Raw genomic sequence first — 57671 nt, 5'->3', positions numbered from 1 at the left:
CACCCAGTCCACGCCGAGGCCCTGGAGCGCGTCCATGGAACGTTCGGCGCCCGGACCGGTCCAGGTCCCGCGTACGCCCGTCCACCCCCAGGTCATGCCCGTCACGGGCGCCCCGGCGAACGGCGCGGGCCGCACAGGGCCCTCGACCGCGCGCAGCTCGGCCCGCGTCGGCGGGTTCGCCCCTGCACGGGACACCGTGACCGACGCGGCGACCGCCGCGGACCGTGCCGCGGTCCGCACCGCCGCGTCCGACAGTCGGCGCAGAACGTCCGCACCTCCCGGGCCGCGCACCCCGCGCGCCGCGAGCGCGTCGAGCAGCGCCCCCGTGAACGTGTCGCCCGCGCCGACGGTGTCGACGACGTCGACCGCACGGCCCGGGACCTCGACGAGACGGCCGTCATGGCGGACGAGCGTCGCGCCGTCGCCCCCACGCGTCACGACGACGAGGGCCGCGCCCCACGCCGACCAGCGGCGCGCGACGTCAAGCGGGTCGGTCCCCGGGGCGAACCACGCGAGGTCCTCGTCGCTCACCTTGACGACGTCGGCGAGCGCGACGAGCTCCTCGACGCGGGCCCGGGCCGCCGCGGCGTCGTCGACGAGAGCGGGGCGCACGTTGGGGTCGTACGAGACGACGGCGGAGGAACGCGCCCGGCGGACGACGTCCCGGACCACGTCGGCGCCCGGAGACAGCACCGCCGCGACGGACCCGACGTGAACGACCTCCGCGTCGCCGAGCTCCACCTGCCCGAGCTCCCACGCGAGGTCGAAGGCGTACGTCGCCTGTCCCCGGGCGTCCAGAGACACCGTCGCCGCCGACGTCCGTCCCGTCGACGGCACGTGCGCGTCCACCTCCACGTCGCTCGCGGCGAGCCAGTCACGGACCAGGGCGCCGCGCTCGTCGGGGGCGAGCGCCGTGGCGAGCACCACCTCACGACCGAGCCGGCCGAGCGTGAGCGCGACGTTCGCGGGGCTTCCGCCGGGCAGGTCTCGGGTGGCTCCCGGACCGTCGGAGACGATGTCGACGAGAGCCTCGCCGACCACGAGGAAGCGCGTCACGAGGCCACCTGCCCGTCGCGGACGGCGCGCGCGATCGACGGGCCGAGCGGGAGCCGCGGCAGGAGCGTCGCCTGGACCGCATGGTAGAGGTCGGGCTTGCCCGGCCATGTGGCCCCCGCAGGGCGGTTCGACGGGTCGAGCTCGTGGTGCCACGATCCCCCGTCGTGGTCCACCACGAAGGTCACCGCGTAGTCCCACCAGGTCGCGTACAGGTCGGCGTAGCGGGCGTCACCCGTCCGTCGGTGCAAGGCGTCCGCGGCGGCGATCGCCTCGGCGACGACCCAGTGCATGCGCTCGCGCACGACGGGCGCACCGGACCAGTCGGTCGTGTAGACGAACCCGTCCGCGCCGTCCACGGCCCAGCCGTCGGCCACGGCGCGGTCGAACAGCACGGTCGCCGTCGGGCGTAGGTCGGACGGCGCGAGCGTGCCCAGCGCGACCTCGAGGTGCAGGAGCAGCCGGGACCACTCGAGGCCGTGCCCGACGGTCGCCCCGTAGGGCTTGAACGGGTCGGCGGGCCGGTCGGCGTTGAGCTCCAGGTCCGGCGTCCACGTGACGTCGAAGTGCTCGGGCAGCCGCCCGTCGTGATCCCCGGCGAGCCGCACCACGAGCCGGGACACGCGCGCGGCGCGGTCGCGCCACGCGACGTCCCCGGTGGCGTCGGCGACGGCGAGCATCGCCTCGACCGCGTGCATGTTCGCGTTGAGGCCCCGGTACGGGTCGAGGACGGTGAACGACGCGTCCCACGTGTCGACCACGAGCCCGGTCGCGTCGTCCCAGAAGCGCTCGAGGAACACGGAGCACGCGTCGGTGAGCAGGGCCCGCGCACCCGGCAGGCCGGCCAGGGTCGCGCTCGACGCGGCGAGCAGGACGAACGCGTGGTCGTAGGCGGACTTGCCTGCGCCGAGGTCGGGCGCGCCCAGCGCGTCGAGGGCGTGGAACCACCCGCCGTGCTCGGCGTCGTGCAGCGGTCCCAGCAGGCCGTCGAGCGCCCCGCGCGCGATCGGCTCGCACCCGGGCACGCCCAGCATCGCACCGAGCGCGTAGACGTGGACGGTCCGGCACGTGATCCACGTCTGGACGCCTGCCTCCGGGTCGGGGGCCCCGGACCCGTCGAGGTAGGCCGCCCCTCCTCCCGGGGCGACGACGCGACGTCCGAACCCGAGCAGCGACCGCGTGTGCGCGTCGAGCCACGCCAGGTGCGTCTCGCGCTCGGTCCAGGCGAGCTCGTCGCGCACACCGCCACGCGGTCGGCGGTCGATCGTCGGCGCCGTCATGCCGACACCGCCGGCCGGCGCGACACCAGCTGGTTGACGCTGCGCAGCACCCGCGGGTCGGCGAGCGCGGACCTGTCCAGCGTGGTCGGAGCCGTCACGTGGAAGGTCACGCTCTCGCCCGCCAGCAGGTCGACGAGCGCGTCGTCGACCACGGCGTCCGGGTGGACCTTGTCAGCGAGCAGCGACAGTCCCCGCACGACGGTGTCGGTCGTGACGCGTACCCGCGCCCCATCCTCCGTCGAGGTCACCTCGACGTGGAGCGCGGGGCTGCGCAGCGCGCTGTCGCGAGGCTCGGCGTAGAACCACGTCGCGCTCTCGTGCCCGAGGGAGGCCACCAGGAGCTCGCCCGCCGCGTCCTGCGCCCGGGCGACGTCCGCCGGCACGGGGATCGTCGTCGTGGTGCGCGGCGCGAGGTCGACCGGGACCTTGACCGCCTCGATCTCGACGCCGTCGTACCGGGTCCGCCGCAGGACGAGGTCGCCCCGCCAGCCCTCCGCGCTGTCGTTCACGAGGGCGACCACGAGCTCGCCCGCCTCGCCCCGCGGCTGCACGGTGAGCAGCCGGTCGGCGAAGGCGTGCCGCAGCGCGACCAGGAGCGGCTTCTCGCGGCCGTCACCGTCGACCGCGGCCCACGAGGTCACCGGCCAGCAGTCGTTGAGCTGCCACACGACCGCCCCCATGCACCGCGGGGACCACGAGCGGTAGTGCTCGATCGCGGTCCGGACCGCGATCGCCTGGTTCCAGGACATCGCCCAGTGCCAGTCCTCCATCGCGTCGGGCAGCGGGACGTGCGCGACGAGCCCGTCGGTGAGCTTGTCGTTGCCCTGCATCGCCTTCTGGTGGACGAGCATCCCGGGTGACTCAGGGGTGAGCGGATCGTCGCTGATCGCCCGGGTGAGGGTCGACCATGCTGGCGGACCCTGCCACCCGAACTCCGCCATGAAGCGCGGCACCGTGTCCCGGTAGTGCGGCCAGTCCTGCCGGTTCCACAGCTCCCACTCGTGCATCGAGCCGTGTCGCGGGTCGTTCGGGTGCACGTCCAGGCTGCCGGACCACGGGCTCGACGGCGTGTACGCGCAGTCGGGGTCGAGCTCCGCGACGACGCGCGGGAGCAGCTCCGTGTAGTACCCCAGCCCCCACGTGCGCCCGTCGAGGCGCTGTTGCCAGCTCCAGTCGTGGAAGCCCCAGATGTTCTCGTTGCTGCCGTTCCAGAGCACGAGCGACGCGTGGTGCCCGAGACGGGCGACGTTGTCACGCACCTCTGCCTCGACCTCCGACCGCAGCGGGTCCTCCTCCGCGTAGGCCGCGCAGGCGAAGAGGAAGTCCTGCCACGTGAGGACGCCACGCTCGTCGCACAGATCGTAGAAGTCGTCCGACTCGTAGATCCCGCCGCCCCACACGCGCAACAGGTTCAGGTTCGCCGAGACTGCCTGGTCGATGCGCGCCGCGTACCGCTCGCGTGTCACGCGGTGCGGGAAGGCGTCGTCCGGGATCCAGTTCGCGCCACGCACCCAGACGGGGACGCCGTTGACCACGAAACGGAACGAGGTCCCGTCGTCGTCGGGCTCGATCTCGAGCGCGGCCGTCCGGAAGCCGACACGGCGCGCCGAGGTGTCGAGCACGTCCGCACCCGCACGCAGCTCGACGTCGACGGCGTACAGCGGCTGGTCCCCGTGGGTCCGGGGCCACCAGAGATCGACCTCGGGCACGACGACGTCGACCTCCGCCCGGTCGCCGTCCGTCGGGACCTGGACCCGGACGCCCGCGACGGTCGCCGCCAGCGTCAGCCCCGTGCCTCCCGAGCCGGAGCGCTCGACCTCGGCCACGACGCGCACCCGGCCAGCGGCGGCCTCGGCACCGTTCGTCGTGGCGGGCTCGGCGACGGAGGCGTGCACGCGCACCTGCGCGAGCCGCGCGACGGACCACGACTCGAGTCGGACGGGACGCCAGATTCCGGACGTCGCGGTGTCGGGACCCCAGTCCCACCCGAAGCTGCACGCCATCTTGCGCATCGCGTTGAAGGGGTGCTGGTTGACCTGGGGACGGTAGCCGAGGAGAAGGCTCTGCCGGTCCGCGTACGGGACGGGCGCGGCGAACCGGACCACGAGCTCGTTCTCGCCCTCGACGAGCAGCGGACCGACGTCGAACCGGTAGGTACGGTGCATGTTCGCCGTCGAGCCCACCATCGTCCCGTTGAGCCGGACCTCCGCGACGGTGTCGAGGCCGTCGAAGACGAGGTCGTGCCGCTCGTGCCCGTCCGGCTCCCACGCGAAGCGGGTGGTGTACACCCAGTCGGTCCGGCCGATCCACGCGAGCAGCCGCTCGTGGTCGTCGAGGTAGGGGTCGACGATCAGGCCCGCGGCGAGCAGGTCGGTGTGCACGCTCCCCGGGACCGTCGCCGGGACGTCGGACACGACCGTCCCCGCGGGGACGGGCCCCGCGACGGCGCTCACCGTCCAGCCGTCGTGCAGCTCGCGACGGGTCGTCGTGGGGACGGGAGTGGCGGTACGTGTCACTTGGTGGCTCCTGCGGTCAGGCCGTTGTAGATGTGTCGCTGGAGAAGAAGGAAGGCGATGAGGGTCGGGACGATCACGAGGATCGTGCCGGCCGCGATGACCTCCCACTCCGACCCCGTCGGCCCCTTGAACCGGAACAGGGTCGTCGAGATCACGCCGAGCTTGCTCGACGGCATGTAGAGGAAGGGGATGTAGAACTCGTTGTAGATCGCGATGCCCTTGATGATGACGACCGTCGCGATCGCCGGCTTGAGCAGCGGGAAGATGATCCGGGCGTAGATGGTGACGCGGTTGGCGCCGTCGAGCATCGCGGCCTCGTCGAGCGAGCGCGGGATCGAACGCATGAACTGCAGGAAGATGTAGATCGCGATGATGTCCGTGCCCATGAAGAGCACGATCGCGGCCCAGCGGGTGTTGAAGAGCCCCAGCCCGTTGATGATCTGGAACGTCGCGACCTGCGTGGTGACCGCCGGGACGAGCGTCGCCAGCAGGAACCCTGCCATGACGACCTTCTTGCCGCGGAAGTCGAACCGGTCGACGGCGTACGCGGTCATGGTGCCGATGAGGATCGTCCCGGCGAGTGCGACGACAAGGGTGATCATGGTGTTCACGAAGCCCGCGAGCATGTCGCTGTCGGTGAAGGCCCGCGTGAAGTTCGAGAAGTTGAACCAGTTCTGGGGAAGGTCGAGCGGACCGGTCGTCACGTACTCCTCGCGGGACTTGAAGGCCGCGAAGAAGATCGTGAGGATCGGGACGACGGCCGCCGCGCACGCGACGACGAGACTGATGTACTTCGCCGTCGTGGCCAGCGGCCCCGCGACGGGCGCGACGCCCCTCGAGAACCGGGCGGCTGCCCCGCGCATCTTGTCCGCTGCGGTGATCCGGATGGGCGCAGGTGCGGTGGGGGCGCTCATACCAGGTCTCCCTTCTCGTCCGGGAAGAACTTTCGTTGGATCGCGCTGATCACGAGGACGATGATCAGCAGCACGACGGCCATCGCGGAGGCGAGACCGACCTTGGAGTATCGGAACGCCGTGTCGACGGTCTGGATGACGAACGTCTCGGAACCGTTCGCTCCCTTCGTCATGATGAAGGGGATCTCGAAGACCGAGAGCGCACCCGAGACGGCGAGGATCAGGGACAGACCGACGATCTGCTTGATACCCGGGAAGATGATGTAGCGGAACTTCTGCCACGACGTCGCGCCGTCGAGGTCCGCGGCCTCGTACACGTCACCCGGGATCGCCTGGATGGCGCCGAGGAACAGCACGAAGTTCAGGCCCATGTAGCGCCATACGGACGTGCCCGCGAGCGAGTAGTTGACGATCGACGGGTCTCCGAGCCAGTGCGGCGTCTCCTGCACGCCCACGATCCCCAGCAGAGCGTCCAACGTCCCCTCCGGGCGGAAGAAGTAGAGGAAGACGAGGCCGATCGCCACGCCGTTCAGGAGGTAGGGAAAGAAGATGACGCCCTTGAAGAAGTTCCGGAACCGCGTGCTGAAGCTGAGGATCGTCGCGAAGTAGAGCGCCAGCGCGAGCTGGACGAGAGCGCCGACCAGGTAGTAGAGGCTGACGAAGAAGACCCGGAACAGCTCGGGTCGCGTGAAGATGTCGACGTAGTTCTTGAACCCGACGCCTTCCTTCACCGCATCGAGACCGTCCCACGACGTGAAGCTGTACCAGATCATGTTCGCCACCGGCAGGTAGGTGAACACGAGCAGCAGCCCGAGCGGGACGACGAGGAACAGCCACGGGGTGAGCGACCCGGACCGTCGCCTCGGCGGTCGGGACGTAGCACTCCGCTTGCGCGGCTCGGTCGGAGTCGCCACGGTCGGACTGGTCACAGCCATGTCATGCTCATTTCGGTCGGACGGGCGTGAGGCCCCCGGCGGGGCGGCCGGGGGCCTCACGCGAACCAGGGCTCCTGCGTCAGCCGACGACGTTCGCGCGCGCGGCCGCCCAGCGGGAGTTGAGGTCGGCGAAGAAGGACTCCTTGTCGCCGTCGGCGGCGCCGCGGGCGACGTCGACCAGCTGCTTGCGGTACTTGTCGCCCCAGAGGTCGATCTCCGCCTCGTTGCTGATGTCGTTGTCCCACGTCTCCTCACCGGCAGGGGCCGGGGAGAGCTCGATCTGGTTGACGCCCAGGGCGTCGAACGTGGCCAGGCTGTCCGGTGCCGCCGCACCGACGACCGGCGAGATGCCGCCCTGCTCCGCGGCGAACGTCGACTCGTTCAGGAACCAGTCGACCCAGGCGCGTGCAGCCTCCTTGTTCTCGGAGTGCTTCGAGATCGCGAGCTTGTAGTCGCCCGAGACGGTCGAGGAGAACGTGCCTTCGGTCTGCCACGGCATCGGCCAGAAGTCGATGTCGTCCGCGGACCCCCCGGCGGCCTCGGCCGCGTCCTTCATCTGCGGCACGGCCCACGAGCCGAGCACCATGGCGCCGATCTTGCCGGTGCCCAGGAGGGTCTTGGACTCCTCCCAGTTGGTCGTCGTAGGGTCCTCCTCCGTGACGCCCGCGGCGACGACGTCGTACAGCAGGCCGTCGATCGCGTACTGCTCGTTGCCCTCGGACCACGGAGCGTCCTGCGACGTACGGATGCTCACGGCGTCGGTCCCCGCGATCGTCCCCTGGTTGTTCTGCCACTGGGTGAGCGGCCAGCCGTCGGTGTAGTTCGTGTAGTACGGGACGGCGTCGGTCTTCTCACCGATCTGCTCGAGAGCGTCGACGAACGCCTCGGGCGTCGTCGGCGGCTCCGTGATACCGGCCGCCTCCCAGACCTTCGTGTTCACGACGTACCCCATCGCGGTACCGAACGTCGCGATCCCGTAGACGTCGCCGTCGTAGGCCTGCTCGTTGATGAAGCGATACTCCTGCCCGAGCTCCTTCACCGTGCCGAGGGGCTCGAAGAACTGCGGGAGCTGGTCCTTGCTCACCGAGTTCGGGACGAGGAGCACGTCGCCGTAGTCCTGCGTGTTGAGACGGATCGAGACGTCGCCCTCGTAGTCGGTGATCGCCTCGAACTCGACCGTCACGCCCGGGTTCTTCGCCTGGAACAGGTCCGCGTAGTCCTGCAGCGCGGTGTCGACGATGTCCGTGCGGTTCGTCAGGACGGTGATGGTGCCCGACAGCTCGCCATCCTCGCTGCCACCCTCGTTCGAGCTCGAGCACGCACCGAGCGTCAGCGTCAGCGCTGTCACGGTCAGCACGGCCGCGATCTGCTTCCTTGCCATGGGGTTCCACTCCTTGGTCGTCGTTGACGTCGCCCGCTACGGGCTCCTCTTGCCCGGGCGATCACTGGCGACACGACTAGTGAAGCGCTTAAGTTCCGGTAAGTCCAGCCCCGGTGTGTAACGAACCGATATCAAGACACAGCCTCGCGCGACGAGACTCTGAAGCGCATCAGGACGCTGGACGTCCGGTCGTCCCCCGCGGGCGCAGCGTCGGAGTCGAGTCGAGGAAGTTCCCCCCGACCTCACCTGCGATCCGGTCGAACAGACGGCGAGCGACGTGTGCGCCGTAGCGCGTGACGTCGTGGCTCAGCGCCGAGAGACGCGGGAACGTCGCCTCGCACAGCGGCGAGTCGTCCCACGCGATCATCGACACCTCCTGCGGCACGCGGACACCGATCTCGCTCGCGACCCCCAGTCCCGCGACCGCCATGACGTCGTTGTCGTAGATGATCCCCGTCGGACGGTCCACGCTCGTGAGGAGCGTCCGCGTCGCCGCCGCCCCTTGGACGGCCGAGTAGTCCGTCCGCACGACCACTCCCTCCGCACCCAGCGCCGCGATCTCGTCGCGGAACGCCGCGTCGCGGATCCCCGTGTGCCCGAAACCCTCCAGGCCCGCGACTCGGGCTATCCGGCGGTGCCCCACGGCGTGCAGGTAGCGCACCGACTCACGCATCGCTGCGGCGTCGTCCGTCCACACGCTCGGCAGACCACCCGCGAGCGCCGGGTCCCCCACCACCACGGCTGGGAGCGCCTCGGGCTCGGAGAACATCGCGATCCGGGGGTCGTCGATGCTCGGGTCGACGAGGATCACCCCGTCGACCCGACGTGCCGCGCGCCACGCGCGGTAGGCCCGCAGCTCGGTCTCCTGGTCCGGGACCACCTGGAGGAGCAGCGCGTACGACCGCTTCGACAGCTCGGACTCGATGCCCGCGAGGAACTGCATGTAGAACGACTCGACCCCGAGCATCCCGGGGTCGCGCGCCAGTACCAGTCCGACAGTCTCGGTGCGTGCCCCGGAGAGAGAACGCGCGGCCGAGCTCGGCGCCCAGCCCAGGTCGGCCGCGATCCCCAGGATCCGGGCTCGGGTCGCGTCCGACACGCCGGGCCGGTTGTTCAGCGCGTACGACACCGCGCCCGTCGAGACCCCGGCCTCCCGCGCGATGTCCGCGATGGTGATCCTTGCCACGGCCCTCCTTCCTCCAGGTCGCGAGCCTACTGCGACCACCCGGCGAGCCCGTCGCGTCCCGGTGCCGCAGACGTGGAAAGGTTGGCCCATGACCGGGTCCGCCGCATCCCCCTCCCCGCAGCCCGTCGTCGTGCCCGCGGACGCGCTCGCGGCCGCGGCCGCGGGCCGCACGTTCGACCCGCACGCCGTGCTCGGCCCGCACCTGGCGCCCGACGCCGACGACGCGCGCGCCGTCGTCCGGGTCCTGCGCCCGCTCGCCGACGAGGTCGTCGTCGTCACGACCGACGGCGAGCACGCGGCCGCGCACGAGCAGGACGGCGTGTGGGCCGCCGTCGTCCCCGTGCACCAGGACGCCGACGGCACCCGGCACGCCCCCGACTACCGCGTGCGGGCGCGCTACGGCCACGAGGCCACGACCGTGGACGACCCCTACCGGTTCCTGCCCACGCTCGGCGAGGTGGACCTGCACCTCCTTCGGGAGGGCCGGCACGAGGAGCTGTGGCGCGTGCTGGGGGCCAACCTGCGCACGTACCCCAGCGCGCTCGGCGACACGACCGGCACCGCGTTCGCCGTGTGGGCGCCCAACGCGCGCGCGGTCCGCGTCATCGGCGACTTCAACGGCTGGGGCGCGACGCACCCGATGCGCTCGCTCGGCTCGAGCGGCGTCTGGGAGCTGTTCGTCCCGGGCGTCGGCGCGGGCGCTCGCTACAAGTACGAGATCCTCGGTCCCGACGGCTCGTGGCGGCAGAAGGCCGACCCCCTCGCCAAGGGCGCGGAGGTGCCGCCCGCGACGGCGAGCATCGTGGTCGAGTCGCAGTTCGCGTGGACCGACGACGCGTGGCTCGCCGAGCGCGCCGCCCGCGACCCGCACACGCAGCCGCTCAGCATCTACGAGGTGCACCTCGGGTCGTGGCGCCAGGGGCTGTCGTACCGGGACCTCGCCGAGCAGCTCACCGCGTACGTCGTGGAGCAGGGCTTCACGCACGTCGAGCTCCTGCCCGTCGCCGAGCACCCGTTCGGCGGGTCGTGGGGCTACCAGGTCACGGGCTACTACGCGCCCACCTCACGGTTCGGCCACCCCGACGACTTCCGGTACCTCGTCGACCGCCTGCACGCGGCCGGCGTCGGGGTCGTCGTCGACTGGGTGCCCGCGCACTTCCCGCGCGACGAGTGGGCGCTGGCCCGGTTCGACGGCACGCCCTGCTACGAGCACGCCGACCCGCTGCGCGGCGAGCAGCCCGACTGGGGCACGTTCGTCTTCGACTTCGGGCGCAACGAGGTCCGCAACTTCCTCGTCGCCAACGCGACGTACTGGCTCGAGGAGTTCCACGTCGACGCGCTCCGCGTCGACGCCGTCGCGTCGATGCTCTACCTCGACTACTCGCGCGGCCCCGGCCAGTGGCACCCCAACGTGCACGGCGGGCGCGAGAACCTCGAGGCCATCGCGTTCCTCCAGGAGGCCAACGCGACCGCCTACCGCCGCACGCCCGGCGTCATGATGATCGCCGAGGAGTCGACGGCCTGGCCCGGCGTGACCCGGCCGACCTCGTCCGGCGGACTCGGGTTCGGGCTCAAGTGGAACATGGGCTGGATGAACGACTCCCTGCGCTACGTCGCCGAGGAGCCCATCAACCGGCGCTACCACCACCACGAGATCACGTTCTCGATGGTCTACGCCTACTCCGAGCAGTTCGTGCTGCCGATCAGCCACGACGAGGTCGTGCACGGCAAGGGCTCGCTCTACGGGAAGATGCCCGGCGACGACTGGCAGAAGCGCGCCGGCGTGCGCGCGTTCCTCGCGTACCAGTGGTCCCACCCCGGCAAGCAGCTCCTCTTCATGGGCAGCGAGATCGGCCAGCACTCCGAGTGGAACGAGGGCCGCTCCCTCGACTGGGATGGCCTCGCGGCCGACCCGGGCCGGCAGGGCGTGCAACGCGCCGTGCGCGACCTCAACGCGCTGTACCGCGCGACCCCGGCCCTGTGGGAGCTCGACCACGACCCCGCCGGCTTCGAGTGGCTCGACGCCGACGACGCCGACCACAACGTCCTCGCCTACGTCCGCCGCGGGCGCGACGGCAGCGAGGTCGCCGTCGTCGTGAACTTCGCCGGGACGCCGCACGAGGGCTACCGCCTCGCGCTGCCCTCGGGCGGCGCGTGGCGCGAGGTGCTCAACACCGACGCCGAGGTGTACGGCGGGTCGGGTGTCGGCAACCTCGGCGAGGTGGAGGCGGAGGCCGTCCCGTGGAAGGGTCGCGCGCACTCCGCGACCCTGCGCCTGCCCCCGCTCGGCGCCCTGTACCTCGTCCCGGCGCCGAGGTAGAGGTCTGGTCTGCTGACGTAGAGGTCTGGTCACCCTGGGTGGTGGGTGGGGTGGTGGCGCCGGGTCTACCATCCGCCGCTCGTTCCTCGCGGCTCCCGCCAGGCCCGCCACGACCCGGCGCCACCACCCCACCCACCCGGCTTCGTCTCGCCTCCTGCAGGGTCGACGGACGACGGCGGCCGGTCACCTCACGGTGACCGGCCGCCGTCGTCTGCGGTGCGGGCGCGTCAGTAGAGGCTGATGGCGAGACGCTGGCGGGCCTTGCCGACGCGGGGGTCGGTGGGGCCGACGACCTCGAAGTAGTCGAGGAGGCGGACGCGGAGCTTCTCCTTGGCGTCGGCGTCGGCGCCGGGGAGGAGGTCGAGCAGGCGTCCGAGCGCGTCGTCGACGTGACCGCCGAGGAGGTCGAGGTCGGCGATGGCGAGCTGGGCGTCGACGTCCTGCGGGGCGGCGGCCGCGGCGGCGCGGACCGTCGCGAGGTCGGCGTCGCGCGTGCGCTGGAGGAGGCGGACCTGTGCGAGGCCGGCGACGGCGAGCGCGTCGCGCGGGTCCTGCTTGATCGCCTTCTCGTAGGCCGCGACGGCGGCGTCGAGGTCGTCGCGCTCGATCGCGTCGTACGCCTCCTGGTGCAGCGGCGGGAGCTCGGGCTCCGGCTCGGGGGCCGGCTCGGCGGGCACCGGCTCGCCGTCGCCGCCCTGGGACGGCGCCCGGCCGGTGACGCCGTTCGCCTCGGCGGCCTGGAGCACCTGCTCGATCACCGAGCGCACCTGCTCGGCGGGCGCGGCGCCCTGGAACAGCGGCACCGGCTGGCCCTGGAGGACGGCGACGACGGTCGGGACGCCCTGCACCTGGAACGCCGCCGTGATCTGCGGGTACGCCTGGGCGTCGACGCGGGCCAGCAGGAAGCGGCCCGCGTACTCGTCGGCGAGCGCGCCGAGGTCGGTGCCGAGCTGGGCGTTCGCCTGGTCGGTCGGGATCCAGAGCAGGACGACGACCGGGTACTGCGTCGAGTCCTGGACGAGCTGGCCGAACGTCTCGTCCGTGACGTCGACGACGTAGCCACCGGCCGCGGGCGCGCCGCCCTCCTCCCCCGGCGGCGGGGACTGCGGCCGGGTCAGCGCGGACAGGTCGACCGCTCCGCGCACGTCGAACGCGGGCTGGGTAGGTTCGCTCATGGTCGCAATCCTACGGAGCGTCAGGACGCCGCAACCGATGTCGCGATGTGCTCGTTGCCCACGACGCGGATCTTCTCCTCCGACCCGGCCGGCGGCACGTAGAGCGCGACGACGTCCTGGTAACCGACCTTGAGCACGTTCGTCGGGGTCGTCGTCCCGTACAGGGCCTTGATCGTCTCCGTGTCGGGCGGGACCTGCGCGCCCTCCTCGGCCGTCATCGACTCCTGCGACGTCATGGCGCCCACGACGAGCGCGCCGCCGTCCGCGGTGCGGACCGCGCGGACCTGCTCGTCCGGGTTCGGCGTGAAGGTCAGCGCGTACGCACCGGCGGCCGGCTCGAGCGCCGTGGTCCAGGCCTGGGCGCGCTCGGCGAGCAGCGTGCGGAACGAGTCGTCCTCGAACGCCCCGGCGAAGCCGGAGCCGGTCCCGAGGTTGAGCACGTCGGCGTACTGCGCGACGGCGTCCGTGGGCGTGACGAGGAGGCTCGAGTCGTCGGGTGCGACGGCCTCGCTCCCGATGCTCGGGTCGGCGAAGCTCGGCATGGTCACGCCGGGCAGGAGCCGGACCCAGGCCCACAGCTGGTAGGCATCCCGTGCGCCGGCCTGCTCGAGGACGGACAGGCGCGGAGTCTGCAGACTCTCGGGCTGGACGCTCACGGCGTAGGACGTGCGGGGCCAGGTCTGCGTCGTCGGGATGACGACCTGCTGGGCCTCGGTCGGCAGCTCCGTCACGAGGTCCGCGTTGCCGCGCGCGGCGGCGACGGCGAGCTGGCTCGTGCGGATCGCGAGCGCCGGTCCGGTGACGCGCGCGTCGAGCTGCGCCGGGTCGTTCGCCTCGCTCGCCGCGGCGAGCGCCGAGGCGACCGCGTCCAGCACCACGGTCTCCTGCGCCTCGGAGAGGACGGGAGGCGGCGGGTCCTGGGTGGGGTCCGGCTGCGGCGTCGGCAGGGGCGCGGAGCAGGCGGCGAGGAGGAGCGCGCCGACCAGACCGCCGGCCACCCCGGCGAGGTGACGGCGGGCGCGGTGCGCGCGGGCCGTGTCGCGGGCGGTGCTGGTCATCGGGTGCTGTCCTTCGTCTCGTCCGTGTCGCGCTGCGGGTCGGCGGCCTCGGCCGCCCCGGTGCCGGGGGTGAATCCCCACGCCCGGCGCCAGGCGTCGGCACGTGTCGCCGCGCTGTCCTGCGTGGTCGGGTGCCCGTCCGTCGCGTCGACGGTCGGCTGCGCCGCGGTCTTGGGCCGCCGTTCGCCGCGCGCGACGATCGGGATCTGGCCGGTGAGCCAGGCACGACGCGGCTTCTGCGCGCGCGCCTGCTGCTGGGCGAGGCGGTCCGCCTCCTCCCGCTCGCGCAGCTCGCGCCGCGTGAGCATGCGCACCTGCGCGGTGTCGGTGGGCGCCTCGCCGTCCGACGTGCCGCCGTCACCCTCGCCCGAGGGCGCGGTCGGCGCTGCCGCCGGTGCGACGGTCGGGGTGACCGACGTCGCGGTGCCGCGTCCCGACGGCCCCCGGCGCCGGGGGCGCAGGCTCGCCGCGCCGATGCCGAGCCCCAGGAGGATGAGGACCGCACCGCCGATCACGCCGGGCCAGAGGAACGGGGTCTCGACCTGGCGCGGCCAGGACAGCTCGAGCGTCGGGGCGACGGCACCCTCCCCCACGCCGGCCACGAGAAGCTGCCAGCGGCCGGGCTGGTCGGACCAGCGCAGGGTCGCCGAGCCGGCGCCCGTCGACTCCTCGAACCACATGTCCGACCCGGCGGGGTCGACGCCGACGGCCGGCGTCTCGCCGTCGGCAGGGGTCTCTCCGTCGGCAGGGGTCTCGCCCTCCGCGGGGGCCTCGCCGTCGGCGGGCGTCTCCTCCGCCGACTCCTCCCCCTCGGCCGGAGACTCCCCGTCGGCCGGGGTCTCGCCCTCGGCGGGCGTCTCCTCCGCGGCGGACGGCTCGACGGCGCGCGTCGCGAGCGCGTCCCAGTCGCTGAGCCCGGTGACCACGCCGTGCGCGTCCTCCCCGACCCAGCCCGTCACGTCGACCTCGCGGCCGATCGCGAGGGTCACCTGCTGCTCGCCCGGCGCCGTGGCACGGATCGTCACGTCCTCGGCGACGAGGTCCAGGACCCCGGGCTCGGTGACGAGCATCGTGCCGTCCCCCGTGTACGCCGTGGTCGCCACGACCGTGTCGCTGTCCCGCCACACCGTGGCGGACGCGACGCCGAGGCCGACGGCGACGAGCCCTCCCACGAGCAGGAGGGCAGCGATGATTCGTTGGAGCACCGAGGTTCCCTTCGTCGATCGACGTTCCAGAATAGGTGCGAAACCCCTCGTAGATCGACCTCGGGGAATCGTGCGCGGATCCTCACGATCCGTTCACGAGCCCCTCTCCCCTCGGTCCCACGCTCGTCAGCCGGGATTCAGGAAGAGTGCGCACGACGCCGTCGGACGACCTGCGGCCTCCCCCGTGCCCTCCGTCCCGCAGCACTGCGACCATCGTCTCACCTGTTCCAATCCGGGTATTCAGGACAGCCCGATCCCCGTATCCTGGTCGGAGCACGGCGGGGCCGTGGCACGACCGCCGCGCCCTCCCTCCTCGCGAGGGGACGCCGCCCGGCGGCGGACGCCGCGACGAACCAGCACCGGAGGTCATCGACGTGTCCGACGAGCGCACGCTCTTCCCCATCACGATGCGCGGGTACGACCGCGTCCAGGTCGAGGCACAGCTCGCGAAGCTGGAGAAGGCCGTGGAGGACGCGCGCTCGCGCGTCGAGGCCGCGGACGCCCGCGCCATGCAGCTCACGAGCGAGCTCTCCGACGCGCAGCGTCAGCTCCGCGAGGCGGAGCGCCCCTCGTACGCCGGCCTCGGCTCCCGCATCGAGCAGCTCATGCGCTCGGCGGAGGAGCAGTCCGCCGACATCCTCTCCCAGGCCAACGCCCAGGCCGCCGACATCATGGCGCGCGCGAAGCTCTCGGCCGGCCAGGTGCGGTCCCGCGCCGAGAACGAGGTCGCCGAGCTCCTCAACAGCGCGCGGCTCGAGTCGGAGGAGATCCGGGCCACGAGCGCGTCGGAGGTCGAGGGCACGCTCCTCAGCGCCCAGCGCCGCGCCGAGGAGCTCGTCGGCTCCGCCGAGCGCGAGGCGGCCCGCATCCAGAGCGCGATCGCCACCGAGGAGAGCGAGCGCCGCGCGTCGCTCGAGCGCGAGCTCGGCACGCTGCGCGCGACGGCGGAGCGCGAGACGACCGAGCTGCGCGTGACGACCGAGCGCGAGGCCGCCGAGCTCCGTGCCCGCGTCGCGGCGGAGACCGCCGCCCAGCGCGAGGCCGCCGAGCGCGAGGCCGCCGAGCTCCTGGAGAACGCGCGCCGCGAGGCGCAGCGCCAGGTCGACGAGGCGCAGCGGAAGGCCACCGAGGCGGCCAACGCGGTCACGTCGGAGATGGAGGAGCTGCGCGACAAGGCCCGCACCGCGCTCGCCGACGCGGAGCTCGAGGTCGTGCGCCGCCGCGAGGAGGCGGAGCGCGAGAACGCCGAGCGGCACGCGGCCGCCAAGGCCGAGACCGAGAAGCTCGTCTCGACCGCGGAGGAGCACGCGACCGAGGCGGAGAAGCGCGTCGCGCTCGCGCTGGAGCAGGCCGAGAAGGTCCGCCGGGAGTCCGACGCCTACGTCAAGGACCTCATGTCGACGGCCCGTCGCAACGCCGACCAGATCGTGGCCGAGGCGCGGTCGTTCGCGGACCAGACCGTGAGCGACGCCAAGGCGGAGGCGGAGCAGCAGCGCAACGTCGCCCAGCGCCAGCTCGAGGACCTCACGCGCCAGCACGACTCGATCAACACCTACCTCGACGAGCTGCGCGGGCTCCTCGGCGGCGAGCCCGAGGCCGCGAAGGCTCCCGCGAAGAAGTCGGCGGTCCCCGCGGGCACGCCCGCGCAGCAGGCGCGCGCGGCGACGCTCATGACGGCGGAGTTCCCGGTCGTCGCCGACGAGTCGGACCAGCAGGGCGGGCCCGCCGCCTCGACGAAGCGCCGCCCCGCCGGCCAGGTGGACGCCGAGGCCGAGACCGACGCCCCCGCCTCGGCCTGACCGGTGTCCTCCGCGGACCCCACGGGCCGCTCCGGGTCCGCTGCCGACGACTGGCGTCGGCAGCGGACCGAGGCCGCGGCGCACCAGCAGCGCGAGCTCGACCGCCAGCGCGCGCGGGAGAGCGCCGCGGCACGGGCGCTCCTCGCCGAGTTCGTGGTGCGTGCCCGTGAGCGCGGCCTCGCACCCGAGCCGCTGCGTGCCCGCTCGTTCGACGGCACGACCACCTACCGGACCCCGCTCAAGGGCTGGTACCTGCGCCGCAACCGCAGCGTCGCCGTCGGCGAGGACGGGGAGTTCTACGTGCTCGGTGTGCCCGGCAGCGTGCTGGGGCGCCTGCGCGGCGTGACCGTGGAGCCGTCGGACCCGCCGCTCGTGCTCGGCAAGGGCGGACGGGACGGCGAGTCGATCGACCTCGCGGACGCGCTCGCGCTCGTGCTCGACGGCCGCTGATCGGCCGGGACGGCCCGCCGACCCGCCGTGCCGCGGTCGACCGGGCTCACGCCGCGGCGCGGGCCAGCAGGTCGGCGAGGGCGTCCGCGACGGCCGCCGGGTCCTCGACCGCGCTCATGTGCCCGGCGCCCGGGACCTGGACGAGCTGCGCCGTGGGCGCGGCGTCCGCCATGTGCTCGGCCTCCGCCGTCGGCGTGAGCGCGTCCTCCTCCCCCACGACCACGGCCACCGGCCCGGCGAACTCCGCGAGGACCTGGGTGCGGTCCGGCCGGGCCGCCATGGCCCGCTGCGACCACGCGACGCCGTCGGGCCGCTGCCCGCGGATCCACTCCTCGAGCCGTGCCGTGAGGTGCTTGCGCGCGGCCTTGCTCGTCTCCCCGAGCATCACCCCCGGCATGCCGAGGACGGCGTCGACGGTCTGGGACCGCGCGGCCTCGTCCGCGATGCGCAGTCGGTTTGCGCGCGCCTCGTCGGTGTCGGCGGTCGACTTGGTGTCCACGAGCCCGAGTCCGGCGACCAGGTCGGGGTGCCGCTCCGCGAGCGCGAGCGCGATGTAGCCGCCCATCGACAGCCCCGCGACGACCGCGCGCGTGATCCCCGCCGCGGCGAGCGCGGTGGCGGTGGCGTCGGCCGCGGTGTCGATCGACGCCGGCTCGTCCGCCAGCGGGCTCGCCCCCAGACCCGGGAGGTCGACCGCGACGACGGTGGGCTCCCCCGGCAGCGCGGCCGCGACGTCGGCCCACATGCGGTGGTCCAGCGGGAAGCCGTGCAGCAGCACGAGCGGTGTGCCGTACCCCTCGCGCAGCGTGAAGGTCTCGAGCGGGGCCGTCGTCACGTCGTCCTCCTCAGGTCGTGCGTCCGTCGTCAGGTCTCGTCCCACCGTGCCACGGCCGCGACCGTCCTGCCGGGGCGTCAGTCGTCGACGCCGTCCGACCGGCTCGCGTCGTAGCTCGCCTGGTCGGAGTCCGCGGTGTCACGGTCGGCCGTCACGGCCGCGGTCGCGTCGCCGGACCACTCGGTCGGCAGGGGCAGCGGGAACCCGGGGCGGACATGGCCGACGATCTCGTCGAGCACGCGACGCACGGACGACTCCCCCACCCACAGGTGCTTGGCGCCGTCGACGCCGATCACCTCGGCGTTGCGCACGCGCGCGAACCGTCGGCGCGCCTCGTCGGGGCGCAGGTAGTCGTCGAGCTCGGGGACGAGCACGACGAGCGGCTTGCCGAACGCGTCCCACCGGTCGAGGTCCTCGTCCGTCGCGCGGTGCAGCGGCGGCGACAGGAGGATCGCGCCCTCCACGGCCGGGTCGGTCCCGTGCTTGAGCGCGAGCTCGGTCCCGAACGACCACCCGACGAGCCAGGGGTGCGGCAGGTCGCGGAACTCGGCGAGCTCGATCGCGGCGGCGACGTCGAAGCGCTCGGCCTCGCCGCCGTCGAACGCGCCCTCGCTCGTGCCGCGCGGCGACGAGGTCCCGCGCGTGTTGAACCGCAGCACCGCGAGGTCGGCGAGCGCGGGCAGGCGCCACGCGGCCTTCCGGTACACGTGCGAGTCCATGTAGCCGCCGTGCGTCGGCAGCGGGTGGAGCGTGACCAGGGTCGCGACCGGGTCGCGGTCCGCCGGGAGCGCGAGCTCGCCGACGAGCGTCAGCCCGTCCGCGGTGTGCAGCTCGACGTCCTCGCGCCGCGCGGGCAGGACCGTCAGGGACCGGATGGGGGTAGGACCGGCCGGGACGTCGGCCCCGGTGGGCTCGGGTGCGGTGCTCATCGTGGTCGAGCCTAGTTCCTCCGCCGCGGACCTCTACCGGGGCCGACGGCGCCCGCGCGCCTGCCAGCACGACGTGTGCCAGTGCCGACGGTGGTCGAGCGCCGTCTCGGCACCGAAGAACGAGTCCTCCTGCCAGGCCACGACGTGCCCCGTCCCGGGCGGGATCTCCTGGTTGCACCCCGGGCACAGGTACGTCTTGGACCCGCCGCGCACCGTGCGGACCTGCCACTCGCCGTCGGCCCCGGACTCGCGACGCGCGCCGCCGAGGGCACGGTCCAGGTCGAGGGGCGCGGGCTCCGCTCCCCACGGTCGCTTGCGGGACGGTCGACGGGACGGCATGCACCCATTCTCCCCCGGGCACACGGCGGGGGCGGCTCCCAGCGGGAGTCCAGGCAGGACCGCTAGAGTGTCCGCGCCGGTGCTGCACCCGGCACGCGGACGCGAGGCGACCCCGACCCGGGACGCCGACGACCGCCGTCGTGCGGGTGCGGCCCAGACCCGACGGCCCCGCGTCGTCCCACCGACCGAAGGACCCCCTCTCGTGAAGCACCGCACCCTGCGCGGCGTCGCCGCGCTCACCCTGGGCGCCGCCCTCGTCCTCTCCGGCTGCGCCTCGGAGGGCGGCGGCTCCGGCGACGAGACGTCGTCGAGCCCGTCCGCGACCGACGGCGCCAGCGACGCCGCGACGTCGTCGCCCGAGGACGTCGCGGCGCTCGAGGCCGTGACGGTCACCGGCGACCCGGGCGCCGAGCCCACCGTGGAGTTCGACCAGCCGTTCGAGGTCTCCGCCGCGGCCGCCATCTCGCTGAACGACGGCGAGGGCGACGAGATCGCCAAGGGCCAGCAGATCACCATGCACACGGCCGCGTTCTCCGGTACGGACGGCTCCAAGATGGGGTCGACGTGGGAGACGGGCTCCCCCGAGCAGCTCCTCATCGACGACTCGATCTTCCCGCAGCTCCTCGACGTCGTCGTCGGCAAGAAGGTCGGCACCCGCTTCCTGTTCGCCAACCCGACGACGGACCAGACGACCGGCGAGCCGATCACCTACCTCACCATCGGTGAGGTCACCGACGTGAAGACCATCCCGTCGCGTGCCGAGGGTGAGGCGGTCACGCCCGCCGAGGGCCTGCCGACCGTGACGCTCGACGACACCGGCAAGCCGACCATCGAGATCCCCGAGGGCTACGAGGCCCCGACCGAGCTCGTCGCGCAGACGCTCATCAAGGGCAGCGGCCCGGTCGTGACCGAGGACCAGACCGTCACCGCCCACTACACGGGCATGCTGCTCGACGGCACCGTCTTCGACTCGTCGTGGGACCGCGGCGCCCCCACGAGCTTCTCGCTCCAGCAGGTGATCCCGGGCTGGACGCAGGGCCTCGCCGGGCAGACCGTGGGCAGCCAGGTGCTGCTCGTCATCCCGTCGGAGCTGGGCTACGGCTCGCAGGGCAGCGGCACGATCCCCGCCGACTCCCCGCTCGTCTTCGTCGTGGACATCCTCGACGCGCAGTGACCCCCGCCTGACCCGACGAGGGCCGCACCCCGCCACGGGGTGCGGCCCTCGTCGTGTCCGGGACGGGTCGTTGGTCCGGGTCGTGGGTCCCGGCCCGTCGGGACCGGGACGGGCGGGCCCCGCGCGTCGCGCGACGTACTCTCGATGCATGACGGACGCCTCCACGACCCCGGTCCCCGCCGTGCCCGACGACGTGTCGTCGCCGCACCCCGCCGTGCCGCCCGAGCGCGAGGTGCTCACGTGGGAGACGTTCGGCGTCGCCGCGCGCGAGCTCGCCGAGCAGGTCGTGGCGAGCGGGTTCCGGCCCGAGGTCGTCGTCGCCGTCGCGCGCGGCGGGCTCCTGCCGGGCGGCGCGGTCGCGTACGCGCTCGGGACCAAGGGCGTCGGGACGCTCAACGTCGAGTTCTACACCGACATCGGCCAGACCCTCACCGACCCGCGCGTGCTCCCGCCGCTCATGGACACGTCCGACCTGCCGGGCGCGCACGTGCTCGTGGTCGACGACGTCGCGGACTCCGGCCGCACGCTCGCCCTCGTCATGGAGATGCTGAGCGCCCACGGCGCCGAGGCGCGGTCCGCGGTGCTGTACACCAAGCCGCGCACGATCATCCAGCCGGACTACTCGTGGAAGGACACCGACCTCTGGATCACGTTCCCGTGGTCGGCCGACCCGCCCGTCGAGGGCGCGCAGCCGCGACCGAACGACTGAGCACGCAGACGACGGACCGTCGCCGCCCGGGCGAGGCGAACGGGTCGTGCTCGCGACCGCAAGCGAGCACGACCTCGTCCAGCCCTACCGCCCGGCCCCGGACAGCGCCAACCCCGTGCTCGCGTCGAAGAGGTGCGCACGGTCCAGGTCGACGGTCACCGACAGGCGCTCCCCGGGTCGGCTCGCGACGGTCGGCCGCGCCTTGACCGTGAGCATCTCCGTGCCCACCTTGACGTCGACCAGCGTGTGGTCGCCCAGCGGCTCGAGCCCGAAGACCTCCCCCTCGACCGTCGCCTCTCCCCGCCGCTCGACCGACACGTCCTCGGCGCGCAGGCCGAGGAGCAGCGGACGGCCGCGCTCCGCCGCGGCTCCCCGGGGGCGCGGCAGGGTCCAGCCCTGAGACCCGACCAGCCGGTCGTCGTCGACGTGGCACTCGAGCAGGCTGATCCGCGGGCTCCCGACGAAGCTCGCGACCCACCGGTCGACCGGCTGCTCGTACACCTCCGCCGGCGTCCCGACCTGCTGCACCGCGCCGTCCCTGAGCACGGCGACCTGGTCGGCCATGGACATCGCCTCGACCTGGTCGTTCGTCACGTAGACGAACGTCCCTCCCAGACGCCGGTGGATGCGGGTGAGCTCGGTCCGCATCTCGACGCGCAGCTTGAGGTCGAGGTTGGTGAGCGGTTCGTCCATGAGGAACGCGTGCGGGCGACGGACCAGCGCACGGGCCAGCGCGACGCGCTGCATCTCACCACCGGACAGCTGTGCCGGTCGACGCTGCAGGAGGCGTTCGATGTGCAGGAGGCGCGCGACGTCGTCCACGGCGGCGGCGATCTCGCTCGCGGAGGCACGGCGCGCGCGCAGCGGCGAGGCGATGTTCTCGAACACCGTGTACCGGGGGTAGAGCGCGTAGCTCTGGAAGACCATGGCCAGGTCCCGTGCGCCGGGGGACTCCCCGGTCACGTCCCGGCCGCCCAGGTGCACCGACCCGGCGTCGAGCCTGTCGAGCCCGGCGATCGCGCGCAGGGTCGTCGTCTTGCCCGCCCCCGAGGGCCCGAGGACGACGAAGAACGAGCCGTCCGGCACCTGCAGGTCGACCCCGTCGAGGGCCTGGACCTCCCCGAACGCCTTCCTGATCCCGTAGGTCGCAACGGTTCCCATCAGGCCACCAACCTCTCCGAGTCGCGGTCGTAGACGGGCGGCGGCCCGCCGACGTGCCGCACGCCGACGGGCGTGTCCGCGGCGAACCGTGCGGTCGGGGGCATCCGGACCCGGACGTCGTGCTCCCCCTCGCACTCGACGACGTAGATGGTCTCGTCGCCCAGCGCCTCCGCCGAGACCACGCGGCCGCGGACCGCACCGTCCGCTCCCGGCGCGGTGACCTCCAACGCCTCGGGCCGCACGCCGGCGACCAGCCGACGACCGTCCGGCAGCCCGGACGGCACCGGCAGCGCGAGCCCGCCCCCGCCCCGCAGGGCCCCGTCGGCGACCTCGACGTCCACGAGGTTCACCGGCGGCGAGCCGATGAACGCGGCGCAGAACAGGCTCGCGGGCCGGTCGTAGACCTCCATGGGCGTGCCGACCTGCTCCACGCGGCCCTTGTTGAGGATCGCGATCCGATGGCCGAGCGACATCGCCTCGACCTGGTCGTGGGTGACGTAGACCATCGTCGCCCCCACCTCTCGCTGCAGGTGCTTGATCTGCGACCGCATGTCCGCGCGCTGCTCGGCGTCGAGGTTCGTGAGCGGCTCGTCCATGAGGAAGGCGCGCGGCCGCCGCACCAGGGCGCGGGCCAGCGCGACCCGCTGCTGCTCCCCGCCCGACAGCCGCGTGGGCCGCCGGTCCAGCAGCGGACCGAGCTGCAGCATGCGAGCGGCCTCGTCGACACGACGACGCACCTCCGGCTCGGGGACGCCCTCGGCGCGGAGCGGGAAGGCCACGTTGTCACGGGCCTTCAGGTGCGGGTACAGCGCGTAGAACTGGAACACCATGGCGATGTCGCGACCGCCGGGAGGCAGGTCGTCGACGCGCGTGTCGCCGATGTGGATGGTGCCCGACGTCTGGCGCTCCAGGCCCGCCACCGCGCGCAGCGTGGTGGTCTTTCCGCAGCCCGAGGGACCGAGCATGACGAACAGCTCGCCGTCGCCGATGGACAGGTCCACCTCCTCCACGGCGACGGTCCCGTCCGGGTAGCGCTTGTGCAGGGACGCGATCTCGATGCCCGCCATCAGCGTCGCACCGCCCCGAGCGTGACGCCGGCGACGAGGTGCTTGCGCACCAGGTAGGCGAAGACGAGCACCGGGATCGCGAACACGCAGGCGGAGGCGGCCACGAGCCCCCAGTCCACGGTCGTGCCGCCGATGAGGCCGGCGATGGCCGGCGGTGCGGTGCGCACCTCTTGGCTGGAGGTCAGGAAGATCGCGTACACGAACTCGTTCCAGGAGAAGATGAGGGCGAAGACCGCGGTGGCGGCGATCCCCGGCACGAGCAACGGCAGGGTGATGCGCCGGAACGCCTGGAGGCGCGTGTGACCGTCGAGCATCGCCGCGTCCTCGTACTCCGGTGGCACCTCGTCGACGAAGCCCTTCATCATCCAGATCGTGAAGGGCACGTTGAAGGCCGTGTAGATGAGGATCAGGCCGAGCTGGGTGTCGATGAGCCCGAGCGTGCGGTACATGAGGAAGATCGGGATCACGACGACGACGGGCGGCATGAACCGCGTGGACAGGATGAAGAACATCTGGTCCTTCTTCGCCCTCAGCGTGAAGCGCGAGTACGCCCACGCCGCCGGGACCCCGAGCACGGTGGCCAGGATCGTGGACGTCCCGGCGACCACGACGGAGTTGAGCAGCGCGGTGGAGAGGTCCGACGCACCGCCGCCCGAGGCGACGAACACGTCTCGGTAGTGGTCCAGGGTCATGTCGAAGCCGAAGAACTTCGCCGGGACGGCGTAGACGTCCCGGTTCTCCTTGACGGACGTCTCGAGCATCCAGAGCACCGGGAAGAGCATGGCGGCCGCCAGCACGGCCAGGAGCGCGACCTCGACCGACTTGCGGACCCGGCCGCGGGGGCTGCGTGCGGGCCGTACGCGAACGGCCAGGTCAGCAGAGCGTGCCATCAGCCCTCCTTGAGCTTGTTCAGGTAGCGCAGGTAGAGCTGCGCGAGGACGATGACGACGACCACCATGAGGATCCCGTAGGCCGACGCGGTCCCCGTGTTGAACCCGAGGAACGCGACCTTGTAGACGTGGAACGACAAGGTCTCGGTCGAGACGCCGGGTCCTCCGTTGGTGAGGATGTAGACGAGGTCGAACATCCGGAACGCCTCGATCGCACGGAACATCACGGCGATGAGGAGCAGCGGCCACACCAGCGGCAGGGTGATGTTGCGGAACCGGAACCACTCCGACGCCCGGTCGATGGAGGCCGCCTCGTACAGGTACCTGGGGACCGCGGTCAGGCCCGCGAGCGCGATGAGCATGATGAACGGCGTCCACTGCCAGGTGTCGACGACGACCAGGGAGAGCATCGCCGTCTGGCGGCGGGTGAGCCACTCCACCGGCTCGATCCCGAGCGAGCCGAGCACGCTGTTGACGATGCCGAACTGCGCGTCGAGCATGAAGCGCCAGAACAGCCCGACGACGACGGGCGACAGCATCATCGGTACGAGGAACAGCGTGGTGAGAAGCCCACGACCACGCGTCCGCCGGGAGATGAGGTAGGCGATGCCGAAGCCCAGCACCGTCTGCAGGGTGACGGCACACACGACGTACACGAGGGTCGTCAGGGCCCGCTGCCTGACCTCCGGCGAGGTCAGGACGTCGACGTAGTTCGCGAACCCGACGAACTCCGCGGGTGCGGAGCCCGTCGCCGAGTAGTCGGTGAAGGAGAGGAACAGCGCCCACAGCAGCGGGAAGACCGACATGGCCAGCAGGAGCAGCATCGCCGGGGTGATGAACGCGACGGCGAGCCCACGGTCGCCGAGCCGAGGGGCCCGGACCGGTGCGGGCGGCGCCGACGTCCCGTCCCGCACCGGGGAGTTCTTCGTCAGGACCATGGGTTCACAGCCCGCCGCTGCCGCCGGAGTCCAGGACCTCCTGCTGCTCGACGGCGATGCTGTCGAGAGCCTCCTGCGGGTCCATGGCGCCGTTGAGCGCCGCGTTCACGCTCGTGTTCTCGATGTCGACGAGACGGGCGTACTCGGGCACGTTCCACATGTCGCGCATGCGCTCCACGGAGTCGGCGTACACCTGGTTGAACGGTCCGGCCTCGAGGAACTCCGGCGACTGCAGCGCGTCGGTGCGGGCAGGCACGCCGCCCGCCGCGGCCCACTTCTGCTGGGTGTCGGCCTGGAGGAACCACTTCATGAAGTTCAGCGCCTCCGCCTGCCGGTCCTCGGGCGCGTACGCCGAGATGTGCATCCCCATGCCGCCGAGAGGCACCAGGTCGGTCTCCTGCGTCGGCAGGGTCGCGAAGCCGAGCTTGTCGAGGATCTCCTCGCGCGTGGAACCCAGCGTCGACTGCGCGGGGTCGAGCAGGCCGCCGCTCGCGGCGATCCAGTTGAACGCGATGCAGGCCTTGCCCTGCGCGACCGCCGCGTTGACCTCGTCGATGAACCAGTTCCCGGAGCCCGTCGCGGTGAGCGGCTTCATCTCGTTGACCAGGACGTCCATCGCCTTCTGGCCGGCCTCGTCGTTGATGACGCCCTCGATCTGGCGCTCCTCGGCGTCCCACAGGTTCCCGCCGTACAGGCCGTTGACCGTGTTGTAGGTGACGGCCGCCGCGTCGGAGCCGTTGGCCTGGTGGAAGGCCAGCCCGCTCACGCCCGGGTTCTCGGCCTGGCACTGCGCCGCGACGGAGATCATCTCGTCCCACGTCGCCGGCGGCTCGTCGCCGATGAGGTCCTTCCGGTAGATCATCGTCCAGGTGTCGCCGAGCAGCGGCAGGCCGTACATGCTCGCGTCCTCGTCCCGCTGGCCCGTCTCGGCCTGCGGGTACTGGCCGTACGCGGCCAGGAGGTACGGGTCGAAGGCCTCGGTCTCGACGTTGCCCTCGATGAAGTCGGTGATGTCGAGGATGTTGCCGTTCGTCACCGCCTCGCCGATGTGCTGCGAGTCCAGGACCGCGATGTCGAAGTCGGTCTGACGTGCCGCGAACTGCGTGAACATCGCGTCGTGCCAGTTGGCGTTCGGCACGGTGTTGACCTCGACGGTCACGTTCGGCCGCTCCTTGGTGTACTCCGCGTTCGCGAAGTCCTCGAGTGCCTGGGCCGGGGGCCACTCGAACCAGATGAAGCTCAGGGTCAGCGGTTCGTCGGTCAGCTCCGGGACGGTCGCCGGCGCCTGGGCGCCACCGCCCGCCTCCGCGGTGCCGCCCCCTCCACCGCACGCGGCCGTGGCCGCCGCGGTGCTCATGGCCATCAGGACCGCGGCCGTCGCCAGCCGCCCCCGTCGGCGGGGAAGTGATCCGTGCCCCGCTCGCATCGTGCTCCTCATCGAGTCTCCTGCTTCCTGGGTCGGTGTTGCCGGACTGTTGCTGCTACTGCTCGTTCACCGTCACCAGGACGTGGCGACGTAGTGGGCCTCCATGAACTCGAGGAGACCTTCCGTGCTCCCCTCGCGGCCGAGCCCGCTCTGCTTGGTGCCGCCGAACGGCGCGGCCGGGTCGGAGACCAGTCCGCGGTTGAGCCCGACCATCCCGGACTCGAGCCGCTCCGAGAGCCGCAGGCCGCGGGCCAGGTCGCCGGTGTACAAGTAGCTGACGAGGCCGAACTCGGAGTCGTTCGCCAGGGCGAGCGCCTCCTCCTCGTCGTCGACGCGGACGACGGGGGCCACGGGGCCGAAGACCTCCTCGTGCAGGAGGCGTGCGTCCCGGGGGACGTCGACGAGCACCGTCGGCGGGTAGAAGCAGCCGGGCCCGTCGACGGGCTCCCCGCCCAGCACGGCACGCGCCCCGCGGTCGATCGCGTCGCGGACGAGCTCGTCGACCTTGCGGACGGCGTCGGCGTTGATGAGCGGTCCGCACCCGGTGCTCTCGTCGACGCCGGGGCCGACCGTGACCTCCGCCATCCGGGCGACGAGTCCTTCGACGAAGACGTCGTGCACGGCGTCGGCCACGAGGAACCGGTTGGCGGCCGTGCACGCCTGGCCGCCGTTGCGCATCTTGGCGACCATGGCGCCGTCGACCGCCGCGTCCACGTCGGCGTCGTCGAGGACGACGAACGGGGCGTTCCCCCCGAGCTCCATCCCGCACTTGAGGACGCGGTCCGCGGCGACGCGCAGCAGCCGTCGACCCACCTCGGTCGAGCCGGTGAACGACAGCATGCGCGTGCGCGGGTCGGACAGCATCGCCTCGACGACGGGGCCCGCGGTCGAGGTCGTGACGACGTTGAGCACCCCTGGGGGCATCCCCGCCTGCTCCAGCAGCGCCGCCACGGCGTACGCCGTCAGGGGCGTCTCCGTCGCCGGCTTGAGCACCGCGGTGCATCCCGCTGCCAGGGCCGGTGCGATCTTGCGGGTCGCCATCGCCGCGGGGAAGTTCCACGGCGTGACGAGGACGCTGACCCCGACGGGCTGGTACGTCACCACCATCCGGTTCGCGCCGCTCGGGGAGCGGCCCAGCTGACCGCGCAGGCGCACGCCCTCCTCGGCGTACCAACGGAAGAACTCGGCGGCGTACGCCACCTCGGACCGCGCGTCCGGCAGCGCCTTGCCGTTCTCCAGCGCGATCAGGCGGGCGAGGTCCTCGCTCCGCTCGGTCATCAGCTCGAACGCTCGCACGAGGATCTCCGCACGGTGGCGGGGAGAGGTCGCCGCCCACGCGGCGGCCGCGTCGGCGGCCGCGCCCACCGCCGCCCGGGCGTCGTCGAGGTCGGCGTCGGCCACGGTCGCGAGGACCTCGCCCGTCGCGGGGTCGCGCACGTCGATGCGCCGCCCGCTGCCCGACGCGCGCCGCTCCCCCGCCACCAGCAGGTCGGTGGGCACGTCGAGCCCGTCGAGAACCGGACGCATCGTCTCGTGGAGAACCGTCATCGCACACCTGCCGTCGTGGTCGTGGCCGCCTGGGGCCGGGCTTCTTCTCGCAGCGAGCGCCGGTCGCCGGAGTACGCGGCACGCACGATGCGTTCCAGGGCGTCGACGTCGAGCGGGCGGGGGTTGTTCTCGACCAGCCTCGTGGCCTGGAACGCCTGCTCGGCGGTCCAGCGCAGCCGGTCGGACGGCAGGCCGATCTCCGCGAGGGTCGACGGGATCCCCACGGACCGCAGCAGGGCGGCGCTCCGCTCGATCGCCTCGTCGGCCAGGACCTCGGGAGACTCGTCGGGGTTCGCACCCATCGCCACGGCGACCGCGGCCAGCTCGGGGACGCGGGCGGGTCGGTTGTACTCCATCACGTACGGCAGGAGGGCGCCGACGCCGACCCCGTGCGGGGTGTGGGTGAGCGCCCCGACCGGGTACTGGAGCGCGTGCGCCGCGGCGGTGCCGGCGCTGCCGAGGGCGAAGCCTCCCGCGGTCGCCCCGAGCATCATCGCCTCGCGGGCCTCGGCGTCGCCCGGGGCCTCCACGACGCGCCGCAGGTTCTCGGCGACGAGGCGCACCCCCAGGAGCGCGTACGTGTCGGTGAGCGCGTTCTTGCCGACGAAGACACGCTCGGTGGCGAGCTCCGGGGTCGCCGTCCGACGAACCGCGGTGAACGACTCGACCGCGTGCGAGAACGCGTCGGCCCCCGCGCTCGCGGTGAGCGACGGGGGGCACCCGAGCGTGAGCTCCGGGTCGCACACGGCCGTGTGCGGGACGAGGTGCGGGCTGGAGATGCCGACCTTGCTGACGCGCCCGGGGTCGGTCAGCACCGCCACCGGCGTCACCTCCGACCCGGTGCCCGCCGTGGTGGGCAGGGCGACCACGGGGACCACCGGGCCCGGGACGCGGAGCTCGCCGTAGTAGTCGGAGGCCTGCCCGCCATGGGCGATCACCACGGCCACCGCCTTCGCGAGGTCGAGGCAGCTGCCTCCACCCATGCCGACGACGACGTCGGGCCGCACGCGGTGCGCGAGCGCGGCGCACTCGGCCACCTGGTGCACCGGGACGTCGGGCAGCACCTCCGCGAACACGGTCACGTGGACGCCGGCGCCCTCGATCAGCCGGACCAGCTCCGCGAACTCGTCCGTCCCCCCGAAGCGAGCGTCGGTGCAGACGAGGGCTCGGGACCCGAGGGACGCGGTCACCGTCCCGAGGGCGTACCGCTGCCCTGGGCCGAACAAGACCTCTCGCGGCCCGCGCAGAAAACCGAGGATGCCCATGGGAAACTCCGGGAGATAGAGGGTGGAGTGAGAACTGCGGTCGATTCGCGACCGCCCTTGGTCACGACAGGTGCACTCGTTCCGATACGATCGGATCCGATCCGATCCAGATCATGGAGCAGTCGAACAGCCGGTGTCAACAGGTTCTTCTGCCCGGCGCACGAAAGGAGCCCGCACGAGGTGGACACGCTAGCGACCGACGAGCGCGACGAGCGGACCGACGAGGACCGGCGCGAGCCGGTGGCGAAGAAGGCTCGCAGGCGGCCCGCCGACCACGTCTACGACACGCTGCTCACCCAGCTGATGTCGCAGCGGATCGAGCCCGGTTCCCGCGTCACCGTCGACGCCCTGGCGCGCGAGCTGGGGGTCTCGCAGACGCCGATCCGGGACGCGCTGAACCGCCTGGAGGCGGACGACCTCGTCGTCCGCGTCCCCAACGCCGGCTACCGGATCCCCCCGCAGATCACGCGCGACCGGTTCGAGGACATGCTCGAGGCGCGCCTGCTGCTCGAGCCGGCAGCGGCGCGGATGGCGGCGGAGCGCGCCTCGACGAAGCAGCTGGCCAGGCTCCGCGCGGTGCTGGACGAGATGGCGACGCTGTCCGACGGGCACACGGCGTACGGCGAGTTCGGGCTGCTCGACGCCGCCTTCCACGACGTCGTCGCCAGGAGCGGCGGGAACCGCGTGATCCACGAGGCCCTCGCCCGGATGCACGCGCACGTGCACCTCTTCCGGCTGGTCTACGACGCCCAGGTCACCGACCTCGCCACGAGCGAGCACGAGGAGGTCCTCGCCGCGGTCGCCGCGCGGGACCCCGACGCCGCCGCCTACGCGATGCGCCGGCACATCCTGCTGTCCGGCGAGCGGATCCGCCGGCTCTTCGACGAGGAACCGGGTGGTGACGACGCGTCGAGGGGTTGACGGATCGCGCGGCCCGGTGAATCCTGTGCAGATCCGATCGGATCGGATCATCCCATTCGACGACGAGTGCGAGGAGAAGCAGGTGCCCAGAGCTCTGCTCCTGACCGGCGACGCTGCCGAGGAGCTCGACACGATGTATCCGTACTACCGCGTGCAGGAGGGCGGCTGGGACGTCGACGTGTCGTCGCGGACGACGCGCGACGTCCAGCTCGTCATCCACGAGTTCGACCCCGGCTCCGACGCCTACGTCGAGAAGAACGGGCGCAAGCTGCCGGTCGACGTGCCGTGGGCCGAGGTCGACGTCGAGCGGTACGACGCCCTCATCATCCCCGGCGGCCGCGCACCGGAGTGGATCCGCGTCGACGCCCACGTCCGCCGCATCACGGAGCACTTCTTCGCCCGCGACCTGCCCATCGCGCTGGTGTGCCACGGCGCCCAGGTCCCCGCGGTCTACGGGCTCCTCAAGGGCCGACGGACGGCCTGCTTCCCTCCCATCACGGGAGACATGGAGAACGCCGGGGCCACGGTCGTCGACGCACCCGACGTCGTCGACGGCAACCTCGTGTCGTGCCGTGGCTGGCCGGACATGCCGCAGTTCGGCCGCGTGATGATGGAGGTCTTCGACAAGTCGGTCGGCGCGGACGCATGAGCGCGGGTCACAGGTTCCGGTGACGACGAGCCGGACCGTCGCCGTCGCGGGCTCTCCCGTCCACGTGGTCGAGGACGGAGAGGGGCCGGCGGTCCTGTTGCTGCACGGCTCGGGCCCCGGCACCACCGGGTCCGGGGCCTGGGCAGCGACCGCCGAGTCGCTGCGCTCTTCCTGGCGCGTCGTCGCTCCGGACCACGCGGGCTTCGGGAGGACGCCGCTCCCACCGGGCTCGCGGGGCGGGCTGCGCGTGTGGACCGACCAGGCCGCGGGTCTCATGGACGCCCTCGGCCTCGAGTCCTACGCCGTGGTGGGGCACTCGATGGGTGGTGCCGTGGCTCTGGCGCTGGCGGCCGCACGCCCCCGGAACGTCACGTCCGTCGTGGGTGTCTCGGCGATGGGCGCACCGGGGGCGCCCCTGTCGGCGGACCTCGACGCCGTCTGGGCCGCCTCCCCCGACCGAGCCGGGGCGCGGGAGATGCTGAGCCGGCTGTTCCTCGACCCGGCGCACGTCACCGGGTCGGCCGTCGACGCACGGGCGGCCGCGATGCGCGCCGGGGCGGAGGCGTTCGCGTCGATGTTCCCGCCGCCCCGGGCGCGGTGGTCGGAGGACCTGACCCTGTCGACGCGTCAGCTCTCCGCGGTCCGCGCGCCCGTCCTGCTCGTCCACGGCGCGCAGGACCGCGTCACCCCCTTGAGGACCACGGCGCTGCCGCTCCTCGATCACCTGAGCGACGTCCGCCTGCACGTGCTCGGGCGATGCGGGCACGTGCCGGCGGTGGAGCACGCTCCGGAGTTCGTCCGCCTGCTGAGGGACTTCCTGGCGAGGTCGGCGCTCGAACCGTCCGGTGCCGGACGGTGAGCGAGGGGCCCGGAGCCGCAGCGTCCTGCGGCTCCGGGCCCCTTCGACGTGCTCCGGCCTGCTGCTCCTGAGAGCGGCTCAGAAGTCCCAGTCGTCGTCCTCGGTGTTCACGGCCTTGCCGATGACGTACGACGAGCCCGACCCGGAGAAGAAGTCGTGGTTCTCGTCCGCGTTCGGCGACAGGGCCGAGAGGATCGCCGGGTTGACGTCGGTCTCGTCCTTGGGGAAGAGCGCCTCGTAGCCGAGGTTCATGAGCGCCTTGTTCGCGTTGTACCGCAGGAACTTCTTGACGTCCTCGGTCAGCCCGACGCCGTCGTACAGGTCCTCCGTGTACTGCACCTCGTTGTCGTAGAGCTCGAAGAGCAGCTCGAACGTGTACGCCTTGAGCTCGTCCCGCTCCTCGGGGCTGAGCTTCTCGAGGCCCTTCTGGAACTTGTAGCCGATGTAGTACCCGTGCACGGCCTCGTCCCGGATGATGAGGCGGATGAGGTCGGCCGTGTTCGTCAGCTTGGCGCGCGACGACCAGTACATCGGCAGGTAGAAGCCGGAGTAGAAGAGGAACGACTCGAGCAGCGTGCTCGCGACCTTGCGCTTGAGCGGCGAGTCGCCCTTGTAGTACTCCATGACGATCTCGGCCTTGCGCTGGAGGTTCGGGTTCTCCTCCGACCAGCGGAACGCGTCGTCGATCTCGCGCGTCGAGCACAGCGTCGAGAAGATCGACGAGTAGCTCTTGGCGTGCACCGACTCCATGAACGCGATGTTGGTGTACACCGCCTCCTCGTGCGGCGTGATCGCGTCCGGGATGAGCGACACCGCGCCGACCGTGCCCTGGATCGTGTCGAGCAGCGTCAGACCGGTGAACACCCGCATCGTGAGCTGCTGCTCCTCCGCGGTGAGCGTGTTCCACGACTGGATGTCGTTCGACACCGGCACCTTCTCGGGCAGCCAGAAGTTCCCGACGAGGCGGTCCCACACCTCGAGGTCCTTCTCGTCCTCGAGACGGTTCCAGTTGATCGCGCTCACGCGATCGATGAGCTTGAGCTTCCCCGTGGGCGACATCTGCCTTCTTCTCTCCTGCTGACCCCGGACCGACCGGGACGACTTCGTGGGACCGGACCCTGCGCCGTCGGCCACTCCTCCGCGGGAGGGTGGCCGACGACGTCGGGCTTCGAGACAACTGATAGTTGCCTCAGGCGACTACAGCATGCAGCTGACGCAACCCTCGACCTCCGTGCCCTCCAGGGCCATCTGGCGGAGACGGATGTAGTAGAGCGTCTTGATGCCCTTGCGCCACGCGTAGATCTGCGCGCGGTTGACGTCGCGCGTCGTGACCGTGTCCTTGAAGAACAGCGTGAGGCTCAGGCCCTGGTCGACGTGCTGCGTCGCGGCGGCGTACGTGTCGATGATCTTCTCGTAGCCGATCTCGTACGCGTCCTCGTAGTACTCGAGGTTGTCGTTCGTCAGGTAGGGCGCCGGGTAGTAGACGCGCCCGATCTTGCCCTCCTTGCGGATCTCGATCTTCGACGGCACCGGGTGGATCGAGGACGTCGAGTTGTTGATGTAGGAGATCGAGCCGGTCGGCGGGACGGCCTGGAGGTTCTGGTTGTAGATCCCGTGCTCCATGACCGAGGCCTTGAGCGCCGTCCAGTCCTCCTGCGTCGGGATGTGCACGCCGGCGTCCGCGAAGAGCTGGCGCACGCGGTCGGTCGCGGGCTCCCACACCTGGTCGGTGTACTTGTCGAAGTACTCCCCCGTCGCGTACTTCGAGTCCTCGAAGCCGCCGAACGCGCGACCGCGCTCGATCGCGAGGCGGTTCGACGCCGCGATCGCGTGGTAGGCGACCGTGTAGAAGTAGATGTTCGTGAAGTCGATGCCCTCCTCGGACCCGTAGTGGATCCGCTCGCGCGCGAGGTAGCCGTGGAGGTTCATCTGGCCGAGGCCGATCGCGTGGCCCGACTCGTTCGCGCGCTTGACCGACGGCACCGACTCGATGCTCGTCTGGTCCGAGACGGCGGTGAGCGCGCGGATCGCGGTGTCGATCGTCTTCGCGAAGTCCGGCGAGTCCATCGTCTTGGCGATGTTCAGCGAGCCGAGGTTGCAGGAGATGTCGCGGCCGACGTGGTCGTACGAGAGGTCCTCGTTGAACGTCGAGGGCGTCGAGACCTGGAGGATCTCCGAGCACAGGTTCGAGTGGGTGATGCGGCCCTTGATCGGGTTCGCCTTGTTCACCGTGTCCTCGAACATGATGTACGGGTAGCCGGACTCGAACTGCAGCTCGGCGATCGTCTGGAAGAAGTCGCGCGCCTTGATCTTCGTCTTGCGGATGCGCGAGTCGTCCACCATCTCGTCGTACTTCTCGGTGACCGAGACGTCGGCGAACGGCTTGCCGTAGACGCGCTCGACGTCGTACGGCGAGAAGAGGTACATGTCCTCGTTCTTCTTGGCCAGCTCGAACGTGATGTCCGGGATCACGACGCCGAGCGACAGCGTCTTGATGCGGATCTTCTCGTCCGCGTTCTCGCGCTTGGTGTCGAGGAACCGCAGGATGTCCGGGTGGTGCGCGTGCAGGTACACCGCACCGGCGCCCTGGCGCGCGCCGAGCTGGTTCGCGTAGGAGAACGAGTCCTCGAGCAGCTTCATCACGGGGATGACGCCGGACGACTGGTTCTCGATGTGCTTGATCGGCGCGCCGTGCTCGCGGATGTTCGACAGGAGCAGGGCGACGCCGCCACCACGCTTGGAGAGCTGCAGCGCGGAGTTGATGCCGCGCGCGATGGACTCCATGTTGTCCTCGATGCGCAGCAGGAAGCAGGACACGGGCTCGCCGCGCTGCGCCTTGCCGACGTTGAGGAACGTGGGGGTCGCGGGCTGGAAGCGGCCCGAGATGACCTCCTCGACGATGTCGAGCGCGGCCTGCTCGTTCCCGTCCGCGAGGCCGAGCGCGACCATGCAGACGCGGTCCTCGAAGCGCTCGAGGTACCGCTTCCCGTCGAACGTCTTGAGCGTGTACGACGTGTAGTACTTGAAGGCGCCGAGGAACGTCTCGAAGCGGAACTTCTTGGCGTACGCGAACTCGAACAGCGACTTCACGAACGCGCGGTCGTACTTCGCCAGCACGGCCGGGTCGTAGTACTTGTTCTCGACGAGGTAGTCGAGCTTCTCCTGCAGGTCGTGGAAGAAGACCGTGTTCTGGTTGACGTGCTGGAGGAAGTACGCGCGCGCCGCCTCGCGGTCCTTGTCGAACTGGATCTCGCCGTTCGGGCCGTAGAGGTTCAGCATCGCGTTGAGCGCGTGGTAGTCGAGCTGCGCGCTCGCCAGGGGCACCTCGGTGACCGTGCCACCGCCTGCCACGCTCACGCCGGAATCCGTGACTGTCGTTGCCAAAATCGTCCCAATCCGTCGCGGACGCGCGCGGCGTCCTCGGCTGTTCCCAGGAGTTCGAAGGCGTACAGGTAGGGCACCTGGCACTTCGCGGAGATGATGTCGCCGGCGATGCAGTAGGCGTCGCCGAAGTTGGTGTTGCCCGCGGCGATGACGCCGCGGATCAACGACCGGTTGTGCACGTCGTTGAGGAACTTCACGACCTGACGCGGGACGGCACCGCCCTCGTTGCCGCCCCCGTAGGTCGGGACCATGAGCACGTACGGCTCCTCGACGCGCAGGAAGCCCTCGGTGGGACGCAGCGGGATGCGCTGCACGTCCATGCCGAGGGCCGGCAGGTCGAGCCGCTGGACGAACCGGTGCGTGTTCTCGCTGACGCTGGAGAAGTACACGAGCGACCCCACGGGGACGCACCTCCGTCCTGCCCTGCTCCGCCTGCTTCCGTACGAGTTCCGGGGCACCTCACGGCGCCCCGGGGAGGCCGGTCAGGCGACGACCGGCGAGACCTTCTGCGCGAGAGCGTTGATCTGGTCGGGACGGAACCCGGACCAGTGCTCGTCCCCGGCCACGACCACGGGCGCCTGCAGGTAGCCGAGCCCGCGCACGAGCTCGAGCGCCTCGGCGTCCTGGCTGATGTCCACGACGGAGTACTCGATGCCCTTCTTGTCGAGAGCGCGGTACGTCGCGTCGCACTGAACGCAAGCCGGCTTGCTGTAGACCGTGACGCTCATGGGGTGACTCCTCGTCTCTCGCGCTCTGTCCGGGATCGGTCCTCGGGGAGGGAGATACGTCTCTGACCTCGAAGGACACCGGTGGAACTACGTCTGTGTGATTCGCCAGAAGGCCTCCGGCCCCCTGGGTGTGCAACCACTATACCTAGTGGTCGACACCGCGCCACCGCACTAGATGTCGTGGTCGAACTTCACCCCTCCGCGTGTGCTAGGAGCCATGAGTCCATGGTCCCACCACCCTCTGACACGCCTCCGAGGCCCCTCGTCCACAGCCCGTCGTCCACCGCTCGGAAGCACCACGAACGGCGTCCTCTCGCGGACCGCGGGGCATCGTCCACAGGGTGGGGACGACGTCGATCCACACCCTGTGAGGTCCGGTGAGGCTGCCCTGCGGGGCCACCTCCGCCGTCGCGCGGTCCCGCGCCGGCGGCCGACGAAACACCCCAATCCGGGCGCGACGAACGTCCGACTCGTCGGCGTGTCGCGTTCCTTCGGCGTGTCGCGCGGCGAGTGCGAGGCATGCGAGAAAGGTCACCCCGCTCGCGCCGATCATCGACCACCGCGCTCCCTCGGCCGACCAGGGCTCCACCTCCGCGCACCAGGGCTCTACCTCGGCCCACCAGGGCTCTACCTCGGTTCACCAAGGCCCAATCTCGGCCCACCAGGGCACGCGAGGGCCCGCCCGGTGCGACCGGGCGGGCCCTCGTCCAGCGACTGTCTGCTTCAGCGACGGGCGGTGCCGTCGACCGCGGTCAGGCGGTCTCGTCGACCGCGGGGAGCTCGTTCGACGTCACGAGGCGGCGGTACCAGTGCGCGGAGTCCTTCCACGTGCGCTCGAGCGTGTCGTAGTCGACGCGGATGATGCCGAACCGGCGGTCGTAGCCGTAGCCCCACTCGAAGTTGTCGAGCAGGGACCACGCGAAGTACCCGCGCACGTCGGCGCCCGCGTCGATCGCGGCGCCCACGGCGTCGACGTGGTCGTGCAGGTAGGCGACGCGGCGGTCGTCGTGCACGCGGGGGGTCCCGTCGGCGTCGACCGTGACCTCGTCGGCGAACGCGGCGCCATTCTCGGTGACCATCATCGGCTGGTGCGGGTACGTCGTCGCCACCGACACGAGCAGCTCGGTCATGCCGGCGGGCTCGATGTTCCAGCCCATGGCGGTGTACGGGCCGGGCTGCTGGACGAACTCCACGTCGTCGACGCCGATCCACGGGCTGTGGCTCGACGCGCCGTGGCCGTCGTTCTCGGACCGCTCGCCCTCGCCGGAGAAGTGGCGCACGCGCACGGTCGAGTAGTAGTTGACGCCGAGGATCGACAGCGGCTGGCGCACCGTCTCGAGGTCGCCCTCCCGCACGAACGACCAGTCGCTCACGTGCGCGGTGTCGGCGAGCAGGTCGGCAGGGTACTCGCCGTCGAGCATGGGCGCGAGGAACGCGCGGTTGGCGAGCGCGTCGATCTTCCGCACCGCGTCGAGGTCCGCGGCCGACGACGGGTCGTCGGGGCGGATGACGTGCAGGTTGAGCGTGACGGACGTCTTCGCGTCCTCGCCGAGCTCGTCGCGGATCGCCTGGACGGCGAGGCCGTGCGCGAGGTTCAGGTGGTGCACGGCCGCGAGCGCCGCGGCGGGCTCGGTGCGGCCGGGCGCGTGCACGCCGGAGCCGTAGCCGAGGTAGGCGGAGCACCACGGCTCGTTGAGGGTCGTCCAGGTGTCGACCCGGTCGCCGAGCTCGCGCGCCATGTGGCGGGCATACTCGGCGAACGCGTGCGCGGTGTCGCGGTTGGCCCAGCCCCCGGCGTCCTCCAGCTCCTGCGGGAGGTCCCAGTGGTAGAGCGTGACGACGGGCTTGACGCCCTTCTCGAGGAGCGCGTCGACGAGGCGCGAGTAGAACGCGACGCCCTCGGGGTTGAGCGGGCCGGTGCCGCCCGGCTGGACGCGCGACCACGAGATGGAGAACCGGTACGCCCCGAGGCCGAGGTCCGCGATGTGCTGCACGTCCTCCTGCCACCGGTGGTAGTGGTCGTCCGCGACGTCGCCCGTGTCGCCGTTGAGCGTGCGGCCCGGGGTGTGGGAGTAGGTGTCCCAGATGGACGGCGTGCGGCCGCCCTCGGCGGCGGCGCCCTCGATCTGGTAGGCGGCGGTGGCGGAGCCCCAGAGGAAGTCGGTGGGGAACGTGCGGCGGCCCGACGACGCGGGCGCGGCCTGCGCGTCGACGGCGACGGGGGCGGTGGTGTCGGTGGTCACGAGGGTCCTCGCTGGTCGGTCGTCGGACGACGCGGTCCGCGACGGGTGGTCGGTGGGTGCGCGTGCGTCTCGGTGGGTGCGAGCGCGGCACGCGCGGGAAGTGCAGGGCGAGCATGCCATGGGAGCGCTTCCATGACATGCTCGCCCAGGATACGTCCTCAGCCGAGGTCGATCGTCACGCTCGTCGCGCCGTGCGCCTCGGCCGCCGCGGAGCCGGCCCGGACGGACCAGGCCGCAGGGGCGTCGTCGGACGAGACGGTGAGCGTCGCGCCCGACCGGCGGACGCGGAACGTGGCCCCGGGCGCGCCGTCCGACGGCGGGACGACCACGAGCTCGTCGTACCCGTCGGGCAGCTCGAACGCGTGCAGCGTGACGCCGTCGGCCCAGGCGTAGTCCGGCCGGTCCGTGCGGGCGCCGACCGGCAGGACGGTGCCCGGGCGCACGAGCACCGGGAGCGAGTCGAACCCGTGGGTCTCGGTGACCCAGCGCGGGCCCGTCACGGTCTCGCTCAGGGCGGGGCCGTCGTCGGGCTGCACGAGACGCGTCCACGTGCCCTCCGGCACGTAGTACTCCACGCGGCCGTCCGCGCGGAACACCGGCGCGACGAGGAGCGCGTCGCCCAGCAGGTACTGCGTGTCCGCGGTGTACCCGGCGCGGTCGTGCGGGAGCTCGAGCACGAGCGGCCGCATCATCGGCACGCCGTCGGTGTGCGCCTCCTCGGCCACCCGCCCGAGGTACGGCATGAGCGAAAGCTTGAGGTGCGTGAACTTGCGCGTGACGTCGACGGCCTCGTCGTCGAACGCCCACGGGACCCGCACCGAGCCCGAGCCGTGCAGGCGCGAGTGCGACGAGAGGAGGCCGAACGCCGTCCAGCGCTTGAACACGCCCGGGTCCGGCGTGCCCTCGAAGCCGCCCATGTCGTGGCTCCAGTAGCCGAACCCCGACATCGACATCGAGAGGCCGCCGCGCAGCGACTCGGCCATCGACGCGTACGTCGAGTCGCAGTCGCCGCCCCAGTGCACGGGGAACTGCTGGCCGCCCGCCGTCGCGGACCGCGCGAACAGGACCGCCTCGCCCTCGCCGCGCGTGCGCTCGAGCAGCCGGAAGACCGCCTCGTTGTAGAGCTGGGCGTAGTAGTTGTGCATCTTGCGCGGGTCGGAGCCGTCGTGCCACGCGATCCCGTCGACGGGGATCCGCTCGCCGAAGTCGGTCTTGAAGCAGTCGACGCCCTGGTCGAGCAGGCCCTCGAGCTTGCCGACGTACCACGCGGTCGCGTCGGGGTTGGTGAAGTCCACCAGCCCCATGCCCGCCTGCCACAGGTCCCACTGCCAGACCGACCCGTCCTCGCGCTTCACGAGGAAGCCCTGCTCCGCGGCCTCCGCGAAGAGCGGCGAGCGCTGCGCGACGTAGGGGTTGATCCACACGCACACCTTGAGCCCGCGGTCGTGCAGGCGGCGCAGCATGCCCTCGGGGTCGGGGAACGTGCGCGGGTCCCACTCGAAGTCGACCCACTGGTACTCGCGCATCCAGAAGCAGTCGAAGTGGAACACCGACAGCGGCAGGTCGCGCTCGGCCATGCCGTCGATGAACCCGTTCACCGTCTGCTCGTCGTAGCTCGTCGTGAACGACGTCGTGAGCCACAGGCCGAACGACCACGCCGGCACGCGCGCGGGGCGGCCCGTCAGCGCCGTGTACCGGCGCAGCACGTCCTTGGGCGTCGGGCCCTGGATGACCAGGTACTCGAGCGACTGCCCCTCGACGGAGAACTGGACGCGCGTGTTCACCTCGGAGGCGACCTCGAACGACACCTTCTCCGGGTGCTCGACGAACACCCCGTAGCCCTTGGTCGTGAGGTAGAGCGGCACGGACTTGTACGCCTGCTCGCTCGACGTCCCGCCGTCCTCGTTCCAGATGTCCACGACCTGGCCGTTCTTGACGAACGGGCCGAACCGCTCCCCCAGGCCGTAGACGAGCTCGCCGGGCTCGAGCGCGAGCTGCTCGTGCGTCCAGGCGCGGCCGTCGTCGGCCGTGACGTGCCCGACGGACTTCGGCAGCGAGGAGGTCAGCACCTCGCCGTCCGCCTCGAAGTCGACGCGCCAGCGGTCGCCCCGGTGCACGCGCACCGCGAGGTCCTTGGACCGCAGGACCGCGACGTCGTCGTGCACCTCGACCTCGGGCCGGAACCCGGGCTCGCCGGTCACCTCGAACGCCGGGCCCCGGCGCACCGCACCCTGGTGGTGCTCCACGCGCACCCGGATCACGCCGGGTGCGGGCGAGGAGTACGTCGTCGTGAGCATCGGGCGGTTGAGAGTGTCGCCGCGGCCGCGGATCTTCGCCGTCGGCGCGTACACGGTGAGCGTGCCGGCCGCCTCGTCCGCGCGGACGTCGTCGACCTCGACCGCGTAGAGCGGGTGCATGCCGGGCCGGACCTGCCAGTACCCGTCGGTGAACTTCATGGGTGGTGCTTCCTTCGTCGGTGCGTTCAGGTGTCTCGGGGGCCGCCCCGGGGCGGCTCGGCATCACACGAAGAGCGTCACTTCACGGCGCCCGCCGTGACGCCCCGGGTGAGGGTCCGCTGGAAGATGAGGAAGAAGACCAGCGCGGGGATCAGCGACACGAGCGCGCCCGCGTTGGTCGTCGGGGCGTCCATCATCCGGTCGCCCTGGAGCGACGCGAGCGCGATGGGGATCGTCTGGGTGTCGTTGGTCGTCAGCATGACCAGCGGGATGAAGAACTCGTTCCACGTCCAGATGAAGAAGAAGATCATGAGGACGCCGAGCGTGGGCTTGACGATCGGGTAGACGACCTGCCACAGGATGCGCCAGCGTCCGGCGCCGTCGAGCTGGGCCGCCTCGAGCAGCGCGGGCGGGAACGTCCCGAGCACGGACGCGAGCAGGTACGTGCCGAACGCCGCCTGGATGACCGTGAAGATGATGATGATCGACCACTGCGAGTTCGACAGGCCGACCTTCTGAGCCATGTCGAACAGCGGGTAGATGAGCGCCTCCTGCGGCAGCATGTTCGCCACGAGGAACAGCGTGACGATCCAGAGGCGGCCCTTGATGCGGCCGACGCCGATCGCGTACGCGCTGAGCAGCGACAGGAGCGTGCCGAACACGGCGACGAGCGCCGAGATGAAGACGGAGTTCCAGAGCTTCTGCGGGAAGTTCGTCCGCGTCCAGAAGTTCTGCACGCCGTCGAGGTAGAGCTCCTTCGGGATGCTCAGCGGGCCGTCCTGGGAGTACTCGGCCGGCGACTTGAACGCGTTGAGCACCATGATGACGAACGGCGACAGCATGAGCAGGGCGACGAGGATCGCGGCGGCGAGCACGAACCAGCGGCCGACGCCGCGGCGGTAGCGCTCGTCCTGCCGCGTGGCGCGCAGGGCGCGGCGGGGGCTGGACGCGTCGGCGCCCGGCGCCACGGCGTCCGCGGGGGTGGTGGTGACGGTGGACATCAGCGGCCCTCCTGCTCACGACGCTCGGCGCGGCTCTGCAGCGCGAGGATCACGACGGCGACGACGATGATGACGAGGGTCAGCACGGTCGCCACCGCGGCGCCGTAGCCGACCTTCGACTTGTCGAAGAAGTTGAGGTACGAGTAGTAGCTCGGGACGAGCGTCGAGCTCTCCGGCCCGCCGCGCGTGAGCACGTAGATGGGACCGAACACCTTGAGCGCGGCGACCGTGCACGTGAGCGTGACGACGAACGTCTCGGGACGGATCTGCGGGATCGTGATGGCCCCGAAGCGGCGCCACCAGCCCGCGCCGTCGAGCTCGGCTGCCTCGTACAGCTCGGGGTCCACGCGCTGGAGCGCCGACATGAAGATGACGACGGGGTAGCCGATCTGCACCCAGATGAGCACGAGCATGACGCTCGGCAGCGCGGTCGTCGTGTCGCCGAGCCAGTTGGGCGGGTTCTCGATGCCGATCCCGCGCAGGATCACGTTGAGCGCACCGGTCTGGGCGTTGAGGATCCAGTTCCACAGCACGCCGGCGACGGCGACAGGCAGGATCTGCGGCAGGTAGTACGTGGCGCGCAGGAAGGCCGCGACGCGCGGGCCGAAGCGCCGGCCGAGGTAGTCGAACAGCACGGCCGCGAGGACGAGGCCGATGAGGGTCGGCACGACGACCATCGCGAGGATCATCGCGATGGAGTTCTGGAACGAGGTCCAGAACGCCGAGTCGTGCAGGAGGTCGGCGTAGTTCCCCAGCCCGTACCAGCGCATCGGCGCCATGCCGCCGCGCCACTTGAACAGGCTGTAGTAGACGTTCATCACGAACGGGTAGCCGATCACGACGACGAACGCCACCGCGCCGGGCAGGAGGTAGGGCAGGTACGGGAGCCAGGCGGGCCGGCGACGGCGGCGGGGCGCCGCGGTCGCGCGCGACGCCTCGCGCGCGGGGCCGGGCCCGGCGTCGGGCACGGTGTCGGTGCGGGTGGTCATGACGGTCTCTTTCGCGGGAGGTCCTCGGGTGGGGGTGCCGGGCCGGCCGGGGCGATCGTGGGATCGGCCCCGGCCGGCCGGGCGCGTGCGTCCGCTCAGCTGTCGAGCAGGTCCGCCTTGCCGTCCACGTACGCGGACTCGAGGCCGTCGAGCACCTCGGTCGGCGACTTCGACTGGTTGATGAGCGACTGGAGCTCGCTGACGATCACGTCGTAGTAGCCGGGCACGGGCCAGTCGGGGTAGAACGCGAGGCCGTCGTCGTCGAGGATCGCCTGGAAGTTCTCGGTGAGCTGCTGCGTGCGCTCGTCCGTGATGACCGACGCGTCACCGGCGACGGGCAGGCCGCCCTTCTCCGCGAGGATGTTCTGCACCTCGGGGCGCAGCGTGATGTCGATGAACTCCTCGGCGAGGTCGGGCGAGTCCGCGTTCGCCGGGACGACCCAGAGGTTGCCGGACGAGCCGACCTGGAGCGTGTTGCCGGGGAAGTTGAACTGGCCCCAGTCGGCGTCCATCTCCTCGACGATGCGGCCGAACCACCACGAGCCGGAGACCATCATCGGGTACGTGCCGTTGATGAAGGAGACGCCCATGTCCTCGGCGGTCAGCGCGGCGGAGTCGGACGCGACGAAGCCGTCCTTGATCCAGGAGTCGAGCTTCTCGGTGGCCTGCGTCATCTCCGGGCCGTGGAAGTCCGGGTCGCCGTCGAAGAGCTGGTACTGGTCGACGAAGTCGCGCTCGGAGTTCGCGAGCACGAGCTCGTACCAGAGCTGGCCCATCGGGTACTCGGCGCCGGCCTCGGCGAGCGGCGTCACGCCCTGGTCCTTGAAGGCCTGCATGACGCTCTCGAGCTCGTCGAGCGTCGTCGGCACCTCGAGCCCGTACTGGGCGAACATGTCCTTGTTGTAGTAGACCTGCACGAACTCGCCGTAGTTCGGGACGCCGTACCACTCGCCCGAGCCCATGAGGCCCTGGTCGTCGTAGGTCGCGGTCGTCTGGAGCGAGCCGCTGAGCTTCTCGTCCCAGCCGCGCTCGGTCGCCGCGTCGGTGAGCGGGGTCAGCAGGCCCTGCGCCGCGAGCTGGCCGGCGGTCGCGTTGCCCTTGTTGTACTCCATGACGTCGGGCACGTCGTCGCCGGTGAGGACGATCTTGGCGTTCTTCTGGATCTGCTCGAACGTCTGCTTCTCGACGACGACGTCGACGTCCGGGTTCTCCTCCTCGAAGATCTCGATCGCCTTGGCCCAGGCCTGGCCCATGGCCGAGTCCTCGTTCTCGTAGTGCCAGATCGTCAGGGTCTGGTCGTCGGACCCGCCGCTGCCGCCGGAGCCCCCGCACGCCGCCAGGGCGAGTGGGAGCGCTACCACGGCAGCGACGAGCGAGATCTTCCGGGATCGCAGCATGTGCGTGTCCTCCTCATCGAGTTCCGGCGCTGGAGCCGGAGGGCGACCGGGCCCGTGGCCCGGCCGGTCGGTTCAGCGAGCCTGGGGCTCGCGGTCGTCGTCGTCCGGCGCCCGGCGGGCCGCGGGGGCGACGCTGCTGCCGGGTTCGAGGACGCACGGGATGAGCACGTTCGGCGTGCTCGGACGGGAGCCGTCCACGAGGGACAGCAGCTTCTGCACGCCCAGGCGGCCGAGCTCGGCCCCGGGCGCGTGCATCGTGGTCAGCGGCGGGTTGCTCATCTCCCCGACGCCGGGGGACGTGACGATCGACAGGATCGACATGTCCGCGGGGATCGCGACGCCGCGCTGCTGCAGCTCGGCGACGACGCCGAACGTCGCGATCTCGTTCATGGTGACGAAGGCCGTCAGGCGGGGCTCGCGCCCCAGGAGCGTCGTGACCGCGTCGCGGCCCGCGCGCGGGGACTCGTCGACGCGCAGCGAGACCGGCTCGAGCCCGCGCCGACGCATCGCCGCCTCGAAGCCCTCCTCGGCCCGGAACGTGGGCGCATAGCCGTCGTCCGCCGTCGCCTGCGAGTGGTTCACGAGGGCAACGTGCCGGTGCCCGAGGTCGACGAGGTGCTGGACCGCGTCGTCCGTCGTGCGCTCGAAGTCGATGTCCACGGACGGCCGGTCCGTGACGTCGCGCGTGCGGCCGATCATCGTGTACGGCACCCCGGCCTCGTCGAGCACGTCGACGCGGGCGTCGTCGAGCGCGACCTCCATGAGCAGGACGCCGTCTGCCATCCCCTGGCGCACGAGGTCGCGGACCTCCGGGGCCTGGGTCGTGCGGAAGGGCCAGAGGACGAGGTGGTACCCGTTCTCGCGCGCCGTCTCCGCGGCGGACGAGACGAACTCGGCGACGGTGCCGCCCAGCCCCTTCTCCATCGCGGGGTAGATGAGCGCGAGCACGTGGCTGCGGCGCGACGCGAGCCCGCGGGCCATCGCGTTGGGCTGGTAGCCGAGCTCGGCCATGGCGTCCTCGATGCGGCGCCGTGTGGCGTCGGAGACGGGACGGGTCCCGGACAGCGCATAGGAGACCGTGCTCAGCGAGACCTGCGCGCGTCGCGCCACGTCCTGCATCGTCGCCATCGTCACCACTCCCCTGTGGTCCGGTTCCGCGCCTCGGCCGTCGAAGCGCTTCGTCGAAACGCATCGTCGAAGCGCTTCGCTGTTACGAGTATTCGATGAACAAATGACGAGAGTCAAGCCCGAGAAGCAAGAACGCGCTCTCCGATTCCGGACGCACTCCCGACCTGCGACGACGCGCGCCCGATCTGCACGCCGACGACGCGCCGACCCCGGGTTCGGCGGTGCAGTCGGGCACGCGACGGCCGCGCAGGGGGTCAGAGTGCGAGGTCGACCGGGGCGGCGGCGCGCAGGACCTCGCGGACGCGCAGGTCGGCGTCCGTGACGACGACGTCGGCGCGGCGGCCCGCGACGAGGCCGCCGCGGTCGTCGAGGCCGAGCACGCCGGCCGGGGTCCAGGAGGCGGCGCGGACCGCGTCGACGAGCGGCACCCCGGCCTCGACCGTCTCGCGCACGACGTCGAGCAGGTGGTACGTGCCGCCCGCGATGGACCCGCCCTCGGTGAGCCGCGCGACGCCGTGCGCGACGGTCACGCGCATGGGTCCGAGCTCGTACGCGCCGTCGGCCATGCCCGCCGCGGCCATCGCGTCGGTGACGAGCGCGACGGCGTCCGGCCCCGCGACGGCGCCGTCGGCACCGACGTGCGACCCGACCAGCTCGACGACGCTGCGGATCGTGCCGTGCGCGAGGTGCGTGCCGTCGGCCACGAGCTCGACGACGAGCTCGCCGCGCGCGGCCGCCGCGAGGCACGCCGCGATGGGGCCGGGCTCACGGTGGTGCAGGGGGCGCATGCCGTTGAACAGGTGGGTCGCGGTCAGGCGCGCGCCGGGCCGCCCGGCGGCCGCGAGCGCCGCGACGCCGGCCGCGATCGCCGCCTCGGTCTGCTCGGTGCTCGCGTCGGTGTGCCCGATGGACGGGAGGGCCCCCACCTCGACGAGGGTCTCGATCACGCCCCCGGCGCCGACGACGCCCGGCACCTCGGGCGCGACCGTCATGGTGCGCAGGTAACCGCGCGCGGCCGCGGCGATCGCCCGCACGAGCTCCGGGTCGCCCTCGAGCATGTCGTGCGGGTTCTGCGCGCCGCACCGCACCTCGGAGAGGAACGGGCCCTCGAGGTGGATGCCGACGATCTCGCCCGCGTCGGCGAGGTCCGCGAGGTTCGCCGTGCGCTCGAGCAGCACGTCGCGCGGCGCGGTGACGAGCGACGCGACGAGGCTCGTCGTGCCGTGGCGCAGGTGCTCGCGCGCGGCGACGCGCGCCTCGTCGACGCTCGTCGCGTCGGGGAAGCTCGACCCGCCGCCGCCGTGGTCGTGCACGTCGACGAGGCCCGGGAGCAGCGTCGCACCGTCGCCCGCGGGCAGGTTCGCGTACCCGGCGTCGGCGGCCTGCGCGCGGGTCCCGACCCACGCGACGCGCCCGTCCTCCAGGGCCACGACACCGTCCTCGAGCACCCCCGTCGGGGTGACGACGCGGCCCACGAGGACTCGTGCGGTGCCGGTCTGCTGGTCGGGACGAGGGCTGCGGGCGTCGGTCATGGCCCCATTCTGGCGCACTTCGTACACCCGGCGTGCAAACCCGCGCGGCCGTGGACGCGCGCGGGTCGTGAGGCGAGACGTCAGCGGTCGCGCGCGGCGAGCAGCCGCCGTGCGCCGCGTCCGAGGTGCAGGGCGAAGAGCCGCTGGAACGTGGGCACGGCGAACGCGAGCGGGCGCACCCACCACAGCACCGGGCGGCTGAACACGTCGATGCTCCACCACAGGTCGCCCGCGTCGTCGCGCTCGACGGCGAAGCGCTCCTCCCCCACGAACGCGTGCCCAGGCAGGGTGCCGTACCCGAACGCGACACGGCGCGCGGACCGCTCGACCCACACGACCTCGCACGGTTCGTGCAGCCGCAGCCGCCCGACGCCGAGCAGCGTCGTCACGCGCGCACCGGGCTCGGCGACGGGCGCCGCGGTCTCGAGGCGCACGCGCGCCGCGGCGTGCACGCGCCACGTGAGGAGCTGCTCGCCGAGCCACGCGAGGTCGTCGGGCGTGCGCGGCCGGTCGGTGAGCCGACGGCGCACGTGCAGGTAGCGGTACCCCGCGGGCCGGTCGCCGGTCCGGGTCGAGCCGACCTCCGGGTACGTGAACGTCATGCCGCACTCCCCTCCGGGGCCCGCCCGGGCCCACGTGTCGTGTCCTGCCCTGCGTCGCGGTGCTCCTCGTCCGCGCTCTCCGCCCCGCGCGGGAGCTCCGGCCGGGCCGCGAGGACCCGCAGCCCGAGGAGGGTGCAGAGCACGAACCCGAACGCGTTCGCGACGCCGTGCGTCGCCGCCATGACGTCGAGGCTCGGGTGCGCGAACCCGAGCGCCTCGCCCGCGGCCCACCAGAGCGCGAGCAGCATCGACAGCCCGACGACGACCGCACCCGCGCCGAGCAGCGCGCGGGCGCCCGCGGCGCTCCCCGCGCTCACGGAGCCGGTGGAGCGCGCACCGACGGTCCGGTGCGCGTCGTCCGGGCCGACGCCGTCGACCTGGTCGGCCGGACCGGCGGTCCGCGCGAGCGAGCAGACCGCCGCGACCGCGGTCGCCCACAGGGCGAGCGTGAGCACCCCCGCGCCGACGAGCTCGGCCGCGTCGCCGACGAGGTAGCCGACGAGCACGAGCACCGTCCCGAGCGGCACGCCCCACGCGCCGACGACCGCGAGCCGGTCGGTGACCGCGAGACGTGCGACCGTTCCCGCGACGAGTGCCGCGCCGAACCCGGCGTAGAGCATGTGCGGGACCGTGAGCGCGAGATACGTCCCGGAGAACCCGAGGAGCCCCCACCCGGCGCGCTCGGCGACCAGCGCGCTCGCGCCGACCGCCGGCATGACCAGCGCGGTCGCGGTCGCCGCACGCGAGGCGAGACCTGCCGCGCCGACCCGCCCGTCGCGCAGGTCGCGCGCCGTGCGCACCGCCAGACGCCCGCCGGCGCCGGCGAGCACGACGGTCGCCGTCGCGAGGACGAGCGCGAGGAGCACGGACGCGGTGCCGTGCGGCAGCACGAGGCTCACCGACCCGGCGACTCCCGCGAGCGGCCACGCCACGCTGCGCGGCGCCGGGACGACGTCGGGCCCCAGGAGCCGGAGGCCGAGCGGCAGGACCACGACCATGCCGAGGATCACCAGGCCCGAGACGAGGGCTGCGCCGGCGGGGCTCACGCGCCCGCCTCCGGCCCGTCCGCGCGCTCGCGGGCCGCATCGGCCGCAGCGGACGCCCCGGGCGCTCCCGGGTGGACCGCACGCACGAGGCGCAGGACGTCGTCGACCACCCCGCGTGCGACGGGCAGCCGCGCGAGCCGGACGAGGCTGCCGACGAGCGCCGCCCCGCCGTCGACGAGCCGGCGCGTGCGCGCGAACCCGGGCGAGGTGTCGTGGACCCAGAACAGGGTGATGCCGAGCTGGGCCAACCACAGCAGCTCGGGGAGCTGGGCGCGCAGCCGCTCGGGGACGCGCGTCGACGCCCCGGCGACGACCCGCTCGAACAGGTCGCGCGAGAGGTCGCGCGAGGCGGCGGAGGCCGCGGAGAAGGGGCTCGCGTCCGAGCCCGGGCGGATCGCGACGGACACGAACTCGCCGCCGAACGCGTGGAAGGGGGCGAACGCGTCGACCGACGCTCCCCAGACGCCGCGCAGCCGCTCGGCGAGCGAGCCGCCCGCGGCGAGCACGGGCGCGGCGCGCTCGGCGTGCTCGCGCTGCACCTCGAGGTAGAGCTCCTGGACGAGCGCGTCCTTGGACGGGAAGTGGTAGTAGGCGTTCCCGGTGCTCACCCCCGCCGCGGCGGCGACGGCGCGCATGGTCGTGCGCTCGTACCCGACGTCGCGCAGCATCCGGACCGCGACGTCGCGCAGGTGGGCGCGCGTCCGCTCGGACTTCGGCGTCGCGCTCATGCGACGAGGCCACTTTTGAACATGTTCAAAAACTACCACGTGGGACATCCGGTCGGCGCGAGGGGTCAGCACCGGCGGGGGCTGTTGTTTTCTGTTCGCTCTTGTGGGAATCTGTGGCCGACAGCGCAGTCACGTCCCCGTGCCCTGGAGCGCGCGGGACCCGCTCTTCGACGACGAAGGACACGCATGCGACGACCACGCTCGACGGGCGCCCTGGCGCTCGCCTCCGGCCTCCTGGCCCTGGCCCTCGCGGCCCCGGCGGTCGCGGCGACGCCGCCGGTCCCCGCGTCAGCCCCGCCCACGTCCCCGGGCGCCACGACCGACGACCCGACCACGCCCCTCGACCGGCCCGAGGTCGGGCCGGGGACCTCGTTCGTCGACGTCCGCGAGAAGCTCGACGGCTACGCCGACCCCGACTGGTACGCAGCCAACGTCCCCGTCGTGGACCTCCCCGACGCGGACGCCGAGGCGGTCTACTACTACCGCTGGCGCGTGCTCAAGGAGCACCTGCGCTACACCGAGCCCGGCACGGGCTGGGTGCTCACGGAGTTCCTCGACTGCTGCGGCTACGCCGCGCCGTACCAGGCCATCAACGCCGCGGCGGGCCACCAGCTCGCCGAGGGCCGGTGGCTGCGCGACCAGCGCTACCTGGACGACTACGAGGACTACTGGCTCACCGGCCCCGGCCAGATCGAGCCCGCGCAGAACCCCGAGGCCGCCGACTGGGCGCACCAGTACTCGTTCTGGGCCGTGACCGCGATCGTCGAGCGCGCGAAGGTCACCGGGAACCTCGACCGCCTGCGCGCGCTCCAGCCCGAGCTGGAGACCTTCGTCGAGGACTGGGGGAACCAGTTCGACGCCGACCTCGGGCTCTACTGGCAGACGCCCGAGTACGACGCCAAGGAGAGCTCGCCCGCGTCGTACGCGACCGACCGCGACTACGCGGGCCGCCACACGTTCCGGCCGTCGATCAACGCCTACCTCTACGGCGACATGCTCGCGCTCGCCGAGGTCGCGACGCTCAACGGCGACGAGGCGACCGCGACCGAGTACCGCGACCGCGCCGCCGCGCTGCGCGAGGCCGTGGACACCTACCTCTGGGACGACGAGCGCGCGTTCTACTACGACGTCGTGGACTGGGAGAACCCGGACCACGAGCGGCTGCGCGACCGGCTCGACGTCGGGTTCGTCCCGTGGAAGTTCGGCCTCGCCTCGCCCGAGCAGGCCGTCGCCCTCGACCAGCTCCTCGACCCGCAGGGGTTCGCGGCGCCGTACGGCCCGACGGTGACCGAGCGCCGCTCCCCCGACTTCTGGCGCTCGGCCGACCAGGGCTGCTGCAAGTGGGACGGGCCGTCGTGGCCGTTCTCGACGTCGCTCACGCTCGACGGCGTCGCGACCGCGCTGCGCGACGACGCCGCGGGCGACCTCACGCGCGCGGACTACCTCGACCTGTTCGACACCTACGTGCGCACGCAGTTCCGCGACGGCGAGCCGTACGTCGCCGAGGCGCACCACCCCGACGAGGACCGCTGGATCTACGACGGGAACAACCACTCCGAGGACTACCTGCACTCCAGCTACGTGGACCTCGTGCTCCAGGACCTCCTCGGCCTCCAGCCGCAGTCCGACGACTCGCTCGTGCTCGACCCGCTCGTGCCGGCCGACTGGGACTGGTTCGCCGCGGAGAACGTGCCGTACCACGGGCGGAACGTCACGGTCCTGTTCGACCGCGACGGCTCGCGCTACGGGGCGGGCTCCGGCCTGCGCGTCTACGTGGACGGCGAGCAGGCGCTGCGCGCGGACGCCGACGCGCTCTCCGAGGGCGCCGACCCGGTCGAGGTGCCGGTGCCGAGCGGCGAGCCGCAGCGTCTCCCCCACGCCGTCAACACGTCGGCGAACCCGCTCCGGAACGCCTACCCGCGCCCTGTCGCGTCGTACACGTGGCGGTACGACGACGCGTGGCGGGTCCTCGACGGCAAGGTCTGGTACGACGAGGTGCCGCAGAACACGCGCTGGTCCAACTACTCCTCGCCGAACGCCCGCGACTGGGTGGGCGTCGAGTTCGCCGAGCCGACGACGATCGGCGACGTCCGCTTCCACGGATACCAGGACGCCGACGCCGTCCAGCCCGCCGTCGGCTACGAGCTCGAGTACTGGGACGGCGCGGCCTGGCAGGTCGTCCCCGACCAGACGCGCGTGCCCGAGCAGCCCGTCGGCAACGGCCTGAACCGCATCACGTTCCCGCCGCTCGAGACGACGAGCTACCGCGTCACGTTCGACGCCGCGCCCGGGAAGTCCGTCGGGGTGACCGAGCTCGAGTCGTGGAGCCCCGTGTCACGGGCCGTCTCCGCGCGCGTCGAGGCCGCGGAGCCCGCCGTCGGGCGCGCCTCGCGCGTGGACGTGACCGTGTCGACGCGCGCGGACGCCGTCGCCGACGTCGAGGTCGCGCCCGACCTCCCGGCCGGCTGGACGGCCGTCGCCGTGGGCGAGGCGGGCCCGGTCGACCTCGGGGCGTGGGACCGCGCGACCCGGTCATGGGAGGTCATGCCCGGGTCCGACGCCGTCCCCGGCAGCGAGGCGCGGGTCGGCGCCGTCGTGCGCTGGGGCGGGTCGAGCGCTCCCGAGGAGACGCGCGCGACCACGACCACCCGGCTCGCGTTCGACCCGGACTGGTACGACGACGTCGTGCTGCACGACGACTTCGACGCCGACACCACGGCGGACTACGCGACCCTGCAGCCCTCCGGCGAGGCGCTGCCCGCCGTCGCGGCCGGGGACGGGGTGCTCGCCGCGACCGGAGACGCGCGCTACTGGGGGCTGTACGGCCACCGCACGGCCCGCGCGACGCCGTCGTCGGTGGTGGTCGCCGAGATCGGCGCGTTCTCCGGCGCGGGGACGCAGGAGGACTCGCTGTTCCTCGGTCTCGCCGCCGCGGACCGCACCTACGCGCTCGCCTGGTTCAACCACACGAACGTCGCGTCCGGCCTCGACTACGTCGGGGGCGCGGACGGGTCGTCGCCGTACTTCGGCATCCGGGGATACGGCCCCGGCGACCGGATCGCGCTCCAGGTGAACGGCGCGCGCGTCGACGTGTTCGCCGAGGAGGACGGCGAGTGGGCCTGGTACGGCGGCACGACGACCGGCGGCGCGCTCGACACGTCCGACCCCGACGTGCTCGCCGGGCTCCTGCCGACGATCGGCTTCCGTGCCGACCGTGGGACGGTGAGCATCGCGTCGTTCGAGGTGCGCTCCCGGTCCGCCGCGACGCCCGCGCCCGAGGTCGACGTCACCGCCGTCCCGCGCTGCCTCGCCGGCACGGCCTACGTCGCGGTCCGGGCGGCGTACGTCGGCACGGGCGGCGCCGGGGCGGGCGACCCGGTGGACGTCGAGCTCGTCACGCCGTTCGGGACGCGCACGGTCACGGGCGTCGCGCCGGGTGCCAACGCCTACCAGTCGTTCTCGGCGCGCGCCGCGTCGCTCGCGGCGGGCACGGCGACGGTCCGCGTGACCGACGCCGCAGGGACGGTCACCGAGCACACGGCGCCGTTCGCGGCCGTCACCTGCTGACCGCAGGGCCGATCCCACGGCCCTGACTCGTCGACCAGGCGGTCGTGGCTCGTCCTCGCTGCGGGACGAGCCACGACCGCCTGCTCGGCGGGTCGCGCGTCAGAAGAGGCGGGAGTCCACGTCGTCGACGCCGCGCATCGCGTCGTAGTCGAGGACGAGGCAGCCGATCCCCCGGTCCGTCGCGAGCACGCGCGCCTGGGGCTTGATCTCCTGCGCGGCGAACACGCCGCGCACGGGCGCGAGCAGCGGGTCGCGGTTGAGGAGCTCGAGGTAGCGCGTGAGCTGCTCGACGCCGTCGATGTCGCCCCGGCGCTTGATCTCGACCGCGACGGTCGCCCCGGTCGCGTCCTTGGCGAGGATGTCCACCGGGCCGATCGCGGTCGGGTACTCCCGGCGGACGAGCGTGTGGCCCGACCCGAGCAGCTCGATCTGCGCGGCGAGCATCTCCTGCAGGTGCGCCTCGACGCCGTCCTTGACCAGCCCCGGGTCGATGCCGAGCTCGTGAGAGCTGTCGTGCTGGACCTCGTGGAGCTCGATCTCGAGGCGGTCGTCGCTCTTCGCGTGCTGCACGGCCCAGACCTCGGTCACGCCGCGCTCGCGCGCCTCCTCGGACGGCTCGCGCACCGCGAGCGAGCACGGCGGGCTCATCCAGTTGAGCGGCTTGTACGACCCGCCGTCGGAGTGCAGCAGCACGCTCCCGTCGGCCTTGACGATGAGCACGCGTGTCGCGAGCGGCAGGTGCGCCGAGAGACGGCCGGTGTAGCGGGCGGAGCAGCGGGCGACGACGAGACGCATGAGGCAGGTCCTCCGGGTCGGTGGTGGGCGGTCCGGGTCGCGGCGTCAGCCCACGGGCGACGCCTCAGACGACGACGTCGCGGCGGCCGGGCGGCGCGGCCTCCAGCCAGGAGGCCAGCCCCTCGTACGCGGCGCGCGACATCGTGAGCTCGAAGTCCTGACCGTGGTACCGGCACCGGACGAGGTAGGTGTCGGGCCCGTCGCCGGCGAACGGCTCGCGGCCCGCGATGACGAGGTCGTAGCGGGACCACGTCCGGGCGGGGCGGATCGACACCGACCACAGCCGCCACCAGTCGATGCGGCCGACGCCGTAGTGCGCGATGCCCGCGACCCAGGGCGCACCGGCCGCACCCGCGCGCCGCGCCCCGCACTCGAACGAGCCGACGCGGTGGGACAGGGCGCGCAGACGCCACGCCCCCAGCCCGATCGCGAGAAGGACGAGGACGAGCAGTCCGATCGCGAGCCAGGCCAGGGGCGTCATGGTCGTGCGAAGGTCAGCGGGCCGGTACGGACTCGACCGAGTCCGCGACGATCGTGACCTGGTTCGAGTCGACGGAGAGGAACCCTCCGGAGACGCGCACGTCGAGGGTCTCGCCCTCGGCCACGATGCGCACCGACCCCTCGCGCAGCACGGAGAGCAGCGGCGAGTGGTCCGCGAGGATGCCGATCTCACCGTCCGCCGCGGGGGCCGTGACCCGCTGTGCGCGGCCCGACCAGATCTTGCGGTCCGCCGCCACGAGGTCGACGTTCAGCTGTGCCACGGGAACTCCTTCATGGGCGGTTCATGCCCGGTGTGGTGTCCGGGACGACGCCCGGCCCGCGTGCCGCGGTCCGGGTCCGGGTGCGACGCCCGCGGGGCCGGACCGACCGGCCCGGCCCCGCGCGTGCGTCGGATCAGGCGCCGTACTCCTGCTGGATGCGCGCCCAGTTGCGCTCGAGGTCCTCGAGGCCACCGATGTTGTAGAAGGCCTGCTCGGCGATGTGGTCGAACTCGCCGTCCGCGATCTTCTTGAACGCCTCGATGGTCTCGCTCAGCGGCACGGTCGAGCCCGCGACGCCGGTGAACTTCTCCGCCATGTAGGTGTTCTGGGAGAGGAACTGCTGGATGCGGCGCGCACGCGCGACGACCGTCTTGTCCTCCTCCGAGAGCTCGTCCACGCCGAGGATCGCGATGATGTCCTGGAGCTCCTTGTTGCGCTGCAGGATCGACTTCACGCGCGTCGCGACGTCGTAGTGCTCCTGGCCCACGTAGCGCGGGTCGAGGATGCGGCTCGTCGACGCGAGCGGGTCCACCGCCGGGTACAGACCACGCGAGGCGATCTCACGCGAGAGCTCGGTCGTCGCGTCGAGGTGCGCGAACGTCGTCGCCGGCGCCGGGTCGGTGTAGTCGTCCGCCGGGACGTAGATCGCCTGGAGCGACGTGATCGAGTGACCACGCGTCGAGGTGATGCGCTCCTGGAGCAGACCCATCTCGTCCGCGAGGTTCGGCTGGTAGCCCACCGCGGAGGGCATGCGCCCGAGCAGCGTCGACACCTCGGAGCCCGCCTGCGTGAAGCGGAAGATGTTGTCGATGAACAGCAGCACGTCCTGCTTCTTCACGTCGCGGAAGTACTCCGCCATCGTCAGCGCGGAGAGCGCGACGCGAAGACGCGTGCCCGGCGGCTCGTCCATCTGGCCGAAGACGAGGGCGGTCTTGTCGAAGACGCCCGCGTCCTCCATCTCGTGGATGAGGTCGTTGCCCTCACGCGTGCGCTCGCCGACGCCGGCGAACACCGAGACACCGCCGTGGTCCTGGGCGACGCGCTGGATCATCTCCTGGATGAGGACCGTCTTGCCGACGCCCGCACCGCCGAAGAGGCCGATCTTCCCACCCTGGACGTAGGGGGTCAGCAGGTCGATGACCTTGATGCCCGTCTCGAACATCGTGGTCTTCGACTCGAGCTGGTCGAACGCCGGGGGCTTGCGGTGGATCGGCCAGCGCTCGGTGATCTCGACCGTCTCGCCCGGAGCGGCGTTGAGCACGTCGCCCGTCACGTTGAAGACCTTGCCCTTGGTGACGTCGCCGACGGGGACGCTGATCGGCGCGCCCGTGTCCGTCACCTGGGCGCCGCGGACGAGGCCGTCGGTCGGCTTGAGGGCGATCGCGCGGATGAGCGAGTCGCCCAGGTGCTGGGCGACCTCGAGCGTGAGCGTGAAGGACTTCTCGCCCTCGCCCTGCGACGAGAGGTCGATCTCGACGGTCAGCGCGTTGTAGATGTCGGGGATGGCGTCCGCCGGGAACTCGATGTCCACGACGGGGCCGATCACACGAGCGACTCGGCCCACGCCGGGACCGCTGGAGTGCTCGACCTGTGCTTCCACGGTGGTGGCGGTCATTGCTGGCCTCGCTTCGCAGTGCCGGAGTGGTCCCCGGCGGTGTCGGTCAGGTTGTCGATGATGGTGCTGGCCGCGCGGGCCGTGCGGCCCGTCATGACGCCGCCAGGGCGTCGGCACCCGAGACGATCTCGCTGATCTCCTGGGTGATGTCCGCCTGACGCGCCTGGTTCGCCAGCCGCGTGTAGTTGCGGATGAGGTCCTCCGCGTTGTCCGTCGCCGTGTGCATCGCCCGCTGACGTGCCGCGAGCTCGGACGCCGCCGCCTCGAGGAGGCAGCTGAAGATCCGGCTGCGCACGTAGCGCGGGAGCAGCGCGTCGAGCACGGCCTCGGGCGAGGGCTCGAAGTCGTACAGCGGGAGCACGTCGTGCTTGCCCGCCGGGGCGACGCCCTCGACGACCTCGAGCGGGAGCATCCGCACGACGCGCGGGCGCTGCGTGACCATGTTGACGAACTGCGTGTACACGATGTGCAGCTCGCTCACGCCGCCCTCGGCGGCCGGGGCGAGGAACGCGCCCAGCAGGGCGTCCGCGATCTCCCCCGCGACCTCCGAGTTCGGCGCGTCCGACCCGTACGACCACGAGCCGGCGAGCTCGCGCCCGCGGAACGTGTAGTACGAGATGGCACGACGTCCGGCCGCGTAGAGCGCGACCTCCTTGCCCTCGGCCACGAGACGCTCGACGAGGCGCTCCGTCTCGCGGATGATCGACGCCGAGTACGCGCCGGCCATGCCGCGGTCGGACGCGACGACGAGCACCGCCACGCGGTTGGTGTCCGTGCGCTCGCTGGTCAGCGGGTGCTTCGTCGACGTGTGCGTCGCGACGGCCGAGACCGCCCGGGTGATCGCCCGGGCGTACGGCGACGCGGCGGCCGTGCGGTCGCGCGCCTTGCCGATGCGCGACGCAGCGATGAGCTCCTGCGCGCGGAACATCTTCTTGAGCGACTGCGTCGACTTGATCCGCTGCTTGTAGACGCGCTGGGATCCGGCCATGCTCAGGCCCTCTTCTGCCGGACGATCTGCTCCTGCTCGATCTCCGTCTCGGCCTCGTCCTCGGTGTCGCCGCCGACGAGCGGCGAGCCGTCACCCTTGAGGAAGCCGGAGCGGAACGCGTCGACCGCCGCGGCGAGCTGCGACTCGGTCTCGTCCTCGAGCTTGCCGGACTCGGCGATCGTCGAGAGGACGTCCGTGTTGCGGCGCAGGTGGTCGAGCAGCTCGGACTCGAAGCGACGCACGTCCTCGACCGGGACGTCGTCGATCTTGCCCTTGGTGCCGGCCCAGATGGACGCGACCTGCTCCTCGACCGGGAACGGCGAGTACTGGCCCTGCTTGAGCAGCTCCATGAGGACCGCGCCGCGCTGCAGCTGGCCGCGCGAGGCCGCGTCGAGGTCGGACGCGAACATCGCGAACGCCTCGAGCGCACGGTACTGGGCGAGCTCGAGCTTCAGCGTGCCCGAGACCTTCTTCATCGCCTTGACCTGCGCGTCACCACCGACGCGCGACACCGAGATGCCGACGTCGACGGCGGGGCGCTGGTCCGCGTTGAACAGGTCGGACTGGAGGAAGATCTGGCCGTCCGTGATGGAGATGACGTTCGTCGGGATGTACGCCGACACGTCGTTCGCCTTGGTCTCGATGACCGGCAGGCCCGTCATCGAGCCGGCGCCGAGCTCGTCGGAGAGCTTCGCGCAACGCTCGAGGAGGCGGGAGTGCAGGTAGAAG

At 72.1% G+C, this 57671-nt stretch carries 49 protein-coding genes (2 of these 49 only partly in view); 9 read left to right on the top strand and 40 right to left on the bottom strand.

Going from position 1 to position 57671, the window contains the following annotated elements; translation table 11 throughout:
* The 7 genes from ABRQ22_RS04960 to ABRQ22_RS04930 all read right to left on the bottom strand — a co-directional run.
* On the bottom strand, positions 1–1056 hold the 5' portion of the coding sequence (locus tag ABRQ22_RS04960) for a PfkB family carbohydrate kinase (protein WP_353708773.1). It extends 831 nt beyond the left edge of the window; only the first 1056 of its 1887 coding nucleotides appear in the window; it begins with the start codon at positions 1054–1056; its stop codon lies off the left edge, out of view.
* Complete coding sequence (locus ABRQ22_RS04955) at positions 1053–2333, bottom strand: AGE family epimerase/isomerase (RefSeq protein ID WP_353708772.1); 1281 nt, start codon at positions 2331–2333, stop codon at positions 1053–1055. Before ABRQ22_RS04955 ends, ABRQ22_RS04960 begins: the two co-directional genes overlap by 4 nt.
* On the bottom strand, positions 2330–4849 hold the full coding sequence (locus ABRQ22_RS04950) for a glycoside hydrolase family 2 protein (RefSeq protein WP_353708771.1): 2520 nt from the start codon (positions 4847–4849) through the stop codon (positions 2330–2332). Before ABRQ22_RS04950 ends, ABRQ22_RS04955 begins: the two co-directional genes overlap by 4 nt.
* Positions 4846–5712, bottom strand: coding sequence for a carbohydrate ABC transporter permease (locus ABRQ22_RS04945; RefSeq protein ID WP_353709499.1), 867 nt, complete (start codon positions 5710–5712; stop codon positions 4846–4848). The genes ABRQ22_RS04950 and ABRQ22_RS04945 overlap by 4 nt, the downstream gene beginning before the upstream one ends.
* Positions 5713–5759: 47 nt before the next feature.
* Positions 5760–6677, bottom strand: coding sequence for a sugar ABC transporter permease (locus tag ABRQ22_RS04940; protein ID WP_353708770.1), 918 nt, complete (start codon positions 6675–6677; stop codon positions 5760–5762).
* 100 nt (positions 6678–6777) lie between these two features.
* On the bottom strand, positions 6778–8079 hold the full coding sequence (locus ABRQ22_RS04935; RefSeq protein WP_353708769.1) for an extracellular solute-binding protein: 1302 nt from the start codon (positions 8077–8079) through the stop codon (positions 6778–6780).
* A gap of 169 nt (positions 8080–8248) precedes the next feature.
* Positions 8249–9265 carry a LacI family DNA-binding transcriptional regulator gene (locus ABRQ22_RS04930; RefSeq protein WP_353708768.1) on the bottom strand — a complete coding sequence of 339 codons (1017 nt, stop codon included), beginning with the start codon at positions 9263–9265 and terminating at the stop codon, positions 8249–8251.
* Between the two features lie 88 nt (positions 9266–9353).
* On the opposite strand from ABRQ22_RS04930, the gene glgB reads away from it, so the two are divergent.
* Positions 9354–11585: a 1,4-alpha-glucan branching protein GlgB gene (gene glgB / locus ABRQ22_RS04925; RefSeq protein ID WP_353708767.1), complete on the top strand. Its 2232-nt coding sequence runs from the start codon at positions 9354–9356 to the stop codon at positions 11583–11585.
* Between the two features lie 227 nt (positions 11586–11812).
* On the opposite strand, the gene ABRQ22_RS04920 is transcribed toward glgB, so the two are convergent.
* Genes ABRQ22_RS04920 through ABRQ22_RS04910 form a run of 3 tightly spaced genes read right to left on the bottom strand, consistent with a single transcriptional unit; the run spans position 11813 to position 15023 of the window.
* Positions 11813–12760, bottom strand: a complete 948-nt coding sequence (locus ABRQ22_RS04920; RefSeq protein WP_353708766.1) for a tetratricopeptide repeat protein — start codon at positions 12758–12760, stop codon at positions 11813–11815.
* A 20-nt stretch (positions 12761–12780) separates the two neighbouring features.
* A complete protein-coding gene (locus tag ABRQ22_RS04915) occupies positions 12781–13818 on the bottom strand; it encodes a hypothetical protein (protein ID WP_353708765.1) in 1038 nt (345 codons plus the stop codon).
* Positions 13815–15023, bottom strand: coding sequence for a hypothetical protein (locus ABRQ22_RS04910; RefSeq protein ID WP_353708764.1), 1209 nt, complete (start codon positions 15021–15023; stop codon positions 13815–13817). The genes ABRQ22_RS04915 and ABRQ22_RS04910 overlap by 4 nt, the downstream gene beginning before the upstream one ends.
* 374 nt (positions 15024–15397) lie before the next feature.
* On the opposite strand from ABRQ22_RS04910, the gene ABRQ22_RS04905 reads away from it, so the two are divergent.
* Positions 15398–16822: a hypothetical protein gene (locus ABRQ22_RS04905; RefSeq protein ID WP_253053426.1), complete on the top strand. Its 1425-nt coding sequence runs from the start codon at positions 15398–15400 to the stop codon at positions 16820–16822.
* A gap of 3 nt (positions 16823–16825) precedes the next feature.
* The gene (locus tag ABRQ22_RS04900) at positions 16826–17272 is read left to right on the top strand and encodes a hypothetical protein (protein WP_353708763.1); all 447 of its coding nucleotides are present in this window, start codon (positions 16826–16828) and stop codon (positions 17270–17272) included.
* A 46-nt stretch (positions 17273–17318) separates the two neighbouring features.
* On the opposite strand, the gene ABRQ22_RS04895 is transcribed toward ABRQ22_RS04900, so the two are convergent.
* The 3 genes from ABRQ22_RS04895 to ABRQ22_RS04885 all read right to left on the bottom strand — a co-directional run bounded on the left by ABRQ22_RS04895 (position 17319) and on the right by ABRQ22_RS04885 (position 19375).
* Positions 17319–18107 (bottom strand): alpha/beta fold hydrolase, encoded by a 789-nt coding sequence (locus tag ABRQ22_RS04895; protein ID WP_353708762.1) that lies wholly within the window; start codon positions 18105–18107, stop codon positions 17319–17321.
* A 77-nt stretch (positions 18108–18184) separates the two neighbouring features.
* Complete coding sequence (locus ABRQ22_RS04890; RefSeq protein ID WP_253053419.1) at positions 18185–19036, bottom strand: alpha/beta hydrolase; 852 nt, start codon at positions 19034–19036, stop codon at positions 18185–18187.
* Between the two features lie 33 nt (positions 19037–19069).
* Positions 19070–19375 carry a hypothetical protein gene (locus ABRQ22_RS04885; protein WP_047232918.1) on the bottom strand — a complete coding sequence of 102 codons (306 nt, stop codon included), beginning with the start codon at positions 19373–19375 and terminating at the stop codon, positions 19070–19072.
* 202 nt (positions 19376–19577) lie between these two features.
* Between ABRQ22_RS04885 and ABRQ22_RS04880 the strand changes: the two genes are divergently transcribed.
* Both ABRQ22_RS04880 and ABRQ22_RS04875 read left to right on the top strand, forming a co-directional pair.
* Positions 19578–20549 (top strand): FKBP-type peptidyl-prolyl cis-trans isomerase, encoded by a 972-nt coding sequence (locus tag ABRQ22_RS04880; protein WP_308202321.1) that lies wholly within the window; start codon positions 19578–19580, stop codon positions 20547–20549.
* A 148-nt stretch (positions 20550–20697) separates the two neighbouring features.
* Positions 20698–21258 carry a phosphoribosyltransferase gene (locus ABRQ22_RS04875; RefSeq protein WP_353708761.1) on the top strand — a complete coding sequence of 187 codons (561 nt, stop codon included), beginning with the start codon at positions 20698–20700 and terminating at the stop codon, positions 21256–21258.
* An 84-nt stretch (positions 21259–21342) separates the two neighbouring features.
* Here the strand turns inward: ABRQ22_RS04875 and ABRQ22_RS04870 are convergent, their stop codons facing one another.
* The 7 genes from ABRQ22_RS04870 to ABRQ22_RS04840 all read right to left on the bottom strand — a co-directional run bounded on the left by ABRQ22_RS04870 (position 21343) and on the right by ABRQ22_RS04840 (position 29553).
* A complete protein-coding gene (locus ABRQ22_RS04870; protein ID WP_353708760.1) occupies positions 21343–22419 on the bottom strand; it encodes an ABC transporter ATP-binding protein in 1077 nt (358 codons plus the stop codon).
* On the bottom strand, positions 22419–23486 hold the full coding sequence (locus ABRQ22_RS04865; protein ID WP_353708759.1) for an ABC transporter ATP-binding protein: 1068 nt from the start codon (positions 23484–23486) through the stop codon (positions 22419–22421). The genes ABRQ22_RS04870 and ABRQ22_RS04865 overlap by 1 nt, the downstream gene beginning before the upstream one ends.
* Positions 23486–24376: a carbohydrate ABC transporter permease gene (locus ABRQ22_RS04860; protein ID WP_253053410.1), complete on the bottom strand. Its 891-nt coding sequence runs from the start codon at positions 24374–24376 to the stop codon at positions 23486–23488. The genes ABRQ22_RS04865 and ABRQ22_RS04860 overlap by 1 nt, the downstream gene beginning before the upstream one ends.
* The gene (locus ABRQ22_RS04855; protein ID WP_353708758.1) at positions 24376–25314 is read right to left on the bottom strand and encodes a sugar ABC transporter permease; all 939 of its coding nucleotides are present in this window, start codon (positions 25312–25314) and stop codon (positions 24376–24378) included. Before ABRQ22_RS04855 ends, ABRQ22_RS04860 begins: the two co-directional genes overlap by 1 nt.
* A gap of 4 nt (positions 25315–25318) precedes the next feature.
* Positions 25319–26671, bottom strand: coding sequence for an extracellular solute-binding protein (locus ABRQ22_RS04850; protein WP_253053406.1), 1353 nt, complete (start codon positions 26669–26671; stop codon positions 25319–25321).
* A 141-nt stretch (positions 26672–26812) separates the two neighbouring features.
* Positions 26813–28288: an NAD-dependent succinate-semialdehyde dehydrogenase gene (locus ABRQ22_RS04845; protein ID WP_353708757.1), complete on the bottom strand. Its 1476-nt coding sequence runs from the start codon at positions 28286–28288 to the stop codon at positions 26813–26815.
* Positions 28285–29553 carry an iron-containing alcohol dehydrogenase gene (locus ABRQ22_RS04840; RefSeq protein ID WP_353708756.1) on the bottom strand — a complete coding sequence of 423 codons (1269 nt, stop codon included), beginning with the start codon at positions 29551–29553 and terminating at the stop codon, positions 28285–28287. The genes ABRQ22_RS04845 and ABRQ22_RS04840 overlap by 4 nt, the downstream gene beginning before the upstream one ends.
* A 180-nt stretch (positions 29554–29733) precedes the next feature.
* On the opposite strand from ABRQ22_RS04840, the gene ABRQ22_RS04835 reads away from it, so the two are divergent.
* The 3 genes from ABRQ22_RS04835 to ABRQ22_RS04825 all read left to right on the top strand — a co-directional run bounded on the left by ABRQ22_RS04835 (position 29734) and on the right by ABRQ22_RS04825 (position 31982).
* Positions 29734–30474, top strand: coding sequence for a GntR family transcriptional regulator (locus ABRQ22_RS04835; RefSeq protein WP_353708755.1), 741 nt, complete (start codon positions 29734–29736; stop codon positions 30472–30474).
* An 82-nt stretch (positions 30475–30556) separates the two neighbouring features.
* A complete protein-coding gene (locus tag ABRQ22_RS04830) occupies positions 30557–31123 on the top strand; it encodes a DJ-1/PfpI family protein (RefSeq protein ID WP_253053397.1) in 567 nt (188 codons plus the stop codon).
* Between the two features lie 19 nt (positions 31124–31142).
* Positions 31143–31982 carry an alpha/beta fold hydrolase gene (locus ABRQ22_RS04825; protein ID WP_353708754.1) on the top strand — a complete coding sequence of 280 codons (840 nt, stop codon included), beginning with the start codon at positions 31143–31145 and terminating at the stop codon, positions 31980–31982.
* A 78-nt stretch (positions 31983–32060) separates the two neighbouring features.
* Here the strand turns inward: ABRQ22_RS04825 and nrdF are convergent, their stop codons facing one another.
* The 14 genes from nrdF to ABRQ22_RS04755 all read right to left on the bottom strand — a co-directional run bounded on the left by nrdF (position 32061) and on the right by ABRQ22_RS04755 (position 49216).
* Positions 32061–33041 carry a class 1b ribonucleoside-diphosphate reductase subunit beta gene (gene nrdF / locus ABRQ22_RS04820; RefSeq protein WP_253053393.1) on the bottom strand — a complete coding sequence of 327 codons (981 nt, stop codon included), beginning with the start codon at positions 33039–33041 and terminating at the stop codon, positions 32061–32063.
* Positions 33042–33179: 138 nt separating this feature from the next.
* Entirely contained in the window at positions 33180–35333 is a 2154-nt protein-coding gene (gene nrdE / locus ABRQ22_RS04815; protein ID WP_308202326.1) for a class 1b ribonucleoside-diphosphate reductase subunit alpha, read from the bottom strand.
* A gap of 2 nt (positions 35334–35335) precedes the next feature.
* A complete protein-coding gene (gene nrdI / locus ABRQ22_RS04810; RefSeq protein ID WP_205205938.1) occupies positions 35336–35767 on the bottom strand; it encodes a class Ib ribonucleoside-diphosphate reductase assembly flavoprotein NrdI in 432 nt (143 codons plus the stop codon).
* 81 nt (positions 35768–35848) lie between these two features.
* Complete coding sequence (gene nrdH, locus ABRQ22_RS04805; protein WP_047232913.1) at positions 35849–36094, bottom strand: glutaredoxin-like protein NrdH; 246 nt, start codon at positions 36092–36094, stop codon at positions 35849–35851.
* 752 nt (positions 36095–36846) lie between these two features.
* Positions 36847–38337: a GH1 family beta-glucosidase gene (locus ABRQ22_RS04800; protein WP_308202320.1), complete on the bottom strand. Its 1491-nt coding sequence runs from the start codon at positions 38335–38337 to the stop codon at positions 36847–36849.
* A gap of 158 nt (positions 38338–38495) precedes the next feature.
* Entirely contained in the window at positions 38496–40793 is a 2298-nt protein-coding gene (gene yicI, locus ABRQ22_RS04795) for an alpha-xylosidase (protein ID WP_253053390.1), read from the bottom strand.
* 77 nt (positions 40794–40870) lie between these two features.
* Positions 40871–41794: a carbohydrate ABC transporter permease gene (locus tag ABRQ22_RS04790; RefSeq protein WP_253053387.1), complete on the bottom strand. Its 924-nt coding sequence runs from the start codon at positions 41792–41794 to the stop codon at positions 40871–40873.
* A complete protein-coding gene (locus tag ABRQ22_RS04785) occupies positions 41794–42612 on the bottom strand; it encodes a sugar ABC transporter permease (RefSeq protein WP_353709498.1) in 819 nt (272 codons plus the stop codon). Before ABRQ22_RS04785 ends, ABRQ22_RS04790 begins: the two co-directional genes overlap by 1 nt.
* A gap of 266 nt (positions 42613–42878) precedes the next feature.
* Positions 42879–44180, bottom strand: coding sequence for an extracellular solute-binding protein (locus ABRQ22_RS04780; protein WP_353708753.1), 1302 nt, complete (start codon positions 44178–44180; stop codon positions 42879–42881).
* A gap of 72 nt (positions 44181–44252) precedes the next feature.
* Positions 44253–45308 carry a LacI family DNA-binding transcriptional regulator gene (locus tag ABRQ22_RS04775; protein WP_353708752.1) on the bottom strand — a complete coding sequence of 352 codons (1056 nt, stop codon included), beginning with the start codon at positions 45306–45308 and terminating at the stop codon, positions 44253–44255.
* A gap of 254 nt (positions 45309–45562) precedes the next feature.
* Positions 45563–46840: an amidohydrolase family protein gene (locus tag ABRQ22_RS04770; RefSeq protein WP_253053379.1), complete on the bottom strand. Its 1278-nt coding sequence runs from the start codon at positions 46838–46840 to the stop codon at positions 45563–45565.
* Positions 46841–46920: 80 nt separating this feature from the next.
* Complete coding sequence (locus tag ABRQ22_RS04765; RefSeq protein WP_353708751.1) at positions 46921–47442, bottom strand: DUF1990 domain-containing protein; 522 nt, start codon at positions 47440–47442, stop codon at positions 46921–46923.
* Positions 47439–48488 carry a YndJ family protein gene (locus ABRQ22_RS04760; RefSeq protein ID WP_353708750.1) on the bottom strand — a complete coding sequence of 350 codons (1050 nt, stop codon included), beginning with the start codon at positions 48486–48488 and terminating at the stop codon, positions 47439–47441. Before ABRQ22_RS04760 ends, ABRQ22_RS04765 begins: the two co-directional genes overlap by 4 nt.
* Positions 48485–49216, bottom strand: coding sequence for a TetR family transcriptional regulator (locus ABRQ22_RS04755; RefSeq protein ID WP_253053374.1), 732 nt, complete (start codon positions 49214–49216; stop codon positions 48485–48487). The genes ABRQ22_RS04760 and ABRQ22_RS04755 overlap by 4 nt, the downstream gene beginning before the upstream one ends.
* Positions 49217–49402: 186 nt before the next feature.
* On the opposite strand from ABRQ22_RS04755, the gene ABRQ22_RS04750 reads away from it, so the two are divergent.
* Positions 49403–52783, top strand: a complete 3381-nt coding sequence (locus tag ABRQ22_RS04750) for a trehalase family glycosidase (RefSeq protein ID WP_353708749.1) — start codon at positions 49403–49405, stop codon at positions 52781–52783.
* Between the two features lie 99 nt (positions 52784–52882).
* Here ABRQ22_RS04750 and nucS read toward each other — a convergent pair whose 3' ends face one another.
* The 6 genes from nucS to atpA form a co-directional block, all read right to left on the bottom strand.
* Positions 52883–53578 carry an endonuclease NucS gene (nucS, locus tag ABRQ22_RS04745; protein ID WP_253053371.1) on the bottom strand — a complete coding sequence of 232 codons (696 nt, stop codon included), beginning with the start codon at positions 53576–53578 and terminating at the stop codon, positions 52883–52885.
* A gap of 64 nt (positions 53579–53642) precedes the next feature.
* The gene (locus ABRQ22_RS04740; protein ID WP_253053369.1) at positions 53643–54059 is read right to left on the bottom strand and encodes a DUF2550 domain-containing protein; all 417 of its coding nucleotides are present in this window, start codon (positions 54057–54059) and stop codon (positions 53643–53645) included.
* Between the two features lie 13 nt (positions 54060–54072).
* Positions 54073–54339, bottom strand: a complete 267-nt coding sequence (locus ABRQ22_RS04735; protein ID WP_047232903.1) for a F0F1 ATP synthase subunit epsilon — start codon at positions 54337–54339, stop codon at positions 54073–54075.
* A gap of 133 nt (positions 54340–54472) precedes the next feature.
* Positions 54473–55954, bottom strand: a complete 1482-nt coding sequence (gene atpD, locus ABRQ22_RS04730) for a F0F1 ATP synthase subunit beta (protein ID WP_253053367.1) — start codon at positions 55952–55954, stop codon at positions 54473–54475.
* A 91-nt stretch (positions 55955–56045) separates the two neighbouring features.
* Complete coding sequence (locus ABRQ22_RS04725) at positions 56046–56942, bottom strand: F0F1 ATP synthase subunit gamma (protein WP_253053365.1); 897 nt, start codon at positions 56940–56942, stop codon at positions 56046–56048.
* 2 nt (positions 56943–56944) lie between these two features.
* A protein-coding gene (atpA, locus tag ABRQ22_RS04720; RefSeq protein ID WP_253053363.1) for a F0F1 ATP synthase subunit alpha crosses the window boundary here: on the bottom strand, positions 56945–57671 show its 3' end. 905 nt of this gene lie beyond the right edge of the window; the window shows 727 of its 1632 coding nt (coding positions 906–1632); the start codon falls outside the window, past its right edge; it ends in the stop codon at positions 56945–56947.

Origin of the sequence: Cellulosimicrobium sp. ES-005 (assembly GCF_040448685.1) — a bacterium.
Lineage (GTDB): Bacteria > Actinomycetota > Actinomycetes > Actinomycetales > Cellulomonadaceae > Cellulosimicrobium > Cellulosimicrobium cellulans_G.
Note: the sequence above shows the minus strand (reverse complement) of the source record. Positions and strands in the feature narration are given on the sequence as shown.

Coding starts and splice junctions, on each gene's coding strand:
- ABRQ22_RS04955 (WP_353708772.1), bottom strand. CDS start 2,333: ATGACGGCGCCGACGATCGACCGCCGACCGCGTGGCGGTGTGCGCGAC.
- ABRQ22_RS04945 (WP_353709499.1), bottom strand. CDS start 5,712: ATGCGCGGGGCAGCCGCCCGGTTCTCGAGGGGCGTCGCGCCCGTCGCG.
- ABRQ22_RS04935 (WP_353708769.1), bottom strand. CDS start 8,079: ATGGCAAGGAAGCAGATCGCGGCCGTGCTGACCGTGACAGCGCTGACG.
- glgB (WP_353708767.1), top strand. CDS start 9,354: ATGACCGGGTCCGCCGCATCCCCCTCCCCGCAGCCCGTCGTCGTGCCC.
- ABRQ22_RS04920 (WP_353708766.1), bottom strand. CDS start 12,760: ATGAGCGAACCTACCCAGCCCGCGTTCGACGTGCGCGGAGCGGTCGAC.
- ABRQ22_RS04915 (WP_353708765.1), bottom strand. CDS start 13,818: ATGACCAGCACCGCCCGCGACACGGCCCGCGCGCACCGCGCCCGCCGT.
- ABRQ22_RS04890 (WP_253053419.1), bottom strand. CDS start 19,036: ATGAGCACCGCACCCGAGCCCACCGGGGCCGACGTCCCGGCCGGTCCT.
- ABRQ22_RS04885 (WP_047232918.1), bottom strand. CDS start 19,375: ATGCCGTCCCGTCGACCGTCCCGCAAGCGACCGTGGGGAGCGGAGCCC.
- ABRQ22_RS04875 (WP_353708761.1), top strand. CDS start 20,698: ATGACGGACGCCTCCACGACCCCGGTCCCCGCCGTGCCCGACGACGTG.
- ABRQ22_RS04870 (WP_353708760.1), bottom strand. CDS start 22,419: ATGGGAACCGTTGCGACCTACGGGATCAGGAAGGCGTTCGGGGAGGTC.
- ABRQ22_RS04865 (WP_353708759.1), bottom strand. CDS start 23,486: ATGGCGGGCATCGAGATCGCGTCCCTGCACAAGCGCTACCCGGACGGG.
- ABRQ22_RS04860 (WP_253053410.1), bottom strand. CDS start 24,376: ATGGCACGCTCTGCTGACCTGGCCGTTCGCGTACGGCCCGCACGCAGC.
- ABRQ22_RS04855 (WP_353708758.1), bottom strand. CDS start 25,314: ATGGTCCTGACGAAGAACTCCCCGGTGCGGGACGGGACGTCGGCGCCG.
- ABRQ22_RS04850 (WP_253053406.1), bottom strand. CDS start 26,671: ATGAGCACCGCGGCGGCCACGGCCGCGTGCGGTGGAGGGGGCGGCACC.
- ABRQ22_RS04845 (WP_353708757.1), bottom strand. CDS start 28,288: ATGACGGTTCTCCACGAGACGATGCGTCCGGTTCTCGACGGGCTCGAC.
- ABRQ22_RS04840 (WP_353708756.1), bottom strand. CDS start 29,553: ATGGGCATCCTCGGTTTTCTGCGCGGGCCGCGAGAGGTCTTGTTCGGC.
- nrdF (WP_253053393.1), bottom strand. CDS start 33,041: ATGTCGCCCACGGGGAAGCTCAAGCTCATCGATCGCGTGAGCGCGATC.
- nrdH (WP_047232913.1), bottom strand. CDS start 36,094: ATGAGCGTCACGGTCTACAGCAAGCCGGCTTGCGTTCAGTGCGACGCG.
- yicI (WP_253053390.1), bottom strand. CDS start 40,793: ATGAAGTTCACCGACGGGTACTGGCAGGTCCGGCCCGGCATGCACCCG.
- ABRQ22_RS04790 (WP_253053387.1), bottom strand. CDS start 41,794: ATGTCCACCGTCACCACCACCCCCGCGGACGCCGTGGCGCCGGGCGCC.
- ABRQ22_RS04785 (WP_353709498.1), bottom strand. CDS start 42,612: ATGAACGTCTACTACAGCCTGTTCAAGTGGCGCGGCGGCATGGCGCCG.
- ABRQ22_RS04780 (WP_353708753.1), bottom strand. CDS start 44,180: ATGCTGCGATCCCGGAAGATCTCGCTCGTCGCTGCCGTGGTAGCGCTC.
- ABRQ22_RS04775 (WP_353708752.1), bottom strand. CDS start 45,308: ATGGCGACGATGCAGGACGTGGCGCGACGCGCGCAGGTCTCGCTGAGC.
- ABRQ22_RS04770 (WP_253053379.1), bottom strand. CDS start 46,840: ATGACCGACGCCCGCAGCCCTCGTCCCGACCAGCAGACCGGCACCGCA.
- ABRQ22_RS04765 (WP_353708751.1), bottom strand. CDS start 47,442: ATGACGTTCACGTACCCGGAGGTCGGCTCGACCCGGACCGGCGACCGG.
- ABRQ22_RS04755 (WP_253053374.1), bottom strand. CDS start 49,216: ATGAGCGCGACGCCGAAGTCCGAGCGGACGCGCGCCCACCTGCGCGAC.
- ABRQ22_RS04750 (WP_353708749.1), top strand. CDS start 49,403: ATGCGACGACCACGCTCGACGGGCGCCCTGGCGCTCGCCTCCGGCCTC.
- nucS (WP_253053371.1), bottom strand. CDS start 53,578: ATGCGTCTCGTCGTCGCCCGCTGCTCCGCCCGCTACACCGGCCGTCTC.
- ABRQ22_RS04740 (WP_253053369.1), bottom strand. CDS start 54,059: ATGACGCCCCTGGCCTGGCTCGCGATCGGACTGCTCGTCCTCGTCCTT.
- atpD (WP_253053367.1), bottom strand. CDS start 55,954: ATGACCGCCACCACCGTGGAAGCACAGGTCGAGCACTCCAGCGGTCCC.
- ABRQ22_RS04725 (WP_253053365.1), bottom strand. CDS start 56,942: ATGGCCGGATCCCAGCGCGTCTACAAGCAGCGGATCAAGTCGACGCAG.